Origin of the sequence: Azospirillum agricola (assembly GCF_017876095.1) — a bacterium.
Taxonomy (GTDB): domain Bacteria; phylum Pseudomonadota; class Alphaproteobacteria; order Azospirillales; family Azospirillaceae; genus Azospirillum; species Azospirillum agricola.
The window spans coordinates 54,586-100,864 of the sequence record NZ_JAGINM010000024.1 but is presented as its reverse complement, the minus strand read 5'-3'; the positions used below and the strand labels follow the sequence as shown (position 1 = coordinate 100,864).

Genomic DNA, 46,279 nt, shown 5'->3' with positions numbered 1-46,279 from the left:
GCTCGGGCCAGACGGCGGCGGCGCGCTCCAGATAGGTCAGCGGCGTCAGCGCCACGAAGTTCGCGGCGTTGCGGTCGAGATCGCGTTCGTAGGCGCTCGGCTGGGCCGTGGGTTGGGCAATGGGCTGGGTGGAAACCTCGTTCATCGGACCGTTCTCCCTCGTGATTCTTGTTGGTTGCGCGGCGCTTGCTCCCGGCCGATCCTCTCAGCCGGCCGACACCGTGTTGTCCTTGCGGCGGGACAGTTGGACCTGCCCGTCCAGGCATTTGACGTAACCGGTCTTGCCCGGCTTCAGCCCGTCGAGGATCGTCACCAGCGCGCGCGGGATCGCCGCGAACTCCTTCGAGCCGCGCGACTGGCTGTTGTAGTGGGCGATGTGCTGGCGCAGCGCCTCCTTGGACACCGGCTTTCCGTCATTCCCGATCATGGTGCGATGGCTTTCTGGCGGTGATGGTCGATGCGGCGAAGTCTCCGGGGACCGGGCCTATTTTGCCAGGAATCTCATATAGGGGAACGCTTCGAAATCGTGCCAGACCACCGACGGGGCCGCACCGCACCGCGCCATCCAGTCATGCACGCAGTGGGGCGCCGCCCGGTCCAGGGTCCAGAACGCCCGTCCCCGGTCGAAGGACCGGCCGATGTAGGCGACCACCCGGTCGAGGAACGCGCGGCCGGCCAGGGTGGGGTTGAACGCCATGAAGCCGGCGGCCCGGGAATGGTCTCCCGTCTGGAGGCGCGGCACGCCCAGAAGGTGCCAGGTGTCGGCCACCGTGGGATCGGCGTCGAGGATGCGTTCGTAGAGGCTGGCCGCCTCCGGCAGGCGGTTGCCCTGGTGCAGGTCGACGGCGATCCGCAGGGCTTCGGAAATGGTGGCCATGGATGGAGCCTTTCCGCTCCCGGTTGTTCATCGACCCATGACGACGGTGCCGGGATTGCGCACGCTCCATCCTCTACCCCACTCCGTGCCCGTCTGCAAAGCGGGTCGGGGGCGGATCGGAGCGGAGCGGTTCAGGCCGATCCCGCAGCCTCGGCGATCGTCGGGCTGCCGGTCCGCGCGGCGGGGAACAGGATGGTGACGGCGGTTCCCCGCCCCAGCTCGCTGTCGATGACCAGGCTGCCGCCATGCAGCTCGACCAGATTGCGGCTGATCGACAGGCCGAGCCCGGTGCCGCCGAAGCGCCGGGTGATGGAGCTGTCGGCCTGCTGGAACGGCTCGGCGATGCGGGCGAGCGCGTCCGGGGCGATGCCGATGCCGGTGTCGCGGACGGTGATGGCGAAGCCGCCCGCCTTGCCGTCGCCGTCCGGCCGGACGCCGGCCTCGATCTCGACCCGCCCGCCCTCGGGCGTGAACTTCACGGCGTTGGCGAACAGGTTCAGCAGGACCTGGCGCAGCGCTCGCTCGTCGGCGAGGAGGGCCGGCAGGTCCGGCGGGCAGGCGACGGTCAGCGACAGGCCGCCATGCTCGGCCGGCACCGCCATCAGCGCGCGGCAGGATTCCAGCGTGTCGGCGACGTCGACCCAGCCCTCCTCCAGCGTCAGGCGGCCGGCCTCCAGCTTCGACATGTCGAGCACGTCGTTGATCAGCTCCAGCAGATGGCGCCCGCTGTTCTGCACATGGCGCGCGTAATCGTGGTAGCGCGGGCTGCCGAGCGGGCCGAACAGCTCATGCAGCATGATGTCGGAAAAGCCGATGATGGCGTTCAGCGGCGTGCGCAGCTCGTGGCTCATGGTCGCCAGGAAGGCGCTTTTGGCGCGGTTGGCGGCCTCCGCCTGATCCCTGGCCGCGGCCAGCCGCTCGGCCGTCTCGACGCGGTCGGTGATGTCGCGGGCCAGCACCATCACCATCGGGCGGTTGCCGAAATCGGCCGCCAGCATCTGCGTGCGCCCCTCGAACCAGCGCTGTCCGGCCTGGACGGCCAGCGGGTATTCGGCCCGCTGCGGCTGGCCGGTTTCCAGCGTCCGCCGCAGCGTCTCCATCAGCCGGTCTGCGATGTCGGGCGGAAGAAGCTCGTGCAGCTTGCGGCCGACGGTGTCGCGGACGGGACGCGGCAGCAGGGTGCCCTCGCTGGCGATCACCTCGCGGTAGCGGCCCTCCTCGTCGAGGATGAAGACCAGATCGGGCAGGGCGCGGACCAGCGCCGACAGGCGGCTGGTGCTGGCGCGCAGCGCCTCCTCGGCGAGGCGGCGCTCGGTAACGTCGCGCGCGACGCCGAGATAGAGGCCGTGCTCCAGCCGCACCGCGTTGACCTCGGCGCGGACGATGCCGCCGTCCTTGCGGCGCAGCGCCATCTCGCCGCGGAACAGGCCGGTCTCCTTGACCGCCAGGAAGCCGGCGAGGCTCGCCTCGCTCAGGGGATGCTCGCGGGCGACCAGATCCGGCACCCGCATCGCCAGCAGCTCGTCCCGCGAGAAGCCGAGCGTCTGGCAGGCGGCCGGGTTGACGTCGATGAAGCCGCCGCCGTCGCCGCTGATGAAGAAGCCCTCCATCGCGGCGTCGACGTAGGAGCGCAGGCGCGCCTCGCTGTCGCGCAGGCTGTCCTCCATGCGCTTGCGCTCGGTGATGTCGCGCCCTTCCACCACCAGCAGAACGACGGTCCCGGTTTCGTCGAGGATGGGCTTGATCGACACGTCCATGACGCGGAGGCCGTCGTCGGTGGCGAGGTCGGTTTCGTAGCGCAGGAAACGGCCGGTGGCGGCGGTCTCGATGGACTGGCGGAACTGGGCGGCGATCGCGTCGGTGCGGGCGAAACCGCGGAAGCTCCAGACCGGCCGGCCGATCACCCGGTCCGGCGGCAGGCCGGCGAGCGCGCAGGCCGAGCGGTTCAGCGCCACCACCGTGCCGTCGGGGGCGATCAGCCCCATGGTCTGGAAGCTGCTGTCGAACAGGGCCTGGAACTGGCGCTCGCTGGCGCGCAGCGCGCGGGTGGTCTGTTCCAGCCGGCCCAGATGGCGCAGCACCTGCGTGGCCAGCAGGATCAGCACGGCGGACAGGGCGGCGGTCTCCAGCCCGCGCTGCCACAGGTCGGTGCGCCAGCTTTCCAGATAGTCGGCGGCGCCCAGCCGGACGACGATGTTGAGCGGCAGCCCTTCGATCCGGCGGATGACGCCGACGCGCTCCTCCCCGTCGAAGGCGGACAGGCCGGTCAGGGTGTGGACCGGCTCGCCGTCGTCGTGGCGCGGGAGCGCGGCGGCGAAGGCGTAGGGATCGGCCTCCAGCCTCGTGCTGCCCCGCGAATTGGCGAGGACCGCCCCGTTGTCGTGCCACAGGCCGATGAATCCGTGGGGGCCGATGTCGACCGAGGCGTAGAAGGCGGAGAAGCGCCGCAGGTCGATCACCGCGGCGGCGACGCCTTCGAAACCGCCGTCGGAATCGGTCAGGGGGCGGCTGACGGCGACGCGCCAGCCATCCTCCCGCCCGTCGCGGAAGGGGGCGGAGATGTGGAAGCCCCGGCTTTGCCGGACGCGGGGGGAGCGGTGCGCCTCGAACAGGTCCAGCCCGGCGACCGAGGCGAGGGAGGTGGCGCCCGAAACGTGGCGGACGCGGCCCCCGGCGTCGGCGACCAGCAGGGAGCGGACGGCGGGCAGGGGGACGGCGGGCAGGGCGTCGGTGGCGTCGGCCCGTCCCGTCGCCGGCTGGGCGGTGCCGGCCATGTGGGCGAACGGGGACGGCACGCTGTCGATCAGCGCCAGGACGGCCTGGTCGGCCGAGCGGACGGTGTTGAGGGCGTCGGCCTCCAGCGTCAGGGCGAGGTTGCGGCTCTGGCGCAGCGCCTCGTCGACCGCGCGGTCGCGCGCGCGCTGCAAATCCTGGTAGGCGACGAAGGCGAAGCCGCCGATCAGCACCGCGACCAGCGCGATGCGCAGCCCGACGACCCGGCCCGGCAGGCTCCATCGCGCCTCGGTGTGCCGGCCGCCGGATGGCCGAGTGTCGCGGGCCTGTCCAGGCCCGTGTTCTGAGGTGTCCGCCAAGATCGTCCGCCGATGGTGCCGCCGGGACCCTGGGCCGGATCGCCGCGGCCGGAGTGTAGCACGCGGTCCCGCCCGATCCACCGCTTCCGGGGCGGATCAGGGATTCCCCCGGTGGGGGCCCGGTTGGAGGCAAGGAGGGGGCTTGGCCGGGGAGGCTGTGGGGCGGCAAACTTTGCTCGACAAACGGGGCGGCCCGCGCTTACCTCTCGCCCGGTTCCGCCTCCCCCTCAACCCGCGCCCTCAACCAGCCCCCAACCGGCTGGGACCGCGCAAGCCGGAGAGGTTTCGTGCAGGAGTTCCTTCAGGACGTCGTCAACAGCCCGCTGTTCGGGCTGCTTCTGTTCAACGTGGCGATCGTCTGGCCCTTCTGGCGCATCCTGCGCCGGGCCGGGCTGCCGACCTGGTGGGCGCTGCTGGTGCTCATCCCCTTCGGGCTGGTGCCGGTGATCGGCGTGCTCGCCCACAGCCGCTGGCCGGTGCTGCCGGAGCGGCGGACGCGCGCGGTCAAGGCCCGCAGGAGCGTGTGATGGCCTTCATCAACGATCTGGAGCCCTGGCAGTTCTACCTCATCATCTCGCTGGTCCTGACCTACACGATGGTCGCCGGCGGCTGGGTGCTGGCCAAGGCCGGGCGCAGCCCGCTGTGGGTGCTGCTGCTGCTGTTCCCCTACGTCAACGTGCTGGCCGTCTGGATCTTCGCCTACATGCGCTGGCCCTTCGTCGATCCCGCGGTTCCGCCGAAGGGCGACCGGTAAGGGCCGAAGGCCGGGCGTGCGACGGCGGAGGACTTGAAGGCGGGGGGGAAAGGCCGTACGGTCGCGGCGGTATTTTCCCCTTCCCATCCGCATGAGCAGTCCCATGAGCGGCGCGTCCAAAAAGCAGGTCAAGAAAGTGGTGCTCGCCTATTCGGGCGGCCTCGACACCTCCGTCATCCTGAAATGGCTTCAGGAGACCTATTCCTGCGAGGTGGTGACCTTCACCGCCGACCTCGGCCAGGGCGAGGAGTTGGAGCCGGCCCGCAAGAAGGCCGAGCTTCTGGGCATCAAGCCGGAGAACATCTTCATCGACGATCTGCGCGAGGAGTTCGTTCGCGATTTCGTCTTCCCGATGTTCCGCGCCAACACGCTGTACGAGGGCACCTACCTGCTCGGCACCTCGATCGCCCGGCCGCTGATCGCCAAGCGCCAGATCGAGATCGCCAACATGGTCGGCGCCGACGCCGTCTCGCACGGCGCCACCGGCAAGGGCAACGACCAGGTCCGCTTCGAGCTGGGCTACTACGCGCTGCGTCCGGACATCACCATCATCGCGCCGTGGCGCGAGTGGGACCTGAACAGCCGCACCACGCTGCTCGACTACGCCGAGAAGAACCAGATTCCGATCGCCAAGGACAAGCGCGGCGAGGCGCCCTATTCGACCGACGCCAACCTGCTGCACATCTCCTATGAAGGCAAGGCGCTGGAAGACCCGTGGGTCGAGCCGGACGAGGACATGTTCACCCGTTCGGTCGCCCCGGAGAAGGCGCCGGAGACCCCGACCTACATCGAGGTCGAGTTCAAGAACGGCGACGCGGTCGCCATCAACGGCGTCGGTATGACTCCGCGCGAAATCCTGACCGAACTGAACCGGCTGGGCGGCGAGAACGGCATCGGCCGCCTCGACCTCGTCGAGAACCGCTATGTCGGCATGAAGTCGCGCGGCGTCTACGAGACGCCGGGCGGCAGCATCCTGCTGGTCGCGCACCGCGCCATGGAGAGCATCACGCTCGACCGCGGCGCCGCGCACCTGAAGGACGAGCTGATGCCGCGCTACGCCGAGCTGATCTATTGCGGCTACTGGTGGAGCCCGGAGCGCCTCGCCATCCAGTCGCTGATCGACCAGACCCAGGACGTGGTGAACGGCACGGTCCGTCTGAAGCTCTACAAGGGCAACGTGACGGTGGTTGGCCGCAAGTCGCCGAACTCGCTCTACCGCATGGACTATGTGACCTTCGAGCAGGACAGCGTCTACAACCAGAAGGACGCGGAAGGCTTCATCAAGCTGAACGCGCTGCGTCTGCGCCTCGGCGCCATGGCCAAGCAGAAGCTCGGCCAGTAAGGAAGGAAAGGCGGGAGGGCGCCGCCCTCCCGCAACCCACCCGCCAAGGGCCGCCCATCGTCGGGAAGGGGGCCCTTGGAACCCGTCATTCGGTGGGCAGGGACAGGTTTCCCGCCTCGTCGAGCGGGAAGAAGGGGTTCCAGGCGACCTCCCACGGGTGCCCGTCCGGATCGGCGAAATAGCCCGAATAGCCGCCCCAGAAGACGTCCTGCCCCGGTTTCAGGATCCGCGCGCCGGCCCGTTCGGCCAGGGCCAGCACGGCGTCCACCTCCGCCCTGGAGCGGACGTTGTGGGCCAGCGTGATGCCGCCGAAGCGCGCCGGATCGCCGGCGTCCGGCAGATGGGCGTCCTCGGCCAGCGCGGCGCGACCGTACAGACCCAGCGCCATGCCGCCCAACTGGTAGAAGGCGACCTGCTCGCTGCCGCCCGGCGACGGCTTCCAGCCCAACCCCTGTTCGTAGAAGCGCCGGGCGCGGGCGAGATCGCCCACACCCAGGGTGACGAGGCTTATCCGAGGTTCCATCAGGGTCTCTTTCCAAAAAGACGACCATGCCACAGCGGGGCGGCGGTTCCCATGGAAGCGCTTTGCAGCCGCGGCGGAGCCATGGGTTTTGGCGATGCACGCTTCCATGTTGATGGATTTTCAACCGAATGTATGCATCGCCATGGGAAGTATCCGCCGAGTTGATTTCCTCTAAAGATTGTTGGTCTTGCGTGCTTCTTCAAAAAATTGATGAATCGCATATTCATGCAGCCTTGGCTTGGAGGCTTGGTTATATTTGAGCCGTTGGTTGGAGCCGCCGGCTTTGACTGACGCGCGCGTTGCAATTCACCCGGCTTCGAAACACGGCATGACTCGACCCCTTCTGTCCGCTCCCGGTCATGCGTTCGTCTGGGCCACCGTTTCGGCGGTTGCCTTCGCTGCCAGTTCGGCGGCCGCGAAGTTCCTCGGGGAAAAGCTGCCGGCCGCGGAACTGACCTTTTTCCGGGCCGCTTTCGGTGCGGTGTTCCTGATCGGGGTGTGGCGGTTCGTTGCCGACCTTGGGAAGCTGCGCGATCCTTGGGGGCACGTGACCCGTTGCGGGTTGGGCATCGTGTCCCTCTACAGCTTCATGTACGCCGTCACGGCAATTCCTCTCGCCCTTGCGAGCCTGCTGTTCATCACCCGTGTGTTGCTGCTGCCGGTGACCGCTCAGATGATGCTGGGCGAGCGGTCGGGACCGTTGGTGTGGGGCGCGGTGATCATCGGCTTTGTCGGAGCGGCAATTCCCTTCGTGCCTGCCTTGGCGGTACCCGAACAGCGCTGGGGCGTGGTTGCAGCCCTGCTGGCTTCGGTTTCGTCGGCCGGATCCCAGACGGCGGTGCGCCGCTTGACGGCAACCAATTCCGCCGGTTTGATCGTGCTGGTGTACGCCACCGTATCGCTTGCCGCGACCGCGCCTGTTGCGATGGCCAATTGGGTTGTGCCGCCTGCTCCAGACTGGGTGCTGCTCGCCGCGCTTGGTCTGTTTGCCTTGGGCGCGCAATTTGCCGCCGCGAAGGCGTTCAGCATGGCTTCCGTGGGATTTCTCGCCCCGTTTGATTTTCTGACGGTTCCAGTTGCGGCAGCGCTTGGATTCCTTCTCTTCGGCGAGATCCCGACTGGGTTTGATCTGGCCGGTGGAGTGCTTGTCCTGGCTGCGGTTGTTGCTGTGACGCGGGGGCGAGGCTTCAGGTCTCCCCGGTCGTGACCGAGTCGCGCATTCTATCCATACCTGAATATGCAATTGTGCCGCTCCAGATAATTGTTTGTTGCGCGCGTGCAACACGTCCTTGAGTTGGTCCCGAAAAATGGGCCGCTATCCTCTTTTGGGGATTCTTTGCGTGCGTATCCTTGGTGGAGTCGCCATGATGCTTTCTCCACTGAGAAAGTGTCTGGTGCACCGTGTCGGCAACTCAAATTCCGAAGCAATTGGATGATTTGATCGGAACGGCATCCGAGATGCAGGGAGCCATCCTCGTCTATCGGAATGATGTGGTCGTGTTTGCCAACGAGTTGGCTCGAAGCATCCATGCTCAGCAGGACTGGTCCGCCCCTGTGACCTTCGATGGCATTTTCCGTAAGGCGATCGAGTTGGGGCGGATTGATGATCGCATCATCCTCGACGATCCCCCCGGCCATCTTGTTTACGCGAAGATGGTGAGGATGCGTGAAAGCCACCATTCCTTTCAGCGCCGCTATGATGGGCTGCTTTATCACCGGCATCATGTCGGCTTGGACCGGGAATGGAATGCCCAAATTTGGGTGAGGGCACGGTCCTGGCTGGAGGCCTCGGATGACTTGGCGTTCGTGTCTGCCGGTCTGGAGGAACAGGTTGAGCAGAACCGGGCGCTGGCCGGGATGACTGCCCTGCTCGACCGGATGGGGATCGCCATGGCCGTCGTCGCCGCCGATGGGCGTGTCATCGATTGCTCACCCCTGATGGCGAGCCACTTCCGTGACGGCACCCTCATCAGCCTCAGCGGCGGCGACGCCCTCGAATGCCGCGACAAGGCCAGCACTGCACAGCTTCGCCGCGCCGTCGCCGCGGTTGCGGACGGTCGCGAACAAGCGGTGCTCATCCCCGTTCCGATGGGTGACGGGGTGCAACCGCTCGCCGTCATGTCGGCTTCGCCGACCGACAGGACAGCCATCGTCGTTGTCCAGGACATCGCCCGTTCGGAGCCGCTCGAGGACATTCTCGTTGCCGCTTATGGGTTGAAGAAAAGTCAAGCAGAGGTTGTGGTTCGTGTTGCCGGCGGCGAAACCGCCGATGACATCGCCGCAGCTCTCAACCGTCCTTACGACACCGTCAAGCGGCAGATCGCAACATCCAAGGCCAAGATCGCCGCCGGACGTCAACATGGCCTCGCCCATATCGTGACGCGAGTTGCCGCTCTTTTCGGTGGTATTTCATCATCGGAATCAAGAAGGAAAATGCAATGACTGGTCTGGACTATGTGAATTCCTATGATTTCTCTCGTGTCATTGCCCATGTGGTGCGTGACGGAGCCTCGCTGGAGGAGGCAACGAAGTCGGCGGATCAACTTCGCGCCTTCATGGCGCTGAACGTCATGTATTTCGACTCACCGACCTGCCTCGTTGCCTGGGAAGGCATGGAGCCGGCTTGGCATGCGTTCATTCTGGACACGCGTGAATACGCGCGTTTCTGCCACAACGCGTTCGGGCGTATGCTGCATCATTGGCCCGACGCCTACGGAACGGACGAGTTCCGCTCCGGCTGGTCGAAGACGGTGGAACTGGCTGCCAAGCACTTCGGGATCTTCCTGGATCGCGATCCGGAAGCGCGCGAATCGGCTCGCGGCAAGCAATGGAACATGGCCGCCGCCTGCAACCGTCCGGCCGAGCCGGGCGAAGGCGACGAATGGCCGCTGAGCGTCCGGTCGGTCGCCTGAGTTTCAGCTCCGGCAGTCTTGTGCTGCCGGAGTTGCCTGTCCTTGTCGGCCCGATGGCCGTGCTCAACGAGGAGAGGTCGGAAGGTGCCCATCTTGCGCAAGTCGAAACGACGAACGCCCGGCTGCGGTAACAGCCGGGCGTCCTGTCAGCGACTCGGGGATACCGAGCCGTGAACTGATCCTCACGGGAACTTGGAAGAAGCCATGACGATCGATGATGAAAATACGCGCTATCCGTTCGAGTGCAAGCCATTGCGTGCGTATCGTGGGGGCAGGGGCATGAGTGAGGGGTGCGCAGCATGAGCCCCGTCTGTCTTCCCATCCGTGACCGGAGAGCCCAGAGCCCGACCTTTCCGGTGATCGAGATCACGAACCTGACGCTGGCCGACGCGGCGGACTGGCAGGTCGCCGTCATGACCGAATGCCGCCGGCGGAAGGCGCTGACGCCGGCCCTGGCCGGCTGGCTGGAGCGCGTCGGCCTGTTGTCCCGTTGCAGCTTCCTGTCCAGTTCCGGGCCGGGCGAGCCGCTGTCCCCGTTCCGTCCCGGACGGACGGCCCCGCCGGTTTCCGGCGGGCCGTGGGACGAGGTGGTCCTGGAGCCGGACGGAGAGGAGCCGGCCGCCGTCACGCCGGATCCGCTCGTCGCGTTCGCCCAGGACGTCGGGGCGGAATACGCCGAGAGCGTCGGCCCCGGCGAAACCGCCTTCAGCCGGGTGATCGTGTCCGGCGTCGGCCGCCCTTTCGTCTACACGCACGCCCTTTACGGCTGGGAGGATCGCGGACGCCGCATGGTCCTGTCCGCCGTCGACATCCAGACCCTGCATTGAAGGAGGTCGCGGTGACGACACCCGTCAACACGCCTCCGATGGAAGGCGCCTTCGTGGTTTCCGATGCCGGCCGGGAGGAGGCCGCCCATCTGCCCCAGATCGATCATCTGTCCATCGCCCAGCTTCGCCAGCGCGCGGCGGGCAACCGGGACGATGCCCGCCGGATGAAGGGGCGCGGCTTTGCCGGCTGCGTCGCGATGCTGCTCGCCGATGCCGAGCGGTGCGAGGCCCGGATTCGGGAGTTGGAGACGATGTGCGGGCGCATAGGCTCCGGCAACGCCCGCCGCGCCGTCGCCGCCGCGGCCCGCTCGATGTCCTGAGCCTGCCCGCAGCGTCGGTCGGGACAGGGATTCGCTTCCGGCCTCGGAGCGGCGCCCGGTCCGGGGCCGCTCCGAGACCGGGGCGACGGAAAGGCCGTTGTTACTGCGGGGCCATGCGGATGGCGCCGTCCAGGCGGATGACGTCGCCGTTCAGCATCTCGTTCTCGACGATGTGCTGGACGAGGCGGGCGTACTCCTCCGGCTTGCCGAAGCGCTTGGGGAAGGGGACCGTCGCGGCGAGGCTGTCCTGGACCTCCTGCGGCATGTTCAGCAGCATCGGCGTGCCGATCAGGCCGGGCGCCACCGTCATCACGCGGATGGCGCTGCGGGCGAGGTCGCGGGCGGCGCAGATGGTCAGCGCGACGATGCCGCCCTTGGAGGCGGCGTAGGCGGCCTGCCCGATCTGCCCCTCATAGGCGGCGACCGAGGCGGTGTTGACGATCACGCCGCGCTCGCCGGAATCGAGAGGTTCCAGCTTCGCCATGTCGGCCGCGGCCAGACGCAGGACGTTGAAGCTGCCGATCAGGTTGACCTCGATCACCGCGCGGAAGGATTCCAGCGGCATCGGGCCGTCGCGGCCGACGATGCGCTGGGCCGGGGCGATGCCGGCGCAGTTCACCGCGATGCGGGCCGGGCCGTGCGCCGAGCGGGCCTGGTCGAAGGCGCGCTCGGCCGAGCCGCTGTCGGTCACGTCGCAGACCAGACCCAGCCCGCCGATCTCGTGCGCCGTCTTCAGGACCGCGTCCTCGTTGACGTCGAGCACCGTCACCTTGGCGCCCAGGCTGGCGAGATGACGGGCGGTCGCCGCCCCCATGCCCGAACCGCCGCCGGTCACGATGGCGGACAAACCTGCGATGTTCATGGCGTCTCCTCCTTAATTGCGGCCGGCGGACCGTTGCGCCGGCCTTGCGGGTGTCGCTGCGCGATCGCACCTGTATAGCCGATGCGAGCCTTCACCACACCCTACCGTATGGTCAAGCCCACCGGGAGAGTCCATGCCGACCGGCACCGATCTGGTTCTCTACGACCCTGCCCGCGTGGAGCGTGAGGAGCGCTTCGTCCGCCGCAATTTCTGGCGGAAGCTGCGGGCCAACCTGCACCGGATTCCGTTCCTGGAGGAGTTGCTGGCGGCCTATTTCTGCGCGACCGATTCGGGAACCCCGTTCAAGGTGAAGGCGGTCCTGATGGGCGCGCTGGCCTATTTCGTGCTGCCGGTGGATGCCTTGCCGGACTGGCTGCTGGTCGCCGGCTTCACCGACGACGCGGCGGTGCTGGCGGCGGCCATCCAGGCGGTGCGCACCAACCTGACGCCGGAGCACTGGCTGCGGGCGCAAAAGGCGCTGCGCGCGGAAACGGCCGGCCTGGACAAGGCTGGGATGGGAGACGGACCCCAGCCGGCCGGCTGACTGGCCGGCGGCCAGTCACTCAGGTGCCCCGCCGGCCCTGGGTGGCGTCCCGGTGCATGGTGTAGACCGCCGAGCCGGCGATGACCGTGGCGCCGGCCCATCCCCACGCATCCATCGTTTCGCCGAAGGCGAGCCACGCGATCACGGCGCTGAAGGGAAGCCGCGCGTAATCGTAGGGCATCATCGTCGAGGCTTCGGCGAGCGCCATGGCGCGGGTCATGGCGAGCTGGCCCAGCGTCAGAAGCGCGCCCAGCGCCGCCAGCCAGCCGAGCATCGTCCAGCTTGGCCAGACCCAGACGAACAGGGCCGGAACCAGCGCCATCGGCGTGACGAACAGGCTGAGATAGGTGACCACCACGGCGGTGCCGTCCGTCCTGGCCTGCGTCCGCATTTGCAGGATGGTGGCGGCGGCGGTCATGCAATGCAGAAGCAGCATGGAGAGGGCGAGAAGCGCGCCTTCGCCGATGGCGTCCCCGCCGCTGGGCCGCAGCACGATCAGCACCCCGGCGAAGCCGACGCCGATGGCGCCCCAGCGGCGCATCCGGACCGACTCCCCCAGGAACAGGGCGGCGCCGATGGCGACGAACAGCGGGGTGGCGAAGCTGACCGCCGTCGCGGTGGCGAGCGGAATGTGGGCGACGCCGTAGAACCACGCCATCATCGCGACGAGGCTGGTCAGCGACCGCGACACGTACAGCCCCATCCGCCCGCCCGAGGCCACCGCGCGGAAGGTGGCGGCGCCGCTGGTCAGCGCCCAGGGCAGCATGATCATCAGGCTGAACAGATTGCGGAAGAACACCACCTGGAAGGGATGAAGCTCCAGTGTGACGTGCCGGATCGCCGCGTTGCCGGCGGCGAAGACCAGGGCCGAGCCGAGCATCCAGAACACCGCCTCGACCATGCGGCTGGAGGTCGAGGGGAGGATGGTCAGGCTCGGGGCTGGTGCTGACACGATCGCGTGGTCCGGCATCGGTGCGGGGAGATGCGAAGGGCGGTGTGTTTCCCATCCGGGAAAACAACCCCGCCGACGTCCCATCTTCCACCTTGCCCGCGGGTTCCGCAAGGGATACCGCATCCCTATGATTGTCTCTTTCGGAGATCATATCCCGGTATGAGTGTGCCGTCCGGCTCCGCCACCGCTCCTTGCGGGCGTCCGGCGCGTCGGTGCGGAGACGCGAACATGGGGCGTCCCGTTCGTCAGGCCGGGCGCGCGGCGGGCATGCGGACGGTGAAGCGGGTGCCGGGGGCGATCGGTTCGACCGCCAGCGTCGCGCCGAGCTGGCCCGACAGCGTGTGGACCAGGCGCATGCCCAGGCTGCGGCTGCGGCGCCAGTCGAACCCGGCCGGCAGCCCGACGCCATGGTCGGACACCGTCAGGCGGATCGCGCCCGACGGCTCGCGCGCCAGCCCGACGGCGATCGGGTGCGGCGGCCCGTCGGCGCGGCGGTCCGGGTAGGCGTGCTTGATCGCGTTCATCACCAGCTCGTTGGCGATCAGCCCAAGGGGGACGGCCTGGTCGGTCGGCACCTCGACCGGCTCCACCGCCAGCTCCAGCCGCCAGCCGCCGCCCTCCGACAGGGCCGAGCGTTCGAGGTCGCGGCACAGCGCGGTCAGGTAATCGTGGAAGGGGATGAAGCGGACGTCGTCGATCCGGTAGAGGAGGCGGTGGATGTCGCTGATCGCCTGCACCCGCCGCCCGGCCTCGTCGAGCTGGGCGCGCAGCCGCAGGTCGCCGGCTGATTGCGCCTGAAGGCTCAGCAGGCTGGAGACGACCTGGAGGCTGTTCTTGATGCGGTGGTTGACCTCGCGCATCAGCAGGTCCTTTTCCGCCAGCGCGCTGTCGCGCTCGCCGACCGCCTGCTCCAGCGAGGCGGTGCGGTCGCGCACCCGCGCCTCCAGCTCGCTCTGCACCAGCCGGGCGGCCCGCGCCTGCCGGAAACCGAAGAGCGACAGGGCGAGCAGCGCCAGGGCGGCGGCGGCGGCCAGCCCGACATAGGGCGTGATGGCGCGGCTCCAGGCGTCGAGCACCGGGGCGACGTCGTGCTGGACGACGACGTGGACCGGCCAGTTCTCCACCTGGCGGTGGGCGAAGATGATCGACTCGTCGCTGACGATGCCGCCGGCGGGGGTGGCACGGATGGCGCGGCGCCCGGTTTCGGACAGGGGGGTGGGAGCACCGGCCGAACGGTCCGGTTCGCGGACCAGCACGCTCAGGTCCTGGTCGCGGACCATCGCCGTCACCGGCTCGTAGGACAGCTCCAGCTCCTTGTAGAAGCCGGACAGATAGGCGGGATCGATGGTGACGGAGGCCATGCCGCGAAAGGCGCCGTCCGGGGCGGACAGGCGGCGGCTCAGCAGGAAGGACGCCTTGTTGGTGATCCGCCCGACAATGCGCTCGCTGATGTAGGGGCGGTCCGGGTTGGCGCGGTGGAAATGGAACATCTCGCGGTCGGAGGCGTCCGACGGGGGCGACGGGAAGGCGATGGTGGTCAGGCGCAGCTGTCCGGTCTGGTCGTTCAGCCAGACGGCGTCGAGGAAGGGCAGGCGGGCGCGCTGGCTGTCCAGCCGCTCCCACAGGGTCCGCGAGCCGGCGATGCCGTCCCAGTCCAGCCCGGTCGTCTCCTGCACCGCGTATTCGACCAGCAGGTCGGCGGCGTCGAACAGGCGGGCGGCGTGTTCCGCCAGGACGCGGACGGCGGCCAGGGCGCGGTCCTGGGCGTTGGCCAGGGCGCGCTCGCGCGACTGCACGCCGACGATGACGGTGACGCTGGCGAGGAAGACCAGACCGCAGGCCGCGAGCCAGCCGATGGCCGCCTCCAGGCGCGGCTTCCGGAACGAGGCGGGGGCTCCCGTCGAAGGCACGGCGGCCGGTGGCTGGGGCAGATCCATGCGGTCGGTCGTCTGACGATCCCTTCGGTCCGGGTCAGGATGGTAGCGTGGCAACGCAACATCGTAACCCTGCCTTTCGGCGGTGTCACGCGGCTGCCGATCGGTCGAAGGTCAGGAAATCAGACGAGCCGGACGGCGATCACGGCGAGCAGCGCGGCGATGACCCACAGGGCGGCGCGCTCGCCGCGCCGGCGGCGGTTCCAGCCCTGGAGCATCTGGCGCACCGTCGCCGGGTGCAGGCGCAGGCCGCCGTCGGCCATGTCGGCGACCACACGCTCGGCCTCGCGGACCAGGGCGGGCACGCGGCGGACCGTGGACAGCGCCGCGTTGGCGTCCTCCAGGAACTGGGCCTCCGGTCCGCGGTTCTCGCGCATCCACTCCTCGATCAGCGGCCGCGCCAGCTCCCACATGTTGATGTTCGGGTTCAGCAGGCGCCCGACCCCCTCGGCCGTCAGCATGCTCTTCTGGAGCAGCAGGAGCTGCGGCTGCGTCTCCATCTCGAACTGTTCGGTGACGGCGAAGAGCTGGGCGAGCAGCCGGCCGACCGAGATCTCGTTCAGCGGCTTGTTCTGCAACGGCTCGCCGATGGCGCGGCAGGCCTGGGTGAAGACCTCGATCGACTGGTGGCGGGGGACGTAGCCGGCCTCGAAATGCACGACGGCGACGCGGCGGTAGTCGCCGGTCAGGAAGCCGATCAGCATGTCGGCGAGGTAGGTGCGCGTCGCCCGGTCGAGCCGGCCCATGATGCCGAAATCGACCGCGGTGATGGTGCCCTGCTCGTTGATGAACAGGTTGCCGGGGTGCAGGTCGGCGTGGAAGAAACCGTCGCGGAACACCTGGTTGAAGAAGCTGGCCGACGCCATCGCCAGGATCTCGTCGCGGTCGAAGCCGGCGTCCTCGATGCGCGCCGCCTCGTCCACCTTGAAGCCGCGGATGCGCTCCAGCGTCAGCACCCGGCCGCCGGTGCGCTCCCAGTCGATGCGGGGAACGTTGAAGGTCGGGTCGTTGGTGAAGTTGCCGCCCAGCTCCGACGCGGCGGCGGCCTCCATCCGCAGGTCCATCTCCAGCCGCGAGGTGCGGGCGAAGGTGTCGACCACCTCGCGCAGGCGCAGGCGGCGCAGCTTGGGCAGGACGAACTCGGCGAGCGCCGCCAGCCAGTAGAACAGGTCGATGTCGCGTTCGAAGGCGGCCTCGATGCCGGGGCGCAGCACCTTGACCGCGACCTCCTCGCCGTCGGCCGTCACCGCGAAATGCACCTGCGCGATGGAGGCGGCGGCGACCGGCCGGTCCTCGAAGCTCCGGAACAGCGCCTGGATCGGCTGTCCGAACTCGGCCTCGACGATGGCGCGGGCCTGGGCGCCCGGGAAGGGCGGCAGCTTGTCCTGCAACTCGGCGAGATCGACCGCCATCCGCTCGCCGACGAGGTCGGAGCGGGTGGAGAGGAGCTGCCCGAGCTTGATGTAGGTCGGCCCCAGTTCGGCCAGCGCGCGGGCCAGCCGTTCGCCGTCGCGGCCGGGCACGTTGCGCCGGGCGACGCGGCGCCACAGCCACAGCAGGCCGGGCGCGGTGCCGAGCAGGGTCGCGGGCAGCGCGTCGTGGCGGGCGGCCGTGCGGCCGATGACCGCGAGGCGGACGAGATTGCGCAGGATGCGGAACACGGGGAAATCGCCTCTAGATGCGCCAGCCGGAATGGATGGCGGCGATCCCGCCCGTCAGGTTGCGCACCCGCACCGACGCGAAGCCGGCGGCCTCGATCCGCTTGGCGAGATCCGCCTGGGGCGGGAAGCGGCGGATGCTCTCGGCGAGGTAGCGGTAGCTGTCCTCGTCCTTGGCGACGATCCGGCCGATCTTCGGCAGCACCTGGAAGGAATAGAGGTCGTACAGCTCGCGCAGCACCGGCAGCACGACGTGGCTGAACTCCAGGCAATAGAACTTGCCACCGGGCTTGAGGACGCGGTGCGCCTCCTTGATCGCCTCGTCGATGCGGGTGACGTTGCGCAGGCCGAAGGCGATGGTGTAGGCGTCGACCGAGCGCGACGCCACCGGCAGCCTCTCGGCGTCGCCGACGGTCCAGTGCACGCCGGACAGGATGTTGCGGTCGATGGCGCGGTCGCGGCCGACGCGGACCATCGCCTCGGTGATGTCGCAGACCACCGCCGCCCCGCCGCCGCCGTTCAGGAAGCGGAAGGCGATGTCGCCGGTGCCGCCGGCGACGTCGAGCAGCGTCATGTCGGGCTTGGGCGCCACCATGGCCATCAGCGTGTCCTTCCACAGCCGATGGATGCCGCCCGACATCAGGTCGTTCATCAGGTCGTAGTTGGTCGCCACGCTGCCGAAGACGGCGCGGACGAGCCCCGACTTGGCGTCGGGATCGACGGGCGTGAAGCCGAACCAGTTGCCTTCGGAACCGGAGACGGGGCCGGAGGCCGGCTTGCTCTGACGGGGGGGCGTGTCGCTCATGGCCGGGAACATAGCGCGGCGCGGGGGGCGACGCCAGCGGGGGCTTGGGCGGAGGATGCGGCGATTTGCGTGCCCGCCCCCTTCCCACGCCCGCTCCCGTCAGGAATGGGCGGGCAGCATCGTGCGGAGGGTGCCCATGATCTCCTCGACGCGGACGGGCTTGCTCATGACCTGGATCGGTGCCTGGAAGCTGGCCTTCAGCCGCTCGGCCAGATCGGGGGTGGCGTAGCCGCTGACGACGACGACGGGCAGGTCGGGGGCCTCGCCGCGCAGGTTCCGGATCAGCTCGTCCCCCGCCATCACCGGCATGCGCAGGTCGGTGACCACGGCGTCGAAGCGGCCGCCGCGCCAGCGCTCCAGCGCCATCTTGCCGTTGAAGGCGGTCGTGACGCGAAAGCCCTCTTCGACGAGCCCCTGCTCCAGCGCCATGATGGCGAGCACCTCGTCGTCGACCAGCAGGATGTGGGGGCTTTCGGGCATGGCTGCTCTTCCATGGCGGTGGGACGCGCGTGGACGGTGGGGCGCACGCGCCGCGCGGAACCGATTCCCGCATCGAACCGGTCCGGCATCCTAGCCCGACGGGAGGGGGTAGGGCGATAGGGAAAAGCCCTGAACAACCTTTGGTGTGGCGCGCCCGGGCTTCGGTGTGGCGCACCCGGACTTTGGGGTGGTGCACCCGGCCCTCGCCGTCCCCCGCGCTTTCAGGCTATGATGCCCGGAGCTGGGCGTCCGGCCTGTGACCGGAGCCCGCGCAAGGACAAGGGGCGCGCGATCGTGAGGGCAGGGCTGAGGACGGTGCTCGCGGCGTGTCTGGGAGGGGTCGGGCTGGCCTTCACCATCGGCACGGCGGCCTTGCTCCAGGCCGAGGCCGGCGGCCGGATCCGTCAGATGATCGGCGTCCAGCTCCATGGGTACGCCGGGCAGGTCGCCGACAAGCTGGACCGTGGCATGTTCGAGCGCTACCGCGACCTGCTGGTGGTGACGAGCCTGGAGGCGATCCGCTCGGCCGAGGCGACCCGCGAGTCCCGCCGCGCGGTGCTCCAGAAGCTTCAGGACACCTATCCGGACTACGCCTGGATCGGCTTCATCGAGCCGCGCGGCATCCTCCAGGCCGCGACCGGCCGCGTCAACGAAGGGCGCGACGTCAACGGGCGGGACTGGTGGCGGCAGGCGCTGGAGCGTCCCTATGTCGGCGACGTCCACGACGCGGTCGTCCTTGCCAAGCTGCTCTACGCCGACCGCCCGGAGGTTCCCCGCTTCGTCGATCTCGCCGCCCCGGTCCGCGACGAGGGCGGCGCCGTCCTCGGCGTGGTGGCGGCGCATCTGAGCTGGGACTGGGCGACGGAGGTCGAGCGCTCGGTGCTGGGCGAGATCGTGGAGGGGCGGCGGCTGGAGGCGATGATCCTCGCCGCCGACGATACCGTCCTTCTCGGGCCGAAGCCGCTGGTCGGGCAGCGCCTCGCCGACCTGCCGTCGCCGTCGGCGGAGGCGGGCCTGCGTGTGTGGCCGGACGGCACCGCCTACATGACCGGGCTGGCCGTGACGAAGGGATACCGCGACTATCCGGGCCTCGGCTGGAAGGTGGTGCTGCGCGAGCCGGCCGCGCTGGCCATGGCCCCCGTGACGGCGCTGCGCGACCGCGTGATCGCCTGGGGCGTGGCGGGCAGCCTGCTCGCGGTGGTCGTCGGGTACCTCCTGGCGACCTGGATCGCCGCCCCGCTCCGCGCCATGGCCGGGGCCGTGGGGGCGGCTCCGGAGGGGGCGTTGCCGACCCTGCCGGCCGCGAGCCGCTACGCCGAGGTCGCCACCCTGTCCGCCGCCATCCGGAGCTATGTCGGGAAGCTGTGGCGCGCCGAGAGGAGCCTCAAGGAGTCGCTGGAGGAGAAGACCACCCTGCTCCACGAGGTCCACCACCGCGTGAAGAACAACCTCCAGGTCGTCTACGGCCTGATGATGATGGAGATGCGCAGGCTGCCCAAGGGCGATCCCGGCCGCGACCGGCTGGAGGCGCTGTCGCGGCGGATCACCGCGATGGGGCGGCTGCACGAGCAGCTCTGCCTGTCCGACGACCTCGCCCGGCTCGATTTCGCCGACCATCTGCGGCGGCTCTGCGACGCGCTGTCGGGCTTGCGGCCGCATGAGGCGGTCGCGATCCGCGTCGAGGCGGAACCGACCATCTGCTCGCTGGAGGCGGCGACCCCGCTCGGCCTGATCGCCAACGAACTGGTCAGCAACGCGCTCAAGCACGGTTTCCCGGCCGGCAGGCCGGGCTGCGTCTCGGTCACGCTCGCCCATGACGCCGCCGGACTGCGGCTGGTGGTGGCCGACGACGGGGCCGGCTGCGCCGGCGGGCCGCCGTCGGGCGGCGTCGGGACCGCGCTGGTCAACGCGCTGGTCGTCCAGATCGGGGGAAGGCTGACCTTCGACACGCGGGACGGCTGCCGGGCCACGCTGACGGTGCCGGCCGCCGCGCGGAACGGCGTGCGGGAGGCGCCGCAGCCGGCCGTGGCCGTGTGACGGCCGCCTCTGTCAGCGTGGCCGTGTGACGGCCGCAGCCGTCATCCCGGCCGTCCCCTCTTGCGTTCCGGTCCCGTTCACCCCACCCTCTGCCCCATGCCCGAGCTTCCCGAAGTCGAAACCGTGTGCCGGGGCCTCGCCCCGCACCTCGAAGGCCGCGTCCTGGTCCGCGTCGATCAGCGCCGCCCCAACCTGCGCATGCCCTTTCCCCCCGGCTTCGTCGAGCGGCTGACCGGCCGCCGCGTCGAGTCGGTGCGGCGGCGCGCCAAATACATCCTGGTGCATCTCGACGACGGGGCGGTGCTGATCGCCCATCTCGGCATGTCCGGCCGGATGATCATCACGCCCGAACGGCCCGACAGCCCCGGCAAGCACGATCATGTGGTGTTCGAGACCGACGCCGGCACCATCGTCACCTTCAACGACGCCCGCCGCTTCGGCTTCATGGATCTGGCGAGCGCCGACGCGCTGGGCGACCACCCGATGCTGCGCACGCTGGGGCCGGAGCCGCTCGGCAACGCCTTCTCCGGCCCGGTGCTGGCCGAGCGGCTGGCGGGCAGGATGACGCCGATCAAGGCGGCGCTGCTCGACCAGACGGTCGTCGCCGGGCTTGGCAACATCTATGTGTCGGAGGCGCTGTTCCAGTCGCGCCTCAGCCCGACCCGCATCGCCTCGACCGTCAGCGGCGCCAAGGCCGACCGGCTGGCCGCCGCGATCCGCGAGGTGCTGGGCCGCGCCATCGAGGCCGGCGGCTCGTCGCTGCGCGACTATCGGCAGGCGTCGGGGGAGCTGGGTTATTTCCAGCACCAGTTCGCCGTCTACGATCGCGCGGGCGAGCCGTGCCCCGGCTGCTCCTGCGACGTGGCCGCGACCGGCGGCGTGCGGCGCATTGTACAGTCCGGGCGCTCGACTTTCTATTGTGCGGCGCGCCAACGCTGATATACCTGGATCCATGACGGCTTTTCCGGCCACGCCTCGGGCGGCGCTCGTCGCCGCACTCCTCCTTGCCGGCCCCGCGGTCGCGGGCCTGGGGAGCCTCGCTTTTTCCTCCATTCCGGCCGAGGCGGCGGACCCTGCGCCTTCCGCTTCCGGGTCCGTCCTTCCCGGCCCCTTCGTTCCAGGACTGCCCGACGTTCCGGCCATGCCCGGATTGAGGGCGGCGGAGGCCGAGCCGCTGGTCTTCGACAAGCCGGGCGGGCGCATCGTCCAGGCGGTGCTGTCGGGGGCGGTGCCGCGCAACGCGGTGCTGGCCTTCTACGACCAGACCCTGCCGCAGCTCGGCTGGCGGCGCACCGCCGAGCGGGTCTTCGTCCGCGAGGGCGAGGAATTGAGGCTGGAATTCACCGGAACGGTGAAGTCCGCCGCGGCGAGGGCCGAACCGACGACCATCCGCTTCACGCTGAACCCGCGCTGAGGCGGCCGTCGCCAGACAACCATAACACGCGAAACGCGAAACCAACCGGGGCGCCGCGACGCCGGCCTCCGCCAGATCGGGAGAGTGCTGCAACCATGTCGTACGAAACCATCCTCGTCGAGACCCGTGGCCCCGTCGGGCTGATCACGCTGAACCGTCCGAAGGCGCTGAACGCGCTGTGCGACCAGCTCGTGACCGAGCTGGGCCAGGCGCTCGACGCCTTCGAGGCCGATTCCGCCATCGGCGCCATCGTGATCACCGGGTCGGAGCGCGCCTTCGCCGCCGGCGCCGACATCAAGGAGATGGCCGGCTTCTCCTACATGGACGTCTACAACTCCAACTTCATCACCGCGAAGTGGGAGCGTCTGGCCAAGGCCCGCAAGCCGACCATCGCCGCGGTGGCGGGCTTCGCGCTCGGCGGCGGCTGCGAGCTGGCGATGATGGCCGACTTCATCCTGGCCGCCGACACCGCCAAGTTCGGCCAGCCGGAGATCACCATCGGCACCATCCCCGGCGCCGGCGGCACCCAGCGCCTGACCCGCTTCGTCGGCAAGTCCAAGGCGATGGAGATGGTGCTGACCGGCCGCATGATCGACGCCGCCGAGGCCGAGCGCTGCGGCCTCGTCAGCCGCGTCGTCCCGGCCGCCGAGCTGGTCGAGGAGGCGGTGAAGGTCGCCACCAAGATCGCCTCGCTGTCGCAGCCGGTCGTCGCCATGGCCAAGGAGGCGGTCAACGCCGCCTACGAGACCACGCTGGCCGAGGGCGTGCGCTTCGAGCGCCGCCTGTTCCACTCGACCTTCGCCACCGAGGACCAGAAGGAAGGCATGGCCGCCTTCGCCGAGAAGCGCCAGCCGACCTGGAAGAATCGCTGATTCCACACCGGAGCCCTCCCCCGCATCTGGTGGGGGAGGGACAGATCCGGTCAAGATGTCGTCGCGCCGCCGAAAGAACAGACGGACGGCGGCGGGCGCCTTGACTCGGATGTCCTCGGCGCGTATAAGGCGCGCTCGCATCACGACAGCCGTGTCGTTCGGAGTAGGGTTTCCATGGCCAATCATAAGTCCGCTGAAAAGCGCATTCGTCAGACCGAGCGTCGCACGGAAGTCAACCGTGCCCGCGTCAGCCGCATCCGTTCCTTCGTGAAGAAGGTCGAGAGCGCCATCGAGGCCGGCGACAAGGCCGTCGCCGCCGAGGCCTTCAAGTCCGCCCAGCCGGAAATGATGCGCGGCGTCTCGAAGGGCGTGCTGCACCAGAACACGGTGTCGCGCAAGCTGTCGCGCCTGTCGGCCCGCATCAAGGCTCTGTGATTTAGAGTCTTCATCGCTGGTTTCAAAAAGCCGCGCCCGTGACTCGGGGCGCGGCTTTTTGCGTTTAAAGTGAAGATTTGCAAGTTCGCTCGCTGTCCTGGATTTTCGATAATTTGGCCTATGGATTCTGTTATCGGTCTTTTGCCTGGCACGAACGATTTCGTCTTTTTGGCCCGTTCGCCATCTGTCCCATTGCCAGACATCTTGGCTGGGATTAAAGTTTTCTTCCGTTCGGGAGTGCGAAACGATGTGTTCGCCACGTTACGCCCCGCTCGGGAACATGACAAGAAAGCGGAGGTCTTGGACCAGCCGGTGATGAGGGAGTCACGGCGGGGAGCGGGATCTTCTTTTCCTTAAACACGTTGCGTTCATGGCGGGATTTACAATTTCGCCTTTTGTGTCGTTGGGCCGATCCGATCGTGGGCATCCATCCTGGGAGTCTTCCGGGGGGGAACAAGCCGGCGGTCGAACAGCCATGTGTATGGAACGGCCGTGGGATCGAACGGCCACGGGAACAAGCGCCGGCCGGTTCCGGTGGCGGGATGATCCCGGCCTCCCGTGGCGTGTGCGTCCGGGGCGGGGAGCAGGGGCAGGGGGAGCATGTCGGTCGGCGTGTCGTTGGATCAGCAGTGGGCGCGCATTCGCGGGCGCCTGAAGGATGAGGTGGGCGAGATCGCCTACCGCAGCTGGCTTCAGCCGCTGTCCGTCGCCAGCATGACCGGCGGCGAGGTGTGCATCGTCGTGCCGACGCGCTTCATGCGCGACTGGGTGCTGACCCACTACGCCGACCGCATCCGCGCCCTGTGGAACGGGGAGAATCCCGAGGTCCATTCCATCGACGTCATCGTCGCCTCGACCAGCGCGCCCGCCGCCCTCGTCGCCGACAACGACGACCGCGACGACCCGGCGCCCGGTCGTCCGGCCGAGCGGGCCGAGTCCCGTGCCTCCTTCGCTTCCCCGCCGGCCGAACGCCGTCCGGCACCGGGCGGCGATACGGCTCCGGCCGCCTCCTACACCTCCGCCTCCTACGGCGGGGGGGCGTCGGACGAGTCGCCGAACGCCGTGCCGGCGATCCTGGAGGACCGTTCCGACCTGTCCGCCGCGCTCGACCCGCGCTTCACCTTCGAGAATTTCGTCGTCGGCAAGCCGAACGAGCTGGCCCACGCCGCCGCCCGCCGGGTCGCCGACGCCACCGCCGTCACCTTCAACCCGCTGTTCCTCTACGGCGGCGTCGGGCTGGGCAAGACCCACCTGATGCACGCGCTGGCCTGGCAGATCCGCAAGAACGACCCGAACCGCAAGGTGCTCTACCTGTCGGCCGAGAAGTTCATGTACCAGTTCATCCGCGCGCTGCGCTTCAAGGACACGATGGCCTTCAAGCAGCAGTTCCGCTCGGTGGACGTGCTGATGATCGACGACGTGCAGTTCATCAGCGGCAAGGACTCCACCCAGGAGGAGTTCTTCCACACCTTCAACGCGCTGGTCGATCAGAACCGGCAGGTCATCATCTCCGCCGACAAGAGCCCGTCCGACCTGGAGGGCATGGAGGAGCGGCTGCGCTCCCGTCTCGGCTGGGGGCTGGTCGCCGACATCCACCCGACCACCTACGAGCTGCGGCTCGGCATCCTCCAGGCCAAGGCGGACGCGCTCCAGGCGACCATCCCGCTGAAGGTGCTGGAGTTCCTCGCCCACAAGATCACGTCGAACGTGCGCGAGCTGGAAGGGGCGCTGAACCGCATCGTCGCCCACGCCGAGCTGGTCGGCCGCTCCATCTCGCTGGAGACGACGCAGGAGGTGCTGCACGACCTGCTGCGCGCCAACGACCGCCGCGTCACCATCGACGAGATCCAGAAGCGCGTCGCCGAGCACTACAACATCCGCGTCGCCGACATGCATTCGGCCCGCCGCGCCCGCGCCGTGGCGCGCCCGCGCCAGATCGCCATGTACCTTGCCAAGCAGCTCACCGCCCGCTCGCTGCCGGAGATCGGCCGCAAGTTCGGCGGGCGCGACCACACCACCGTGATGCACGCGGTCAAGAAGGTGGACGAGCTGCGCGCCACCGACCCCTCCTTCGCCGAGGACGTCGAGCTGCTGCGCCGCATGCTGGAAAGCTGAGCGGTTCCAGTCCCGTTCGCGTATGACGAACGCATGAAGTTTGGCGGGGCCCCCGTGTGGAACATGGACGGCCCCCGGTTCTCTCGGGCACACTCGCGGACTTGAGCGGGACGGCACCCAGGCCGCCCCCCGTGGAACGCGACAACGCCCAGGAACAGGGAGAACGGCGCCATGCCGAAGATCGACAGCAAGATCGGCCCGACCAGCCTTGCCACCATGACCGAGGCCCAGCGGTCGAGCGCGGAGACCCAGCGCGCCGCCAGGAGCTTCTCCCGCCGCCTGCTGCTGAAGAGCGCGGCCGCCGTCGCCGGCGTCGCCTCGGTCGGGCCGTTCGTGCTGCGGGAGGGCCGCGCCGCCTCCGGTTCGGTGAAGATCTTCTCCTGGGCCGGCTACATCAGCCCGGACATGCTCGCCGACTTCGAGAAGAAGACCGGCGTCAAGGCGACCCTGACCGAATACGGCACCAACGACGAGCTGCTGAACCAGCTCAAGGCGACCGGCGGCGCCGGTTTCGACATCATCCACCCGACGGTCGACCGCGTGCCGAACTACGTCGAGTTCGACCTCGTCCAGCCGCTCGACGAGTCGAAGGTCAAGTGGGACGGCTGCCTGAAGTCGTCGGTCGAGGGCTCCGCCGGCATGGGCGGCGTGGTCGGCGGCAAGCGCTTCCTCGCGCCCGCCGACTGGGGCACCGAGGGGCTGGCCTACGACCCGAAGGCCGCCCCGCTGGCCTACGGCAGCGCCAGCTACGGCGACCTGTGGGCGCCGGCCAACGCCGGCAAGGTGACGGTGCGCGGCCATTCCTCGCTGATCGGCATCGGGCTGTGGCTGGAAAGCCAGGGCAAGCTGCCGCACCCGATCCGCGACCAGTTCAAGGACGAGGCCAAGGCCCGCGCCAACTTCGACGCGATCCTCAAGGTCGCCGCCGCCAACAAGAAGTCGGTCGCCCAGTTCTGGACCAACGAGAACGAGGCGCAGGGCGCCTTCCGCACCAACGGCTGCGTCATCGGCCAGACCTGGGACTCGACCGCCGTCGCGCTTCGCAAGGAGGGGCTGCCGGTCCGCTTCGTCGCCCCGAAGGAGGGTGCGCTCGCCTGGATGGAAGGCTTCGCCATTCCGAAGAAGGCCGAGAACCTGGAGAACGCCTACGCCTGGATCAACTGGTTCTACACGCCGGAGGCGGGCGCGCTCTACACCAACTTCTCGGGCATCTCCAGCACGGCGGTCGGCGCCGAGGCGCATCTGACCGACCTGAACAAGCAGTTCTTCGCCGACGCCTATCCGGGCGACGCGTTGCAGAAGCTGTGGTGGTGGCCGATCCAGGAAGCCTGGTACGTCTCGATCCGCAACGAATACCAGGACCGCTTCCTGGCGGCGTGAGGTCAGTGTTTCCAGGACACGGGTGAACGGGTTCAAGCATCCCTGTTCATCTGTGTCCATCTGTGTTCATCTGTGTCTCAATTCACAGGCCGTTCAGTTTGGTCTTTGACACAGATGAACACAGATAAACACAGATGAATTTGAACACTCTCTGCCGGATCGCCCTTCATCCATGAGCCAGGACGTCCAACTCGACTCCGTCACCATGCGGTTCGGCGAGACCGTCGCCGTCCGCGACGTCTCGCTGACCATCCGGGCCGGGGAGTTCTTCAGCTTCCTCGGGCCGTCGGGCTGCGGGAAGACCACCATCCTGCGGATGATTTCCGGCTTCATGGAGCCGACGGGCGGCGCCATCCGCATCGGCGGCGCCGACATGCGCGGCATCGGCCCGAACAGGCGGCCGACCGCGCTGATCTTCCAGAATCTGGCGCTGTTCCCGCTGATGACGGTGGCCGACAACATCGGCTTCGGGCTGGAGGTGCGCGGCGTGCCCTCGGCCGACCGCAAGCGGCGGGTGCGCGAGCTGCTGGAGCTGGTGGCGCTGCCCGACACCGCCGGGAAGCGCGTCACCGACCTGTCCGGCGGCCAGCGCCAGCGCATCGCCATCGCCCGCGCCCTGGCGGTCGAGCCGGCGGTGCTGCTGCTCGACGAGCCGCTGTCGGCGCTCGACCTCAAGCTGCGCCAGCACATGCGGGGCGAGTTGCGCGAGCTGCAACGCCGCACCGGCGTGACCTTCATCTACATCACCCACGACCAGGGCGAGGCGCTGACCATGTCCGACCGCATCGGCGTGATGTCGCGCGGCGTGCTGGAGCAGGTCGGCGACGGGCCGAGCGTCTACGACCGGCCGGAGACCGCCTTCGTCGCCTCCTTCGTCGGCGAGACCAACCGCTTCGCCGGCACGGTCGTCGAGACCGCCGAAGGCTGGGCGGTGCTCGACACCGGTTTCGGGCGGCTGCGCGGGCGCAACCCGCGCAACCTCGCGGCGGGCGAGCGCGCCACCCTGTTCGTCCGCCCGGAGCGGCTGGCGCTGGGGCGGGACGAGAACGCGCTGGAGGCCCGCGTGACCCACAGCGATTTCGAGGGCGCCTTCGTCAACGCCTTCCTGGAGGGCGGGCTGACCGTGCAGGTGCCGCATCTTGGCCAGGAGCCGGCCTTCGTCCCCGGCCAGCCGGCCCGGCTTGGCTTCCGGGCGGAGGACGCGGTGGCGCTGCCGGCCGCGTCCTGACCGGGTCTACTTGTCCACCGGGAGCGTCGAGCGGAAGATCGCCTTCTCGAAATCGTCGATCAGGGCGTCGATCCGCAACTCCCAACGGCCATCCACCGGCAGCGCCAGCCCGTCCAGCCGGTAGGCTCCGGGGCCGTCGCGGACCGGCTTGCGGACGAGCGGCTCGATTCCGGCGGCGGGTTGCGTCAACTCCACCGTCAGCTCCTTCGGGTCGAAGGGCGTGCCGTCGGCCTGCGCGAGGTGCAGGGTCAGGCGGTTCGCCCCCGTCCGCGCCGGATCCAGCTCGATGACGGCCTGACGCCCCTTCGCCGTCGCCACGCTGCTGTAGCCGGTCACCGCTTCAGCCGCCGGCTGGACCAGGGCGCGCGGCGGCGGGGTGGTGCCGAGCCCGGCGGTCAGCAGCAGCACGACCGCCATCAGCGCCATCTCCGACGCGACGCTGAGCATCAGCAGCCGCTGCGCCCGGTCGCGCTCGGAACGGCTGCCGCCGCGCAGCGCCGGGGTCAGCCGCAGCCGGTTGACCGAGGCCAGCCCCAGCAGCAGCGCCACCCCGACCATCTTCGCCAGCCAGAGCTGGCCGTACACGGTGGTTCCGATGGCGGCCGGGCTCGTGATCTGGAGCAGGCTCAGGCCCGCCCCGGCGATGGTCAGGACGGCGACGGCGGCGAGGGCGCCGAGGGAAAAGCGCCGGACCAGCCGCGCCGATTCCGCGCTTGGCGCGTGGCGCAGCACCGCCCGCAGCGGCACCAGCGAGCCCAGCCAATAGGCGGCGGCCAGCCCGTGCAGCGCCACCAGCGGGGCGGCCAGCCCGCGCGGCGGCGCGGTCGCGGCGTGCCCGGTGGCGGCCAGGGCACCGACCGCGACCAGCGCGCCGGTCAGCGTCACGGCGCGCCAACCGCCCCGCAGCCCGACCGCCAGCAGGGTCAGGCCGGCGAGCGCGATGCCGGCGCTGGGGCCGCCGGTGCTGGCCAGGGCGGCGCGCCAGCTCTCCGCATCGAACAGGGCCGTCGGCGGCCCGCCGGTCAGCACCACCCCGGCCAGACCGAGGTTGAGCAGCACGGCGGCCGCCGCGATTCCGACCTGGGCGGGCAGCCGGACCAGGCGAACCAGCGGCATCCGCGACCGCCCGGCGGGCAGCGTCAGGCCGGGCGCCACCAGGGTGACGAACAGGGCACCCCCGGCGGCGGCGAGCAGGCTGCCGTAATGCAGCGCGCGGGCCAGCGCGGCGGCGAGCAGCGCGGCGTCGCGTCTCCGCTCCTCCGCCTGTTCGGGACGCTCGGGGGTGACGCCCACGCCGAACAGCAGCGATCCGGCCACCGGGTGGCCGTCGCCGGAGGTCACGCGATAGCTGACCGTGTAGGTTCCCCGCGCGGGGGAAGCCGCCGGCAGGGGGATGCGCAACCCATCGTCCTCGACCCTGGCCGGACCGGGCAGCGCCAACTCGCCGCCCGGCCCGAAGGCGCGGACGGCGACCGGCGACACCGCCTCGTTGAAGCGCAAGCGGATTTCGGCCGGCAGGCGCTCCACCCGCGCCCCGTCGGCCGGGCTGGAGTCCAGCAGCACGGCGTGGGCGTGCAGGGTGTGGGGAAGAAGCAGCAGCGCGAGGAGGGCGACCAGCCGCAAGATGCCCTTGCCCTTGCCCTTCCCCTTCCACCCGGCCCGATCCCCTCTCCCCGGGGGGAGAGGGAGAGCAATGGGGGGCCGAGCCCTCACGGCTTGGCCGTCAGCGTGACGGTCGGTGCCGGCTCCTTGTAGTCGTCGGTGCTCCTGCCCGGCTCGGGGATCTCGATCCAGCGGTGCACGCCCTTCTCGCACTCCTGCACGATGGGGAAATGCAGCACGGTGCCGGCGGCCTTCTCCGGCAGCTTGGCCCGGAAGACGAACTCGTCGTACCAGGCGTCGGGCAGGGTGCCGCCGGTCCACACCACCTCGGTCACGCCCTTGGTGATGGTCTGGCCGTGGTTCTCGTAGGGGGTGGCGTAGGTCCCCTCGACGGTGGACAGGGTCCAGCCGGACTTGGGCATCGGCTTCACCGCGACGACGCCCTCGGGAACGCGGACGCGGACGGTCGTGGTCGGGCTGCCGTCGCAGCCGTGGCCGATGCGGATCACCGCCTTGTAATAGCTGCCGCTCGGCGCCTGCGCGGTTTCCAGCGTGGCGTGGGCGAGGGCGGTGGCGGGCAGGGCGAGCAGAAGGGCGGCCGCAAGGGCGGCGCGGGTCGTGCCGGTCATGGCGGGAAACTCCGGAAAAACGGTCTGACGATGGGGATTGGAAGAGAGTCAGACCGTCGCCGGAGGCGCGCGGGCGGAGAAGCCGGCGGCGGTGCCTGGACGGTGGAGCGGCGTCCGGGGAGGCCATGCGGCGGCCACGCCGGTCCGGGCCGGCGGCGGAACCGCCGGTCCGGTGACCGGGCCGAGCAGCTTGCCTCCGTCCACCGACAGGCAGATCGGGCAATGGGCGAGATGGTCGGAGGGCGAGGACGGCGTGTCCGGCGCGTCGTGCCCCGCCCTGTCGTGCCCCGCCCTGTCGGCGTGGCAGATGCCGGAGGCGAAGACGTCCTGGAGGCCGCCGTCGAGCGCGGCGAGCACCCGCAGCGACGGCGGCACATGCCAGCCCATGACCAGCGCGTGGGCGAGCAGGACCGCCACGGCGACCAGCGCCGCGACCGGATTCGGTCCCTTCGTCCACCCGCGCGTTTCCATGCCGGTGACTATGGCGGGCAACCATTCGCCTGCAAAGGGCGAAATGCGCGCCGCATCGCGCAACCGTCACACGGCCGCGCTTGCGCCGCGCGAAAGCCCCATGATAGGCGTCGGGCGGGGCGTTCCGCACGGCCGCCCCCGCCCATCCAGCCCGCTTCAGGAGGCACGCGTCGCCGATGACGGAGGTTCTTCGCCGCTACGGCCCGGTCCTGACCGGCGTGATCCTGCTGGCGGTGGCGCTGTGGCTGGCGCTGCTGGTCGTGCTGCCGCAGCTGATGATGGTCGATTTCTCCTTCCGGCCGTCGCTGCCGCCGTCCAGGCTCGGCGGGCCGGAGGACGTCTACACGCTCCGCAACTACACGACGCTGTGGACCAACCAGATCCATCTGGCGATCTTCCTGAAGACGATCTGGGCCAGCGCGCTGGTCACCGCCGTGACGCTGGCGGTCTGCTACCCGGTCGCCTTCTATCTGGCGCAGGTGGCGCCGAGGCGGCGGCTGCCGCTGCTGCTGCTGATGCTGGTGGTGCCCTTCTGGATCAACGAGCTGCTGCGCACCTTCGCCTGGTACATCATCCTCGCCTTCAACGGGCCGCTGAACGCCCTGCTGCTGGGGCTGGGGATCATCGACCAGCCGCAGCGCTTCCTCGGCGGCGACGCCGGGGTGATCCTCGGCATGGTCTACGTCTACATCCTGTTCATGGTGTTCCCGCTCTACAACGCCATCGAATCGCTCGACCGCAACCAGATCGAGGCGGCGCGCGATCTCGGCGCCGGCTGGCTGCGCATCCATTGGCGGGTGGTGCTGCCCCACGCCAAGCCGGGCATCGCGGTCGGCTGCATCATGACCTTCATGCTGGCCGCCGGCAGCTACGCCGTGCCGGCGCTGCTCGGCGGGCCGCAGAGCCGCTGGTTCACCGAGGTCATCTACAACTGGTTCTTCGAGGGCGGGAACTGGAACCAGGGGGCGGCCTACGCCTTCATCCTGCTGGTCCTGTGCATCGGCTTCATCCTGGCGGCGCTGCGGCTGTTCCGCGTCGGCTTGGCCGACATCGCCAAATGATCCGGCCCCGCAGACATCGCCACGTGATCGGCCCCGCCGACATCGCCAAGTGAGGGGCCGCCGATGAGCGCCGACCGTTTCCGCCGCATCCTGACCGGCTTCTACCTCGTGGTCTTCTTCGGCTACCTGTTCCTGCCGCTGGCGGTGATGGCGGCGGCGACCTTCAACACCAGCCGTTTCCCGACCGTGACCCCCTGGCTGGGCTTCACCCTCTCCTGGTTCTCGGCCCTGTGGGCGGACCAGCGGATGTGGTCGGCGCTGGGCACCAGCCTGATCGTCGGGGCGGGGGTCATCGCGCTGGCGGTGCCGCTGGGGCTGGCGGCGGCGCTGCTGCTCGACCGGCTGCACAGCCGCTCGAAGACCTTCCTCTACGCCGTGATGGTGTCGCCGCTGCTGACGCCGGGGGTGATCGTCGGCATCTCGACGCTGGTGTTCTGGCGGGAGTGGTTCGGGGTGACGGGGGGAATCTTCCTGACCGTCGTCGCGCAGTCCAGCTACATCGCCGCCTACGCGATGCTGCTGTTCTCGGCGCGGCTGCAACGGTTCGACACGGCGCTGGAGGAGGCGGCGCTCGACCTCGGCGCCACGCACGGGCAGGTGTTCCGGCGCATCACGCTGCCCTACCTGACCCCGGCGATCCTGTCGGCGGCCCTGCTGGCCTTCCTCCAGAGCTTCGAGAACTACAACACGACGCTGTTCGTGCGCGGGCTGGACACCACGCTGACGGTCTACATCGCGTCCAAGGTGCGCACCGGCCTGACGCCCGCGGTCAACGCGCTGTCGCTGATCCTGATCGGACTGACCATCCTGGGGGCGGTCGCCTACGAGATCCTGCGCCGGCGCGAGGCGCGCCGGCAGGCAGGGTCCGCAAGCCTGGCCGCCTGAGCGATGGCCGCCCGAGCGATGGCCGCTTGAGCGACGCGGAGGTTAGTCCTCGTCGGCCTCGTCGGCGTCCGACTCGATCTGCGAGGCGAGGTCGCGCAGCATGTCGATGACGTCCTGGTGGCTCGTCTCGTCGACGGCGGCGTTGACGGCGGCCTCGATCATGGCGACGGCGATGTAGGGGCCGAGCGGGCCGCCTTCCTTGATCGCCTCGTCCAGATGCTTCTCGGCGATCGACAGCGCCTTTTCGAACAGCGCTTCGGCCGTCTGGTTGGTGTCCTTGCTCATCTTGCGGTCCGTTGCGAAGGGTTGGTCGGACTCCAATAACACGCCCCCGCGCGGCTTGGCGCGGGAATTCGCGGGCGCGGGCGCAAATACAGGGGGGCCTTGCGCGGCCCCCTTGCGCAGCCCCTTGCAAGGCCCGGCCCGCTCGGTCACAGTCCCCCGATTGACCTTAACGGCATGTGACGGACATGAGCGAGCTTCCCGACCTGACCCGGCCCGAGCCCTACCGCTTCTGGTGGGAGGAGCGCGTGCGCTTCAGCGATCTGGACGCGCTCGGCCACGTCAACAACAACGCGATCGGGGTCTATTTCGAGCAGGCCCGCATCGCGATGGTGATCGAGGGCGGCGGCTTCCGCGAGGGGAACGACTGGACGGTCGTGCTGGCCCGCAGCGTGATCGAGTACAAGGCGGAGCTGCTCTTCCCCAACAGCATCCGGGTCGGCGTCCGGTCCTTGCGGGTGGGCAACAGCTCGCTGACCATCGGGGCCGGCATCTTCCTCGGCGACCGCTGCATCGCGACCCAGGAGGCGGTCTGCGTCACCGTCGACAAGGCGGCCCACCGGCCGACCCCGATTCCGGAATCGTTGCGCGCGGCGCTGGCGAGGGCGTAAAGGGGGCCGGTCGGTCCCTCTTCTTCTGATTCCAGGTCCTGTCCCATGAAGCGTCCCGCCCCCAAACGGCGCCCGGCCCCCGCGACGCGCGCCGAGCCGCGCGTCCTCGACGTCACCATCGCGGAGGTCGGCGCGCGGGGCGACGGCATCGCGTCGGCGGACGGACCATTGGAAGGGACGCGGCTGTTCGTGCCGCTGACCGTGCCCGGCGACCGGGTGCGCGTGCGCGTCGCCGATCCCGCCGGGCAGGGGGCCGGAAAAGGGGCCGGAAAAGGGGAGGGCGTGCGCGCCGAGCTGGTGGAACTGCTGGAGGCCGGACCCGGCCGCGGCGATCCGGCCTGCCGCCATTTCGGGCGCTGCGGCGGCTGCACGCTCCAGCATATGGACGACGGCGCGTACGCCGCCTGGAACGTCGCGCTGGTGCAAGGCGCGCTGGCGCGGGTCGGGCTGGGCGGCACGCCGCTGGTGCCGCTGTCGCGGACTCCGCCCGCCGCCCGCCGCCGTGCCCGCTTCGCGGCGCTGAAGCGCGGCAAGCGCGTGTGGTTCGGCTTCAACGAGCGGCAGAGCCACCGGCTGGCCGATCTGGAGGAATGCCCGGTGCTGGCGCCGCGCCTGCTTGCGCTCGTCGGGCCGCTGCGCGCCCTGCTGGCGGACGTGCTGCCCGAGGGTGGGGAGTGCGACGTCGTGGCGGCCGACCTTGAGGGCGGCGTCGACCTGCTGCTGGTCGGCCCGCGCGACCTCGGCCGCGCCGCGCGGGAAAGGCTGGTGGCCTTCGAACCCGAAGCGGTCGCCCGCATCGCCTGGCAGGCCGACGAGCGCGGAGCGTCGGAACCGGTGGCGAACCGGCGTCCGGCGGCCGTGCGTTTCGCCGGCGTTCCCATCGTGCCACCGCCCGGCGCCTTCCTCCAGGCGAGCGCCGAGGGCGAGGCGGCGCTGGTCGAAGCGGTCGTCGGGGCGGTGGGCGACGCGGCGCGGATCGCGGATCTGTTCGCCGGACTGGGCACCTTCTCCTTCCCGCTGGCGCGGAAGGCGGCGGTCCATGCGGTGGAGGGCGACGCGGCGGCGGTGGCGGCGGTCGGCCGGGCGGTGCAGGGGCTGCGCCTGACGGCGGAGCGGCGCGACCTGTTCGAGCAGCCGCTGACCGCGAAGGAACTGAACCGTTTCGACGCCGTGGTGTTCGACCCGCCGCGCGCGGGGGCCTCGGCGCAGGCCGGGGCGCTGGCGGCGAGCAAGGTGCCGCTGGTGGTCGGCGTGTCCTGCAACCCGGCGACCTTCGCGCGGGACGCGCGGATCCTGGTGGACGGCGGCTACCGGCTGGCGCGGGTCCACCCGGTGGACCAGTTCCTGTGGTCCGCCCATGTGGAGCTGGTCGGCGTGTTCGAGCGGGGGTAGGCGCGAGCCCCGTGCCCCCCAATCCTCCCCCGCCGGGCGGGGGAGGGGGCTGGCTCAGTCCAGTTGCAGGACGATGGCCTTGAGGTAGGCCGATTCCGGCAGGTTCGGGTGCACCGGATGGTCCGGCCCGGCCCCGGCGCTGCGCAGGATGCGGCCGGTCCGCCCGGCGTCGGTCAGCCCGCGCGCCACCTGCTCCGCGAAGGTCGGCGGATCGACGTTGTGGCTGCACGACCCGCACAGCAGATAGCCGCCCGGCGCCGTGATGCGCGCGGCCAGCTTGGCCATCTTGCGGTAGGCGCGGCAGCCGACCGCCAGATCCTTCTTGGCCTTCACGAAGGCCGGCGGGTCGGCGACCACCACCTGGAAGGTCTCGCCGGCGGCACCCAGCCGCTCCATCTCGTGGAAGGCGTCGGCGCGGCGCGCCTCGAAGCGGTCGGCGACGCCGTTGGCCTCGGCGGCGCGGGCCGCGTTCTCCAGCGCCAGCGCCGAGCGGTCGACCGACACCACCGACGTCGCCCCGGCCACCGCGCACTGGATGCCGAAGCCGCCGTTGTAGCTGAAGAAGTCGATGGCCCGGCCGCCCTTCGCCAGCGCGGCGATGAAGGCGCGGTTGTCGCGCTGGTCGTAGAACCAGCCGGTCTTCTGGCCGTCGAGCGGGTTGGCGAAGAAGACCGCGCCGTTCTCCTCCAGCCGGATCGGGCCGTCGATCACGCCCTTGACCAGCCGGGTCTCCTCCGGCAGCCCCTCCAGCGCGCGCTGGGTGCTGTCGTTGCGCAGGATCACCGCGCGCGGGGCCAGCACCTCGTCGATGGCGGCGAGGATGGCGTCGATCCGCAGATCCATGAAGACCGAGTTGGCCTGCACCGTCACCACGTCGCCGAAGCGGTCGACGATCAGCCCCGGCAGCCCGTCGGCCTCGGCGTGGACGACCCGGTAGTAGGGCCGGTCGAACAGCCGGTCGCGCAGTTCGACCGCGCGCTTCAGCCGCCCCGTGACAAAGTTGTGATCGACCACCGTCGCCGGGTCGTTCGACAGCATGCGCGCGGCGATCAGCGTGTGCGGGTTGAAGGTGGCGATCCCCAGCGGCGTGCCGCCGGCGTCCACCAGCCGCACCGGGCTGCCCGGAGGCACCGCCTTGGCGGCGGTGTCCATCTGGACCTCGTTGGAATAGACCCAGGGGTGGCCTTGCAGGACGCGCCGCTGGCGGCTGGCCTGAAGATGGATCGTCGGGTATTTGACGGGCTTGGAGACGGTGTCGGTCATGGCGCCGCATCCTAGCGGCAAATCGGCGCCGCGCAACGGTTCTGCGCGCCACCGGCGGGGTGCGGGCGCCCGCAGGTCCGGCGCCCGTTCATTCGGCGCCCGTTCGTTCGGCGTCGCGCAGCCCGGCCGCCGCGACGCGGTTGTCGTTCACGCCGTCGACCGCCTTGCACAGCCGGATGGTCTCGTGCCGGTGTCCCTGGACGATGAAGCTCTGCGTGATCGGATTGTTCGTTGTGCCAGCTGATGAATAACGCTCGGGGAGCGTGGTGTGGATGGCGGTGCAGCCCAGCCCGCGCGCCAGGCCGTCCATCGCCCGCAGCAGGGTGGCGGCCACCCCGGCGACGTCGAACAGATCGAGCACGACAAAGTTCTCGACCGACATAACGCGACCGTGGCGGAGGTCGTCGTCGATGGCGTATGAGAACAGCCCGTGGAGGTAGCCGTGCGCGTTCTGGACCGTCATGATGCCGGTCCGCGACACGGGGCTGCCGCCCGCAGCGTCGTTGGTCCCGCCATTGGTTCCCCCATTGGTCAGGCCATTGGCGTCCAGGACCGCTGCGGCAAATGCGCGCCATTGCTCCACGGCGAGACCGGGGGCGATCACGCAGACCAGCGGGTAAGCCTGGTCAATCTGACGTCGACCAAGGGGTTTCGCGATGAAACTGTCGTCCATTTCCGTCCGGCCGATTGCAAGGACACTGAACGATGGCAGCCGCCGGGCGGAAGGGTCGTTGACATGGATCAATGTTGCTGCGGCCACCCCTACACATAGTGGGAATATTGGAGGCAGGCGCGCTCGGCGTCGGTCTACGCGCACGCCTGCGTAACCTGCCCCCCTCCTTAACAGTACGTACCCAGCGGTGGTGCAACCCAGAAGGCGCGGTTTCCGGCCGCCCGGGGCAAACGGGAGAGATTGTATGACATCAGCGACTCTGACTTCAGGGGCCACCCTGGGCAGCCAGCGGGTGTCGGAAGACGTGCGTTACCACGAGGACGCCATCCGACTCTTCGTGATCGCTGCGACGTTCTGGGGCGTGGTCGGCTTCCTGGCCGGCACCTTCATCGCGCTTCAGCTCGCGTTTCCGGCACTTAATCTCGGGCTGGAGTGGACCAGCTTCGGCCGCCTGCGGCCGGTCCACACCTCGGCCGTGATCTTCGCGTTCGGCGGCAACGTTCTGTTCGCCACCTCGCTCTATTCGGTGCAGCGCACCTGCCGCCAGTTCCTCTTCGGGGGCGAAGGGCTGGCCAAGTTCATCTTCTGGAACTACAACGTCTTCATCGTGCTCGCGGCGCTGAGCTACGTCCTGGGCTACACCCAGGGCAAGGAATACGCCGAGCCGGAGTGGATCCTCGACCTCTACCTGACGGTCATCTGGGTGCTCTACGCCATCCAGTTCGTCGGCACGGTGATGACGCGGCGCGAGTCGCACATCTACGTGGCGAACTGGTTCTTCCTGGCCTTCATCCTGACCGTCGCGGTCCTGCACATCGGCAACAACGTCAACGTGCCGGTGTCGCTGACGGGCATGAAGTCCTACCCGTTCGTCTCGGGCGTCCAGAGCGCCATGGTCCAGTGGTGGTACGGCCACAACGCCGTCGGCTTCTTCCTGACCGCCGGCTTCCTCGGGATCATGTACTACTTCGTCCCGAAGCGCGCCGAGCGTCCGGTCTACTCGTACCGCCTGTCGATCGTGCACTTCTGGACCCTGATCTTCCTCTACATCTGGGCCGGCCCGCACCACCTGCACTACACCTCGCTGCCGGACTGGGCGCAGACGCTGGGCATGACCTTCTCGGTCATGCTGTGGATGCCGTCCTGGGGTGGCATGATCAACGGCATCATGACCCTGTCGGGCGCCTGGGATAAGCTGCGCACCGACCCGGTCCTGCGTTTCCTCGTCACGTCGGTGGCCTTCTACGGCATGTCGACCTTCGAGGGCCCGCTGATGTCGGTGAAGCCGGTCAACGCCCTGTCGCACTACACCGACTGGACGGTCGGCCACGTGCACTCCGGCGCGCTCGGCTGGGTCGCCTTCATCTCCTTCGGCGCCATCTACTTCCTGGTTCCGGTCCTGTGGAAGCGCTCGCAGCTCTACAGCCTGCGTCTGGTCAGCTACCATTTCTGGACCGCCACCATCGGCATCGTGCTGTACATCACCGCCATGTGGGTGTCGGGCATCATGCAGGGCCTGATGTGGCGCGCCTACGACAACCTGGGCTTCCTCCAGTACTCCTTCGTCGAGACCGTCGCGGCCATGCATCCGTTCTACGTGATCCGCGCGATGGGCGGTGTCCTGTTCGTCGCCGGCGCCCTGATCATGGTCTACAACCTGTGGCGCACGGCGAAGGGTGATGTCCGCATCGAGAAGCCCTACGCCTCCACCCCGCACAAGGCGGCGGTCGGCGCGGCCTAAAGCCCAGGAAGGATGCGAGAGAAATGGCTCAGGAAAAAAAGGGCTTCAGCCACGACCTGATCGAGCGGAACACGCTTCTGCTCATCGTGTTGACGCTGATCACCATCTCGATCGGCGGTCTGGTGCAGATCGTCCCGCTGTTCACGATCGAATCGACCATCGAGAAGGTGGATGGGGTGCGTCCCTATTCGCCGCTCGAGGTGGCCGGCCAGTCGATCTATATCCGTGAAGGCTGCTACAACTGCCACAGCCAGCAGATCCGTCCGTTCCGCGACGAGGTCGAGCGCTATGGCCACTACTCGCTGGCGGCGGAGTCGATGTACGACCACCCGTTCCAGTGGGGCTCCAAGCGCACCGGCCCGGATCTGGCCCGCGTCGGCGGCAAGTACTCCAACGACTGGCAGGTCGCCCATCTGGTCGATCCGCGCGCCGTCGTGCCGGAATCCATCATGCCGGGCTACGCCTGGATGAAGGAGCGTCCGCTGCAGTACACCGACATCGGCGACGTCCTGAAGACGCTGCGGATCGTCGGCGTCCCCTACACGGACGAGCAGATCGCCAACGCCAAGGCCGACCTCGAGGCGCAGAAGAACCCGGACGCCGACACGGCGGGCCTGGCCAAGCGCTACCCGAAGGCCGTCGTGGCGAACTTCACCGGCAACAAGACCGTCACCGAAATGGACGCTCTCGTGGCCTACCTGCAGGTGCTGGGCACCCTGGTGGACTTCACCAAGTACCAGTCGCCGAAGCAGCTCCAGCAGTAATCGGGGGAGGAATCCATGGACTTGGATTCAATCACGGTGATGCTTCGGTCGTTCTGGACGGTGTGGTTGATGCTGCTGCTGACGGGCATCCTGGTTTACGCCATGTGGCCCGGCAACCGCCGCTCCTTCGACGACGCCTCCCGGATCCCGCTCAAGGATGATGGTCAGGAGTTTTAGGCCATGGCACAGAAAATCAAGGACGAACTGTCCGGCGTCGAGACCACCGGCCACGAGTGGGACGGGCTTCGCGAGCTGAACAACCCGCTGCCCAAGTGGTGGCTGTACATCTTCTACGTCTGCATCGCCTGGTCGCTGGTGTATTACGTCCTCTACCCGGCGTGGCCGCTGGGCAAGACCTACACCAAGGGCCTGCTGGGCTATTCGCAGCGCGAGGAGCTCGTCACCAAGCTGGCCGACGCCAAGGCCGGCCAGGCCAAGTACCTGACCGCCATCGCGGCCAAGTCGGTCGACGAGATCCAGAAGGACAAGGATCTGCTGAGCTTCGCCATGGCGGGCGGCCGGTCCTACTTCAACGAGAACTGCGCGGCCTGCCACGGCGCCGGCGGCCAGGGGGCCAAGGGCTTCCCGACGCTGGCGGACGACGTCTGGCTGTGGGGCGGCACCACCGCCGACATCTACCAGACCATCCAGCACGGCATCCGCTCGGACGACAGCGCCACCCGTGGCGTGCCGGGCACCGGCATGACCGCCTTCGGCAAGGACGGCATCCTGAACCGCGAGCAGATCGATCAGGTGACGGACTACATCCTGTCGGTGAACGGGAAGCAGGCCGACGCCGGCAAGGCCGACAAGGGCAAAACCGTCTATGACGAGAATTGCGCGGCGTGCCATGGCGACCAGGCCCAGGGCTCGGTCGCGGCCGGTCTCGACGGTGTCGGCGCTCCGCCGCTGAAGCAGGCCAACTGGCTGTTCGGCGGCGACAAGGCCACGCTGGTGGAGACGGTCACCAACGGCCGCGCCGGCGTGATGCCGGCCTGGTCGAAGCGTCTGGACGACGCGACGATCAAGTCGCTGGCCGTCTACGTCCACAACCTGGGCGGCGGCAAGTAAGCCGGTCCAGGGTTTTGGATGATCGTGAAAGCGCCGGGGAGGACACTCCCCGGCGTTTTTCTTTGGCCGGATCCTGTTGGGAAAAGAGGGTTTTTGACACGGATGAACACGGATGACGGCCGGCCGGCGCCCCTCCGTCATCCGTGGGCGGGCGAAGCCCGCATCCGTGTTCATCCGTGTCAGGAGCACTCCTTCCGGCCACCGAATCGCGGGCCGGGGGCGCGGCTTGATCCAGCGCAATGCTCCTGCGGCATTCCGCCGCCATAGTGGCCCCACGCGCCCCTCCCATGTTGCTGCGGGCGTCTGCGCCCAACCGGCCCCCAACCGGCCGCCGCAGGTACCCGACGGGAAGGCGAGGGAATGAGCACGGTCACGGAAACACCGAAGGTCAAGAAACGCACCGCGCAGTCGCTGTTTCTCAAGCAGTCCAAGGTCTACCCGAAATCCGTCCATGGCCGCTTCCGCCGGATCAAATGGGCGGCGCTGGCCGCCATGCTGGCGCTCTACTACGTCCTGCCCTGGATCCGCTGGGACCGCGGGCCGGGCGCGCCCGACCAGGCCGTGCTGCTCGACATCGAGCACCGGCGCTTCTACCTGTTCTTCATCGAGCTGTGGCCGCAGCAGATCTACTACCTGACCGGCGCCCTGATCCTGGCGGCGCTGGCCCTGTTCCTGGCGACCTCGCTGGCCGGGCGGGTGTGGTGCGGCTACGCCTGCCCGCAGACCGTCTGGACCGATCTGTTCGTCTGGGTCGAGCATCTGGTGGAGGGGGAGCGCGGCGAGCGCATCCGGCTCGACCAGGGCAAATGGACGGCGCGGAAGCTGGGCCGCAAGCTGGCGAAGAACGCCATCTGGCTCGGCATCGCGCTGGCCACCGGCGGCGCCTGGATCTTCTACTTCACCGACGCGCCGACGCTGCTCGGCCAGCTGGTCCGCTTCGAGGCGTCCTCGACCGCCGTCGGCTTCATCGCGCTGTTCACCGGCACCACCTGGCTGCTGGCCGGCTTCGCGCGCGAGCAGGTCTGCACCTACATGTGCCCGTGGCCGCGCTTCCAGTCGGCGATGATCGACGAGGACAGCCTGATCGTCACCTACCAGGAGTGGCGCGGCGAGGGCCGCGCGCCGCTGCGCAAGTCGCAGGGCTGGGAGGAACGCGAGGCCGCCGGCCTGGGCGACTGCATCGACTGCTTCAACTGCGTCCAGGTCTGCCCGGCGGGGATCGACATCCGCGACGGGTTGCAGATGCAGTGCATCGGCTGCGGGCTGTGCGTCGACGCCTGCGACGAGATCATGACGAGGATCGGCCGCCCGACCGGGCTGGTCACCTTCGACACCCAGACCCGGCAGAGCGCGCTGGCCGCCGGCGACACGCCGCCGGCCCACCGGCTGCTGCGCCCGCGGGTGATCGTCTATGCGCTCGGCATGCTGGTGGTGGGCGGCGCCATCGTCGTCGGGCTGGCCCTGAAGCCGGGGCTGGACATCAGCGTCCTGCGCGACCGCGCGCCGCTTTATGTCGCGCTGGCCGACGGGTCGGTGCGCAACGCCTACACCTTCAAGATCGCCAACATGACCCGCGACCCGCGCGACTACGCGCTGACCGTGGAGGGGCCGGCCGGCGCCACCCTCGCCGTCGCCGGGGAGGGGCAGGAGGAGCGGGCCGCCAGCCGGCGGCTGAGCGCCGCCCCCGACATGGTCGCCACCTATCGCATTTTCGTGACAGCGCCGCGCACCGCCTTGCAGGCGCCGTCGCAGCCGCTCACCCTCACCCTCACCTCGGCCAACGGGGAGACCGCGTCCTACCGGACGGTCTTCATGGGGCCGACCAACTGACCGATTCGTGATACGGTCCCGCGCACCGAAGGCCCAAGCGAGCATGACCATGACCTCGACCACCGGAAACCGCCCCACCCGCATGCCCCGCCAGCCGGGCTGGTACATCCCCTGGCTGTTCGTCGCCTTCTTCGGGGTGGTGATCGCGGTGAACGGCGTGATGCTGCATTTCGCCTTCTCCTCCTGGACCGGGGTGGAGACCGAGGGCCACTTCATCAAGGGCCTGAACTACAACGACGACATTGCCGGTGCCCGCGCCCAGGAAGAGCGCGGCTGGAAGGTCGACACCGAGTTCACCAGCACCGAGCCGCGCAAGGCGCTGGTCGCCCTGACCCTGCACGACAAGTTCGGCAACCTGCTGAAGGACGCCAAGGTCAGCATCGCGCTGATCCGCCCGACCAGCCAGGGGCATGACGTGACGATGGAACTGCCCTATCTGGGCGAGGGCCGCTACGCGGCGCCGGTCGAGGTCGCGCTGGAGGGGCAATGGGATCTGCGGGTGGTGATCCAGCACGCGACCGGCGACTACCAGAGCCAGAAGCGCGTCTGGGTGCAGTGACCCGGCCGCCGATCTCCGCGCTCCGCGATTTTATTGGCGCTGCTTTTCCGGGCGCTGTTTTTTCCGGGTGATGTGACATGACCGTCTGCCTCCATTGCGGGCAGGAGCACGCCGAGGCCGCGGGCACCACCGCGTCCGACGGCGCCGGCCCCTTCTGCTGCACCGGCTGCGCCGCCGCCTACGACCTCGTGCGCGGGCTCGGGCTGGAGCGCTACTACGACCGCCGCAGCGTCGATCCCGCCGCGCGGCCGCTGCGCCCCGACGACGACGCCCCGTCCATCGACTACACCCAGCACGCGCGCGAGGCGGAGAACGGCGGCCGCAGCCTGCATCTGATGATCGACGGGCTGCAATGCGCGGCCTGCGTCTGGCTGATCGAGACGGCGCTCGGCCGTCAGCCCGGCGTGGCGCAGGCGCGGCTGAACATGACGACGCGGCGCCTGACCGTCCGCTGGAACCCGGAGGAGACCGACGCCAACGCCGTGGTCGGCACGGTGAGCCGTCTCGGCTACCGCGCGGTGCCCTTCGACCCCGAACGGCTCGGCACCGCCCAGCAGAAGACCGAGAAGGAGCTTCTGCGCTCGATGGCGGTGGCCGGCTTCGCCATGGGCAACGTCATGCTGCTGTCGGTGTCGGTGTGGGCCGGCCACAGCCAGGGCATGGGCACCGCCACCCGCGACCTGATGCACTGGATCTCGGCGCTGATCTGCATGCCGGCCATCGCCTACGCGTTGCGGCCCTTCGCGCGCTCGGCCTTCGCGGCGCTGCGGCGCGGGCGCACCAACATGGACGTGCCGATCACCATCGGCGTCATCATGACGACGGGCATGAGCCTGTTCGAGACGATCAACAGCGGGCCGCACGCCTATTTCGACGGCTCGGTGATGCTGCTGTTCTTCCTGCTGATCGGGCGCTACCTCGACCAGCGCGCGCGGGGCCGGGCGCGCTCGGCGGGGGAACAGCTGCTGGGGCTGCGCGCCAACGCGGTCACCGTGCTGCGCGCCGACGGCACCAGCGCCGTGGTGACGCCCGAGCAGGTGGCGCCCGGCACCAGCATCCTCGTCGCGGTCGGCGAGCGCATTCCGGTGGACGGGCAGGTGGTGGAGGGCGTCTCCGACCTCGACACCGGCCTGATCACCGGCGAGACGGTGCCCGGCACCGCGCGGCCCGGCGACCGGGTCTTCGCCGGCATGCTGAACCTGACCGCGCCGCTGCGGCTGACCGTCTCGGCGGTCGGCGAGGGCACGCTGCTGGCCGAGATCGTCCGCCTGATGGAGGTGGCCGAGCAGGGCCGCGCCAAATACGTCGCCATCGCCGACCGGGTGTCGCGCCACTACGCCCCGGTGGTGCATGTGACGGCGCTCGGCACCTTCGTCGGCTGGACCCTGCTGATGGACGCGCCCTGGCAGGTCGCGATGATGAACGCGGTCGCCGTGCTGATCATCACCTGCCCCTGCGCGCTGGCTTTGGCGGTGCCGGTGGTCCAGGTGATCGCCAGCGGCCGGCTGATGCGGCAGGGAACCCTGCTGAAGAGCGCCACCGCGCTGGAGCGGCTGGCCACCGTCGACACCGTGGTGTTCGACAAGACCGGCACGCTGACCGAGGGGCGGCCGGTGCCGCAGCTCGACGGCATCCCCGAGCCGGAGTTGCGTCTGGCCGCCGCGCTGGCCGGGGCGAGCCGCCACCCGCTGGCGCGCGCGCTGGCCGCGGCGGTGCCGGGCGTGCCGGTCGCGGCGGGGGTGCGCGAGATCCCTGGCGCCGGTCTGGCCTGCGACACCGCCGATGGCGAGGTGCGGCTGGGCAGCCGCCGCTTCACCGGCGCGCCCCTGGACGCCGAGGACGGGGCCGGGCCGGAGATGTGGCTGGCGCGGCCCGGCGCCGAGCCGCGGCGCTTCGTCTTCCTCGACGCCCCGCGTCCGGACGCGGCGGCGGTGGTCGCGGCGCTGAAGGCGCGCGGGCTGGAGATCCGGCTGCTGTCGGGCGACCGGCGCGGCGCGGTGGCCTCGGTCGCCGAGCGGCTCGGCATCGCCGACTGGCGGGCGGAGCAGACCCCGGCCGACAAGACCGCCGTCCTGGCCGAGCTGGCCGGGCAGGGCCGCACCGTGCTGATGGTCGGCGACGGGCTGAACGACGCCCCGGCGCTGGCGGCGGCGGCGGTGTCGATGTCGCCCTCGACCGCGGTGGACGTCAGCCAGACCGCCGCCGACGTGGTGTTCCAGGGCCGGCTGCTGCGGCCGATCGTGGAATCGGTCGAGGTGGCGCGGCGCTCCGGCCGGCTGGTGCGCCAGAATTTCGCCATCGCCCTGGTCTACAATCTGTTCGCGGTGCCGCTGGCGGTGGCCGGCCTGCTGACTCCCCTCCTGGCGGCCTTGGCGATGTCGTCGTCGTCGCTTATCGTCATTCTCAACGCGCTGCGGCTGGCCCGCGGCGCCGTGGTCAAGGATTTGGGTGATGGACGAGCTTCTCTATCTGATCGGGATCGCGGTCAGCCTGGGCGGTCTGGGTCTGGCGGCGTTTCTGTGGGCGCTGAAGTCCGGCCAGTTTGAGGATCTCGACGGGGCGGCCCACCGTGCCCTGTTCGACGACGACGCGGCGGCCCCGACGTCCAAGAGCACGCCCGAGCGTCAATAAGCCTTTCGTCCGTATGGGCAAAGGAAGGGCCGGATCGAACGAAGGTTGCGATTCCGTACGATTGCACCCAATATGACCTCCATGCACGATGAGAGGCTGGGTGCATCCATGCCACCGTTCGATATGGGCCGCGCCCGGGACAAGGGCGCCGCGACGGAAATGAACCCCTGCGGGGCCTGTCCCGTGCGCAGCCTGACCGTCTGCGCCGCGCTGGACCCCGAGGAGCTGCGCCGTCTGGCCGACATCCTCCAGACGGTGCGCCACGACGCCGGCCACACGCTGTTCAGCGAGGGGGACGGCGCCGACGCGCTCTACAACGTCACGTCGGGCACGGTGAAGCTCTACAAGCTGCTGCCCGACGGGCGCCGCCAGATCACCGGCTTCCTCGTCACCGGGGATTTCCTTGGGCTTGCGGTCAACGACAGCTACGCCTACACCGCCGAAACCGTCACCAGCTCGTCGCTCTGCCGCTTCCCGCGCAAGAAGATCGACGCGCTGATGGACGAGTTCCCCAAGATGCAGCGCCGCCTGTTCTCCATGGCGTCGAACGAGCTGGCGGCGGCGCAGGACCAGATGCTGCTGCTCGGCCGCAAGACGGCGAAGGAGAAGATCTGCTCCTTCCTGCTGATGCTGTCGCAGCGCGCGGCGCGGCGCGGCCACAAGGAGAACCCGGTCTTCGTGCCGATGAGCCGGGCCGACATCGCCGATTACCTGGGGCTGACGACCGAGACGGTCAGCCGCACCTTCACCCAGCTGAAGACCGCTGGCGTCATCTCGCTCCAGGAAGGCAACAAGGTGCTGATCGCCGACCTCGACGCCATGTACGATCTGGCCGAGGGAAGCTGAGTTCATCCGGAAGAGGCGTCCGGCTGGGTGCCTGCTTTTAATATTCGTCATGCCCGGCACAAGGCCGGGCATGACGCGCGAGCGGCTGTGTATGGTTGTCTTTGCGCGCGCCCTTACCGCCGCACGGGGCGCAGTTCGTGCAGCAGCCACACCAGGGTCGAGACGACCAGGATCGCGCCGGCCTGATGGGCGGCGGCGACCGGAATCCACACCACCGTCAGCAGGGTCGCGATGCCGAGCCCGATCTGCGCGAGAACCATCGCGCCGGCCGCCAGCGCCGCCGCACCGGCGCGGCCGGGCAGGCGGGTCAGCAGCACGCGGGCCGTCAGCAGCAGCACCGCCAGCCCGCTCAGCAGCGCCAGCGCCCGGTGGATGAGCTGGATCGCCGCGGTGTTCTCGAACGGGTTGTGCCACCAGGGCGTCAGCGTGCCGATCTCCGGCGGGATGACGTGCCCCTCCATCAGCGGAAAGCTGTTGTAGGCGTAGCCGGCGCGCGAGCCGGCGACGAAGGCGCCCCAGACGATGGTGACGGCGACCAGCCCCAGCGCCCAGCGGGCATGGCGGCGCAAGCCGGCCGCCTCGGGGCGCCAGCCGGCCAGCGGCAG

At 69.4% G+C, this 46,279-nt stretch carries 47 protein-coding genes (1 of these 47 cut by a window edge); 30 read left to right on the top strand and 17 right to left on the bottom strand.

Translation table 11 applies throughout. The features are described from left to right. Window positions 1-205 precede the first annotated feature (205 nt). The 3 genes from J2847_RS27770 to J2847_RS34705 form a co-directional block, all read right to left on the bottom strand. Window positions 206-427 (bottom strand): hypothetical protein, encoded by a 222-nt coding sequence (locus J2847_RS27770; RefSeq protein ID WP_209781992.1) that lies wholly within the window; start codon window positions 425-427, stop codon window positions 206-208. Between the two features lie 57 nt (window positions 428-484). After that, window positions 485-877, bottom strand: coding sequence for a tetratricopeptide repeat protein (locus J2847_RS27765; RefSeq protein WP_209781991.1), 393 nt, complete (start codon window positions 875-877; stop codon window positions 485-487). A gap of 131 nt (window positions 878-1,008) precedes the next feature. After that, the gene (locus J2847_RS34705) at window positions 1,009-3,969 is read right to left on the bottom strand and encodes a PAS domain S-box protein (RefSeq protein WP_267912577.1); all 2,961 of its coding nucleotides are present in this window, start codon (window positions 3,967-3,969) and stop codon (window positions 1,009-1,011) included. Between the two features lie 287 nt (window positions 3,970-4,256). Between J2847_RS34705 and J2847_RS27750 the strand changes: the two genes are divergently transcribed. From J2847_RS27750 to J2847_RS27740, 3 genes are all read left to right on the top strand, one after another. Beyond that, a complete protein-coding gene (locus tag J2847_RS27750) occupies window positions 4,257-4,496 on the top strand; it encodes a hypothetical protein (RefSeq protein ID WP_085555748.1) in 240 nt (79 codons plus the stop codon). Further along, on the top strand, window positions 4,496-4,723 hold the full coding sequence (locus tag J2847_RS27745; RefSeq protein ID WP_085555749.1) for a hypothetical protein: 228 nt from the start codon (window positions 4,496-4,498) through the stop codon (window positions 4,721-4,723). Before J2847_RS27750 ends, J2847_RS27745 begins: the two co-directional genes overlap by 1 nt. A gap of 103 nt (window positions 4,724-4,826) precedes the next feature. Next, window positions 4,827-6,065: an argininosuccinate synthase gene (locus J2847_RS27740; protein ID WP_209781990.1), complete on the top strand. Its 1,239-nt coding sequence runs from the start codon at window positions 4,827-4,829 to the stop codon at window positions 6,063-6,065. 85 nt (window positions 6,066-6,150) lie between these two features. Here J2847_RS27740 and J2847_RS27735 read toward each other — a convergent pair whose 3' ends face one another. After that, entirely contained in the window at window positions 6,151-6,588 is a 438-nt protein-coding gene (locus J2847_RS27735; protein ID WP_209781989.1) for a VOC family protein, read from the bottom strand. A 328-nt stretch (window positions 6,589-6,916) separates the two neighbouring features. On the opposite strand from J2847_RS27735, the gene J2847_RS27730 reads away from it, so the two are divergent. The 5 genes from J2847_RS27730 to J2847_RS27710 all read left to right on the top strand — a co-directional run bounded on the left by J2847_RS27730 (window position 6,917) and on the right by J2847_RS27710 (window position 10,647). Further along, window positions 6,917-7,795 (top strand): DMT family transporter, encoded by an 879-nt coding sequence (locus J2847_RS27730; protein ID WP_209781988.1) that lies wholly within the window; start codon window positions 6,917-6,919, stop codon window positions 7,793-7,795. A gap of 194 nt (window positions 7,796-7,989) precedes the next feature. Next, on the top strand, window positions 7,990-9,030 hold the full coding sequence (locus J2847_RS27725) for a helix-turn-helix transcriptional regulator (RefSeq protein WP_209781987.1): 1,041 nt from the start codon (window positions 7,990-7,992) through the stop codon (window positions 9,028-9,030). Then, window positions 9,027-9,500, top strand: a complete 474-nt coding sequence (locus J2847_RS27720; protein WP_209781986.1) for a glycine-rich domain-containing protein — start codon at window positions 9,027-9,029, stop codon at window positions 9,498-9,500. The genes J2847_RS27725 and J2847_RS27720 overlap by 4 nt, the downstream gene beginning before the upstream one ends. A 356-nt stretch (window positions 9,501-9,856) precedes the next feature. Then, entirely contained in the window at window positions 9,857-10,327 is a 471-nt protein-coding gene (locus tag J2847_RS27715) for a hypothetical protein (protein WP_209781985.1), read from the top strand. Further along, window positions 10,324-10,647 carry a hypothetical protein gene (locus J2847_RS27710; RefSeq protein WP_209781984.1) on the top strand — a complete coding sequence of 108 codons (324 nt, stop codon included), beginning with the start codon at window positions 10,324-10,326 and terminating at the stop codon, window positions 10,645-10,647. Before J2847_RS27715 ends, J2847_RS27710 begins: the two co-directional genes overlap by 4 nt. Before the next feature lie 100 nt (window positions 10,648-10,747). Here the strand turns inward: J2847_RS27710 and J2847_RS27705 are convergent, their stop codons facing one another. Then, window positions 10,748-11,509 (bottom strand): SDR family NAD(P)-dependent oxidoreductase, encoded by a 762-nt coding sequence (locus tag J2847_RS27705; RefSeq protein WP_209781983.1) that lies wholly within the window; start codon window positions 11,507-11,509, stop codon window positions 10,748-10,750. A 133-nt stretch (window positions 11,510-11,642) separates the two neighbouring features. On the opposite strand from J2847_RS27705, the gene J2847_RS27700 reads away from it, so the two are divergent. Beyond that, window positions 11,643-12,053, top strand: a complete 411-nt coding sequence (locus J2847_RS27700; RefSeq protein ID WP_209781982.1) for a YkvA family protein — start codon at window positions 11,643-11,645, stop codon at window positions 12,051-12,053. A gap of 19 nt (window positions 12,054-12,072) precedes the next feature. Here the strand turns inward: J2847_RS27700 and J2847_RS27695 are convergent, their stop codons facing one another. From J2847_RS27695 to J2847_RS27675, 5 genes are all read right to left on the bottom strand, one after another. Next, window positions 12,073-13,005 (bottom strand): DMT family transporter, encoded by a 933-nt coding sequence (locus J2847_RS27695; RefSeq protein ID WP_325169499.1) that lies wholly within the window; start codon window positions 13,003-13,005, stop codon window positions 12,073-12,075. A 245-nt stretch (window positions 13,006-13,250) separates the two neighbouring features. Then, window positions 13,251-14,942, bottom strand: coding sequence for a sensor histidine kinase (locus tag J2847_RS27690; protein WP_209781981.1), 1,692 nt, complete (start codon window positions 14,940-14,942; stop codon window positions 13,251-13,253). 119 nt (window positions 14,943-15,061) lie between these two features. After that, window positions 15,062-16,600, bottom strand: coding sequence for a 2-polyprenylphenol 6-hydroxylase (gene ubiB, locus J2847_RS27685; protein ID WP_209781980.1), 1,539 nt, complete (start codon window positions 16,598-16,600; stop codon window positions 15,062-15,064). A gap of 13 nt (window positions 16,601-16,613) precedes the next feature. Beyond that, window positions 16,614-17,402, bottom strand: coding sequence for a class I SAM-dependent methyltransferase (locus J2847_RS27680; RefSeq protein WP_233474840.1), 789 nt, complete (start codon window positions 17,400-17,402; stop codon window positions 16,614-16,616). Between the two features lie 99 nt (window positions 17,403-17,501). After that, complete coding sequence (locus J2847_RS27675) at window positions 17,502-17,882, bottom strand: response regulator (RefSeq protein WP_209781978.1); 381 nt, start codon at window positions 17,880-17,882, stop codon at window positions 17,502-17,504. A gap of 294 nt (window positions 17,883-18,176) precedes the next feature. Here J2847_RS27675 and J2847_RS27670 point away from each other — a divergent pair, with 294 nt between their 5' ends. From J2847_RS27670 to J2847_RS27635, 8 genes are all read left to right on the top strand, one after another. After that, window positions 18,177-19,919 carry a sensor histidine kinase gene (locus J2847_RS27670; RefSeq protein ID WP_325169498.1) on the top strand — a complete coding sequence of 581 codons (1,743 nt, stop codon included), beginning with the start codon at window positions 18,177-18,179 and terminating at the stop codon, window positions 19,917-19,919. A gap of 96 nt (window positions 19,920-20,015) precedes the next feature. Further along, entirely contained in the window at window positions 20,016-20,858 is an 843-nt protein-coding gene (gene mutM / locus J2847_RS27665) for a bifunctional DNA-formamidopyrimidine glycosylase/DNA-(apurinic or apyrimidinic site) lyase (protein ID WP_209781977.1), read from the top strand. A gap of 202 nt (window positions 20,859-21,060) precedes the next feature. Next, a complete protein-coding gene (locus J2847_RS34355) occupies window positions 21,061-21,333 on the top strand; it encodes a hypothetical protein (protein WP_233474839.1) in 273 nt (90 codons plus the stop codon). A 95-nt stretch (window positions 21,334-21,428) separates the two neighbouring features. Further along, a complete protein-coding gene (locus J2847_RS27655; RefSeq protein WP_209781975.1) occupies window positions 21,429-22,205 on the top strand; it encodes an enoyl-CoA hydratase in 777 nt (258 codons plus the stop codon). A 174-nt stretch (window positions 22,206-22,379) separates the two neighbouring features. After that, a complete protein-coding gene (gene rpsT / locus J2847_RS27650) occupies window positions 22,380-22,640 on the top strand; it encodes a 30S ribosomal protein S20 (protein ID WP_085555766.1) in 261 nt (86 codons plus the stop codon). A 600-nt stretch (window positions 22,641-23,240) separates the two neighbouring features. Then, window positions 23,241-24,755: a chromosomal replication initiator protein DnaA gene (dnaA, locus tag J2847_RS27645; protein ID WP_209781974.1), complete on the top strand. Its 1,515-nt coding sequence runs from the start codon at window positions 23,241-23,243 to the stop codon at window positions 24,753-24,755. 171 nt (window positions 24,756-24,926) lie between these two features. Then, window positions 24,927-26,135 carry an extracellular solute-binding protein gene (locus tag J2847_RS27640; protein WP_233474838.1) on the top strand — a complete coding sequence of 403 codons (1,209 nt, stop codon included), beginning with the start codon at window positions 24,927-24,929 and terminating at the stop codon, window positions 26,133-26,135. Window positions 26,136-26,307: 172 nt separating this feature from the next. Continuing rightward, on the top strand, window positions 26,308-27,363 hold the full coding sequence (locus J2847_RS27635) for an ABC transporter ATP-binding protein (RefSeq protein WP_209781973.1): 1,056 nt from the start codon (window positions 26,308-26,310) through the stop codon (window positions 27,361-27,363). Window positions 27,364-27,369: 6 nt separating this feature from the next. Here the strand turns inward: J2847_RS27635 and J2847_RS27630 are convergent, their stop codons facing one another. From J2847_RS27630 to J2847_RS27620, 3 genes are all read right to left on the bottom strand, one after another. Then, entirely contained in the window at window positions 27,370-28,986 is a 1,617-nt protein-coding gene (locus tag J2847_RS27630) for a copper resistance CopC/CopD family protein (protein ID WP_209781972.1), read from the bottom strand. A gap of 86 nt (window positions 28,987-29,072) precedes the next feature. Continuing rightward, a complete protein-coding gene (locus J2847_RS27625; protein ID WP_209781971.1) occupies window positions 29,073-29,594 on the bottom strand; it encodes a YcnI family copper-binding membrane protein in 522 nt (173 codons plus the stop codon). Between the two features lie 48 nt (window positions 29,595-29,642). Next, window positions 29,643-30,065, bottom strand: coding sequence for a DUF2946 domain-containing protein (locus tag J2847_RS27620; protein WP_209781970.1), 423 nt, complete (start codon window positions 30,063-30,065; stop codon window positions 29,643-29,645). Window positions 30,066-30,241: 176 nt separating this feature from the next. Here J2847_RS27620 and J2847_RS27615 point away from each other — a divergent pair, with 176 nt between their 5' ends. After that, window positions 30,242-31,126, top strand: coding sequence for an ABC transporter permease (locus J2847_RS27615; protein ID WP_209781969.1), 885 nt, complete (start codon window positions 30,242-30,244; stop codon window positions 31,124-31,126). Between the two features lie 63 nt (window positions 31,127-31,189). Continuing rightward, on the top strand, window positions 31,190-32,011 hold the full coding sequence (locus J2847_RS27610; RefSeq protein ID WP_209781968.1) for an ABC transporter permease: 822 nt from the start codon (window positions 31,190-31,192) through the stop codon (window positions 32,009-32,011). 42 nt (window positions 32,012-32,053) lie between these two features. On the opposite strand, the gene J2847_RS27605 is transcribed toward J2847_RS27610, so the two are convergent. Further along, entirely contained in the window at window positions 32,054-32,296 is a 243-nt protein-coding gene (locus J2847_RS27605; RefSeq protein ID WP_085555774.1) for a hypothetical protein, read from the bottom strand. A 185-nt stretch (window positions 32,297-32,481) separates the two neighbouring features. On the opposite strand from J2847_RS27605, the gene J2847_RS27600 reads away from it, so the two are divergent. Both J2847_RS27600 and J2847_RS27595 read left to right on the top strand, forming a co-directional pair. Beyond that, on the top strand, window positions 32,482-32,904 hold the full coding sequence (locus tag J2847_RS27600; RefSeq protein ID WP_209781967.1) for an acyl-CoA thioesterase: 423 nt from the start codon (window positions 32,482-32,484) through the stop codon (window positions 32,902-32,904). Between the two features lie 45 nt (window positions 32,905-32,949). Further along, window positions 32,950-34,296: a class I SAM-dependent RNA methyltransferase gene (locus J2847_RS27595; RefSeq protein ID WP_209781966.1), complete on the top strand. Its 1,347-nt coding sequence runs from the start codon at window positions 32,950-32,952 to the stop codon at window positions 34,294-34,296. Window positions 34,297-34,350: 54 nt separating this feature from the next. Here J2847_RS27595 and J2847_RS27590 read toward each other — a convergent pair whose 3' ends face one another. Beyond that, window positions 34,351-35,559 carry a class I SAM-dependent rRNA methyltransferase gene (locus J2847_RS27590; protein ID WP_209781965.1) on the bottom strand — a complete coding sequence of 403 codons (1,209 nt, stop codon included), beginning with the start codon at window positions 35,557-35,559 and terminating at the stop codon, window positions 34,351-34,353. Window positions 35,560-35,647: 88 nt separating this feature from the next. Beyond that, window positions 35,648-36,232 (bottom strand): hypothetical protein, encoded by a 585-nt coding sequence (locus J2847_RS27585; protein WP_209781964.1) that lies wholly within the window; start codon window positions 36,230-36,232, stop codon window positions 35,648-35,650. 244 nt (window positions 36,233-36,476) lie between these two features. Between J2847_RS27585 and ccoN the strand changes: the two genes are divergently transcribed. From ccoN to J2847_RS27545, 9 genes are all read left to right on the top strand, one after another. Further along, window positions 36,477-37,973, top strand: a complete 1,497-nt coding sequence (gene ccoN, locus J2847_RS27580) for a cytochrome-c oxidase, cbb3-type subunit I (protein ID WP_085555779.1) — start codon at window positions 36,477-36,479, stop codon at window positions 37,971-37,973. A gap of 23 nt (window positions 37,974-37,996) precedes the next feature. Then, window positions 37,997-38,737, top strand: a complete 741-nt coding sequence (ccoO, locus tag J2847_RS27575) for a cytochrome-c oxidase, cbb3-type subunit II (protein WP_085555780.1) — start codon at window positions 37,997-37,999, stop codon at window positions 38,735-38,737. 15 nt (window positions 38,738-38,752) lie between these two features. Further along, window positions 38,753-38,914, top strand: a complete 162-nt coding sequence (locus J2847_RS27570) for a cbb3-type cytochrome c oxidase subunit 3 (protein ID WP_085555781.1) — start codon at window positions 38,753-38,755, stop codon at window positions 38,912-38,914. Between the two features lie 3 nt (window positions 38,915-38,917). After that, complete coding sequence (gene ccoP / locus J2847_RS27565) at window positions 38,918-39,808, top strand: cytochrome-c oxidase, cbb3-type subunit III (protein ID WP_209781963.1); 891 nt, start codon at window positions 38,918-38,920, stop codon at window positions 39,806-39,808. A 360-nt stretch (window positions 39,809-40,168) separates the two neighbouring features. After that, window positions 40,169-41,638 carry a cytochrome c oxidase accessory protein CcoG gene (gene ccoG / locus J2847_RS27560; protein WP_209781962.1) on the top strand — a complete coding sequence of 490 codons (1,470 nt, stop codon included), beginning with the start codon at window positions 40,169-40,171 and terminating at the stop codon, window positions 41,636-41,638. A 49-nt stretch (window positions 41,639-41,687) separates the two neighbouring features. Then, window positions 41,688-42,197: a FixH family protein gene (locus J2847_RS27555; RefSeq protein WP_233474837.1), complete on the top strand. Its 510-nt coding sequence runs from the start codon at window positions 41,688-41,690 to the stop codon at window positions 42,195-42,197. Between the two features lie 77 nt (window positions 42,198-42,274). Continuing rightward, window positions 42,275-44,743: a heavy metal translocating P-type ATPase gene (locus tag J2847_RS27550; protein WP_209781960.1), complete on the top strand. Its 2,469-nt coding sequence runs from the start codon at window positions 42,275-42,277 to the stop codon at window positions 44,741-44,743. Continuing rightward, window positions 44,667-44,828 (top strand): cbb3-type cytochrome oxidase assembly protein CcoS, encoded by a 162-nt coding sequence (ccoS, locus tag J2847_RS34350; protein WP_223677946.1) that lies wholly within the window; start codon window positions 44,667-44,669, stop codon window positions 44,826-44,828. Before J2847_RS27550 ends, ccoS begins: the two co-directional genes overlap by 77 nt. A gap of 183 nt (window positions 44,829-45,011) precedes the next feature. Further along, on the top strand, window positions 45,012-45,674 hold the full coding sequence (locus J2847_RS27545) for a Crp/Fnr family transcriptional regulator (RefSeq protein ID WP_223677824.1): 663 nt from the start codon (window positions 45,012-45,014) through the stop codon (window positions 45,672-45,674). Window positions 45,675-45,787: 113 nt separating this feature from the next. Here the strand turns inward: J2847_RS27545 and J2847_RS27540 are convergent, their stop codons facing one another. Continuing rightward, window positions 45,788-46,279 carry the end of a COX15/CtaA family protein gene (locus J2847_RS27540; RefSeq protein ID WP_233474836.1) on the bottom strand. Its footprint extends 582 nt past the window's final position, so the window shows 492 of its 1,074 coding nt (coding positions 583-1,074); its start codon lies off the right edge, out of view; it ends in the stop codon at window positions 45,788-45,790.

Excerpts from the sequence above, each read along its gene's own strand:
- J2847_RS27735 (WP_209781989.1), bottom strand. The coding sequence starts at position 6,588 with ATGGAACCTCGGATAAGCCTCGTCACCCTGGGTGTGGGCGATCTCGCC.
- J2847_RS27720 (WP_209781986.1), top strand. The coding sequence starts at position 9,027 with ATGACTGGTCTGGACTATGTGAATTCCTATGATTTCTCTCGTGTCATT.
- J2847_RS27605 (WP_085555774.1), bottom strand. The coding sequence starts at position 32,296 with ATGAGCAAGGACACCAACCAGACGGCCGAAGCGCTGTTCGAAAAGGCG.
- J2847_RS27770 (WP_209781992.1), bottom strand. The coding sequence starts at position 427 with ATGATCGGGAATGACGGAAAGCCGGTGTCCAAGGAGGCGCTGCGCCAG.
- J2847_RS27680 (WP_233474840.1), bottom strand. The coding sequence starts at position 17,402 with ATGAGCGACACGCCCCCCCGTCAGAGCAAGCCGGCCTCCGGCCCCGTC.
- J2847_RS27620 (WP_209781970.1), bottom strand. The coding sequence starts at position 30,065 with ATGGAAACGCGCGGGTGGACGAAGGGACCGAATCCGGTCGCGGCGCTG.
- mutM (WP_209781977.1), top strand. The coding sequence starts at position 20,016 with ATGCCCGAGCTTCCCGAAGTCGAAACCGTGTGCCGGGGCCTCGCCCCG.
- ccoG (WP_209781962.1), top strand. The coding sequence starts at position 40,169 with ATGAGCACGGTCACGGAAACACCGAAGGTCAAGAAACGCACCGCGCAG.
- ccoN (WP_085555779.1), top strand. The coding sequence starts at position 36,477 with ATGACATCAGCGACTCTGACTTCAGGGGCCACCCTGGGCAGCCAGCGG.
- J2847_RS27655 (WP_209781975.1), top strand. The coding sequence starts at position 21,429 with ATGTCGTACGAAACCATCCTCGTCGAGACCCGTGGCCCCGTCGGGCTG.
- J2847_RS27705 (WP_209781983.1), bottom strand. The coding sequence starts at position 11,509 with ATGAACATCGCAGGTTTGTCCGCCATCGTGACCGGCGGCGGTTCGGGC.
- J2847_RS27625 (WP_209781971.1), bottom strand. The coding sequence starts at position 29,594 with ATGACCGGCACGACCCGCGCCGCCCTTGCGGCCGCCCTTCTGCTCGCC.
- J2847_RS27765 (WP_209781991.1), bottom strand. The coding sequence starts at position 877 with ATGGCCACCATTTCCGAAGCCCTGCGGATCGCCGTCGACCTGCACCAG.
- J2847_RS27615 (WP_209781969.1), top strand. The coding sequence starts at position 30,242 with ATGACGGAGGTTCTTCGCCGCTACGGCCCGGTCCTGACCGGCGTGATC.
- J2847_RS27590 (WP_209781965.1), bottom strand. The coding sequence starts at position 35,559 with ATGACCGACACCGTCTCCAAGCCCGTCAAATACCCGACGATCCATCTT.
- J2847_RS27600 (WP_209781967.1), top strand. The coding sequence starts at position 32,482 with ATGAGCGAGCTTCCCGACCTGACCCGGCCCGAGCCCTACCGCTTCTGG.
- J2847_RS27700 (WP_209781982.1), top strand. The coding sequence starts at position 11,643 with ATGCCGACCGGCACCGATCTGGTTCTCTACGACCCTGCCCGCGTGGAG.
- J2847_RS27730 (WP_209781988.1), top strand. The coding sequence starts at position 6,917 with ATGACTCGACCCCTTCTGTCCGCTCCCGGTCATGCGTTCGTCTGGGCC.
- J2847_RS27745 (WP_085555749.1), top strand. The coding sequence starts at position 4,496 with ATGGCCTTCATCAACGATCTGGAGCCCTGGCAGTTCTACCTCATCATC.
- J2847_RS34355 (WP_233474839.1), top strand. The coding sequence starts at position 21,061 with ATGCCCGGATTGAGGGCGGCGGAGGCCGAGCCGCTGGTCTTCGACAAG.
- J2847_RS27610 (WP_209781968.1), top strand. The coding sequence starts at position 31,190 with ATGAGCGCCGACCGTTTCCGCCGCATCCTGACCGGCTTCTACCTCGTG.
- ccoP (WP_209781963.1), top strand. The coding sequence starts at position 38,918 with ATGGCACAGAAAATCAAGGACGAACTGTCCGGCGTCGAGACCACCGGC.
- J2847_RS27675 (WP_209781978.1), bottom strand. The coding sequence starts at position 17,882 with ATGCCCGAAAGCCCCCACATCCTGCTGGTCGACGACGAGGTGCTCGCC.
- ccoO (WP_085555780.1), top strand. The coding sequence starts at position 37,997 with ATGGCTCAGGAAAAAAAGGGCTTCAGCCACGACCTGATCGAGCGGAAC.
- J2847_RS27550 (WP_209781960.1), top strand. The coding sequence starts at position 42,275 with ATGACCGTCTGCCTCCATTGCGGGCAGGAGCACGCCGAGGCCGCGGGC.
- dnaA (WP_209781974.1), top strand. The coding sequence starts at position 23,241 with ATGTCGGTCGGCGTGTCGTTGGATCAGCAGTGGGCGCGCATTCGCGGG.
- J2847_RS27585 (WP_209781964.1), bottom strand. The coding sequence starts at position 36,232 with ATGGACGACAGTTTCATCGCGAAACCCCTTGGTCGACGTCAGATTGAC.
- J2847_RS27555 (WP_233474837.1), top strand. The coding sequence starts at position 41,688 with ATGACCTCGACCACCGGAAACCGCCCCACCCGCATGCCCCGCCAGCCG.
- J2847_RS27595 (WP_209781966.1), top strand. The coding sequence starts at position 32,950 with ATGAAGCGTCCCGCCCCCAAACGGCGCCCGGCCCCCGCGACGCGCGCC.
- J2847_RS27635 (WP_209781973.1), top strand. The coding sequence starts at position 26,308 with ATGAGCCAGGACGTCCAACTCGACTCCGTCACCATGCGGTTCGGCGAG.
- J2847_RS27740 (WP_209781990.1), top strand. The coding sequence starts at position 4,827 with ATGAGCGGCGCGTCCAAAAAGCAGGTCAAGAAAGTGGTGCTCGCCTAT.
- J2847_RS27690 (WP_209781981.1), bottom strand. The coding sequence starts at position 14,942 with ATGGATCTGCCCCAGCCACCGGCCGCCGTGCCTTCGACGGGAGCCCCC.
- rpsT (WP_085555766.1), top strand. The coding sequence starts at position 22,380 with ATGGCCAATCATAAGTCCGCTGAAAAGCGCATTCGTCAGACCGAGCGT.
- J2847_RS27640 (WP_233474838.1), top strand. The coding sequence starts at position 24,927 with ATGCCGAAGATCGACAGCAAGATCGGCCCGACCAGCCTTGCCACCATG.
- J2847_RS27570 (WP_085555781.1), top strand. The coding sequence starts at position 38,753 with ATGGACTTGGATTCAATCACGGTGATGCTTCGGTCGTTCTGGACGGTG.